The organism is Rhizobium sp. Root482, assembly GCF_001426565.1.
Taxonomy (GTDB): Bacteria; Pseudomonadota; Alphaproteobacteria; order Rhizobiales; family Rhizobiaceae; genus Pararhizobium.
This window is the reverse complement of the sequence record NZ_LMFA01000021.1, coordinates 281308-338652: the sequence shown is the minus strand read 5'-3', so window position 1 is coordinate 338652 and position 57345 is coordinate 281308. Positions and strand designations below refer to the sequence as shown.

General features: G+C 61.5%; 53 protein-coding genes (1 of these 53 only partly in view). 41 read left to right on the top strand and 12 right to left on the bottom strand.

The window, feature by feature from the left end:
- The 23 genes from ASD31_RS15715 to ASD31_RS15605 all read left to right on the top strand — a co-directional run.
- Positions 1-463: the final stretch of an FAD-binding oxidoreductase gene (locus ASD31_RS15715; RefSeq protein ID WP_056335584.1), read on the top strand. 860 nt of this gene lie to the left of the window's left edge; 463 of the gene's 1323 nt are visible here — the last part of the coding sequence; its start codon lies beyond the left edge, outside the window; its stop codon occupies positions 461-463.
- Between the two features lie 125 nt (positions 464-588).
- Positions 589-1029, top strand: coding sequence for a transporter (locus tag ASD31_RS15710; protein ID WP_056335582.1), 441 nt, complete (start codon positions 589-591; stop codon positions 1027-1029).
- The gene (locus ASD31_RS15705; protein ID WP_056335578.1) at positions 1026-2036 is read left to right on the top strand and encodes an NAD-dependent epimerase/dehydratase family protein; all 1011 of its coding nucleotides are present in this window, start codon (positions 1026-1028) and stop codon (positions 2034-2036) included. The genes ASD31_RS15710 and ASD31_RS15705 overlap by 4 nt, the downstream gene beginning before the upstream one ends.
- Positions 2037-2053: 17 nt before the next feature.
- Positions 2054-3505, top strand: a complete 1452-nt coding sequence (locus tag ASD31_RS15700) for an aspartate aminotransferase family protein (protein ID WP_200952198.1) — start codon at positions 2054-2056, stop codon at positions 3503-3505.
- 112 nt (positions 3506-3617) lie between these two features.
- Positions 3618-4388 (top strand): triose-phosphate isomerase, encoded by a 771-nt coding sequence (gene tpiA / locus ASD31_RS15695; RefSeq protein WP_056335573.1) that lies wholly within the window; start codon positions 3618-3620, stop codon positions 4386-4388.
- A gap of 218 nt (positions 4389-4606) precedes the next feature.
- On the top strand, positions 4607-5116 hold the full coding sequence (secG, locus tag ASD31_RS15690) for a preprotein translocase subunit SecG (RefSeq protein WP_056335856.1): 510 nt from the start codon (positions 4607-4609) through the stop codon (positions 5114-5116).
- Positions 5117-5266: 150 nt separating this feature from the next.
- Positions 5267-6895 (top strand): CTP synthase, encoded by a 1629-nt coding sequence (locus ASD31_RS15685; RefSeq protein WP_056335570.1) that lies wholly within the window; start codon positions 5267-5269, stop codon positions 6893-6895.
- Between the two features lie 252 nt (positions 6896-7147).
- Positions 7148-7549, top strand: a complete 402-nt coding sequence (locus tag ASD31_RS15680) for a hypothetical protein (RefSeq protein ID WP_056335567.1) — start codon at positions 7148-7150, stop codon at positions 7547-7549.
- Positions 7550-8676: 1127 nt separating this feature from the next.
- The gene (locus ASD31_RS15675; protein ID WP_082520585.1) at positions 8677-10407 is read left to right on the top strand and encodes a GH32 C-terminal domain-containing protein; all 1731 of its coding nucleotides are present in this window, start codon (positions 8677-8679) and stop codon (positions 10405-10407) included.
- Between the two features lie 84 nt (positions 10408-10491).
- Positions 10492-11064 carry a transglycosylase SLT domain-containing protein gene (locus tag ASD31_RS15670; protein WP_056335562.1) on the top strand — a complete coding sequence of 191 codons (573 nt, stop codon included), beginning with the start codon at positions 10492-10494 and terminating at the stop codon, positions 11062-11064.
- A 316-nt stretch (positions 11065-11380) separates the two neighbouring features.
- Positions 11381-14464, top strand: a complete 3084-nt coding sequence (locus tag ASD31_RS15665) for a calcium-binding protein (protein WP_056335559.1) — start codon at positions 11381-11383, stop codon at positions 14462-14464.
- A 181-nt stretch (positions 14465-14645) separates the two neighbouring features.
- Complete coding sequence (locus tag ASD31_RS15660; RefSeq protein ID WP_056335557.1) at positions 14646-15536, top strand: VOC family protein; 891 nt, start codon at positions 14646-14648, stop codon at positions 15534-15536.
- A gap of 2 nt (positions 15537-15538) precedes the next feature.
- Positions 15539-16378, top strand: coding sequence for a 3-deoxy-8-phosphooctulonate synthase (gene kdsA, locus ASD31_RS15655; protein ID WP_056335554.1), 840 nt, complete (start codon positions 15539-15541; stop codon positions 16376-16378).
- 148 nt (positions 16379-16526) lie between these two features.
- Positions 16527-17801 carry a phosphopyruvate hydratase gene (eno, locus tag ASD31_RS15650; protein WP_056335551.1) on the top strand — a complete coding sequence of 425 codons (1275 nt, stop codon included), beginning with the start codon at positions 16527-16529 and terminating at the stop codon, positions 17799-17801.
- Between the two features lie 265 nt (positions 17802-18066).
- Positions 18067-18375 carry an FtsB family cell division protein gene (locus ASD31_RS15645; protein ID WP_056335549.1) on the top strand — a complete coding sequence of 103 codons (309 nt, stop codon included), beginning with the start codon at positions 18067-18069 and terminating at the stop codon, positions 18373-18375.
- A gap of 146 nt (positions 18376-18521) precedes the next feature.
- Positions 18522-19568 carry a pyruvate dehydrogenase (acetyl-transferring) E1 component subunit alpha gene (pdhA, locus tag ASD31_RS15640; RefSeq protein ID WP_056335546.1) on the top strand — a complete coding sequence of 349 codons (1047 nt, stop codon included), beginning with the start codon at positions 18522-18524 and terminating at the stop codon, positions 19566-19568.
- Positions 19569-19588: 20 nt separating this feature from the next.
- Positions 19589-21007, top strand: coding sequence for a pyruvate dehydrogenase complex E1 component subunit beta (locus tag ASD31_RS15635; RefSeq protein WP_056335545.1), 1419 nt, complete (start codon positions 19589-19591; stop codon positions 21005-21007).
- A gap of 15 nt (positions 21008-21022) precedes the next feature.
- On the top strand, positions 21023-22405 hold the full coding sequence (locus ASD31_RS15630; RefSeq protein WP_056335543.1) for a pyruvate dehydrogenase complex dihydrolipoamide acetyltransferase: 1383 nt from the start codon (positions 21023-21025) through the stop codon (positions 22403-22405).
- A 129-nt stretch (positions 22406-22534) separates the two neighbouring features.
- Positions 22535-23176, top strand: a complete 642-nt coding sequence (locus ASD31_RS15625; RefSeq protein WP_156392681.1) for an SGNH/GDSL hydrolase family protein — start codon at positions 22535-22537, stop codon at positions 23174-23176.
- A gap of 47 nt (positions 23177-23223) precedes the next feature.
- Complete coding sequence (gene lpdA / locus ASD31_RS15620) at positions 23224-24669, top strand: dihydrolipoyl dehydrogenase (RefSeq protein WP_056335538.1); 1446 nt, start codon at positions 23224-23226, stop codon at positions 24667-24669.
- Positions 24670-24736: 67 nt separating this feature from the next.
- Positions 24737-25714: a lipoyl synthase gene (gene lipA / locus ASD31_RS15615; protein WP_056335535.1), complete on the top strand. Its 978-nt coding sequence runs from the start codon at positions 24737-24739 to the stop codon at positions 25712-25714.
- A 69-nt stretch (positions 25715-25783) separates the two neighbouring features.
- Positions 25784-26350 carry an AAA family ATPase gene (locus tag ASD31_RS15610; protein WP_056335533.1) on the top strand — a complete coding sequence of 189 codons (567 nt, stop codon included), beginning with the start codon at positions 25784-25786 and terminating at the stop codon, positions 26348-26350.
- 9 nt (positions 26351-26359) lie between these two features.
- Positions 26360-26812 (top strand): type II toxin-antitoxin system RatA family toxin, encoded by a 453-nt coding sequence (locus ASD31_RS15605; protein ID WP_056335530.1) that lies wholly within the window; start codon positions 26360-26362, stop codon positions 26810-26812.
- Between the two features lie 31 nt (positions 26813-26843).
- On the opposite strand, the gene ASD31_RS15600 is transcribed toward ASD31_RS15605, so the two are convergent.
- Both ASD31_RS15600 and ASD31_RS15595 read right to left on the bottom strand, forming a co-directional pair.
- Positions 26844-27344, bottom strand: a complete 501-nt coding sequence (locus ASD31_RS15600) for a CinA family protein (RefSeq protein ID WP_056335524.1) — start codon at positions 27342-27344, stop codon at positions 26844-26846.
- Positions 27341-28552, bottom strand: coding sequence for a bifunctional 2-C-methyl-D-erythritol 4-phosphate cytidylyltransferase/2-C-methyl-D-erythritol 2,4-cyclodiphosphate synthase (locus ASD31_RS15595; protein ID WP_056335521.1), 1212 nt, complete (start codon positions 28550-28552; stop codon positions 27341-27343). The genes ASD31_RS15600 and ASD31_RS15595 overlap by 4 nt, the downstream gene beginning before the upstream one ends.
- Positions 28553-28781: 229 nt before the next feature.
- On the opposite strand from ASD31_RS15595, the gene dusB reads away from it, so the two are divergent.
- From dusB to ntrC, 3 genes are read left to right on the top strand one after another with little or no spacing between them, the layout of a single operon-like run.
- The gene (dusB, locus tag ASD31_RS15590) at positions 28782-29807 is read left to right on the top strand and encodes a tRNA dihydrouridine synthase DusB (RefSeq protein ID WP_056335519.1); all 1026 of its coding nucleotides are present in this window, start codon (positions 28782-28784) and stop codon (positions 29805-29807) included.
- On the top strand, positions 29804-30958 hold the full coding sequence (locus ASD31_RS15585) for a two-component system sensor histidine kinase NtrB (RefSeq protein WP_056335516.1): 1155 nt from the start codon (positions 29804-29806) through the stop codon (positions 30956-30958). The genes dusB and ASD31_RS15585 overlap by 4 nt, the downstream gene beginning before the upstream one ends.
- Positions 30955-32409 (top strand): nitrogen regulation protein NR(I), encoded by a 1455-nt coding sequence (ntrC, locus tag ASD31_RS15580; RefSeq protein WP_056335514.1) that lies wholly within the window; start codon positions 30955-30957, stop codon positions 32407-32409. The genes ASD31_RS15585 and ntrC overlap by 4 nt, the downstream gene beginning before the upstream one ends.
- Here the strand turns inward: ntrC and ASD31_RS26030 are convergent.
- The gene (locus ASD31_RS26030; protein WP_156392679.1) at positions 32385-32585 is read right to left on the bottom strand and encodes a hypothetical protein; all 201 of its coding nucleotides are present in this window, start codon (positions 32583-32585) and stop codon (positions 32385-32387) included. The two genes, ntrC and ASD31_RS26030, sit on opposite strands and share 25 nt — an antisense overlap.
- A gap of 29 nt (positions 32586-32614) precedes the next feature.
- Between ASD31_RS26030 and ASD31_RS15575 the strand changes: the two genes are divergently transcribed.
- The 4 genes from ASD31_RS15575 to hflX all read left to right on the top strand — a co-directional run bounded on the left by ASD31_RS15575 (position 32615) and on the right by hflX (position 38099).
- Positions 32615-34888 (top strand): sensor histidine kinase NtrY-like, encoded by a 2274-nt coding sequence (locus ASD31_RS15575; protein WP_056335513.1) that lies wholly within the window; start codon positions 32615-32617, stop codon positions 34886-34888.
- Positions 34878-36242: a sigma-54-dependent transcriptional regulator gene (locus ASD31_RS15570; RefSeq protein WP_056335510.1), complete on the top strand. Its 1365-nt coding sequence runs from the start codon at positions 34878-34880 to the stop codon at positions 36240-36242. Before ASD31_RS15575 ends, ASD31_RS15570 begins: the two co-directional genes overlap by 11 nt.
- Before the next feature lie 213 nt (positions 36243-36455).
- The gene (gene hfq / locus ASD31_RS15565) at positions 36456-36698 is read left to right on the top strand and encodes an RNA chaperone Hfq (RefSeq protein WP_056335505.1); all 243 of its coding nucleotides are present in this window, start codon (positions 36456-36458) and stop codon (positions 36696-36698) included.
- Positions 36699-36704: 6 nt separating this feature from the next.
- Positions 36705-38099, top strand: coding sequence for a GTPase HflX (hflX, locus tag ASD31_RS15560; protein WP_082520584.1), 1395 nt, complete (start codon positions 36705-36707; stop codon positions 38097-38099).
- Between the two features lie 218 nt (positions 38100-38317).
- Here hflX and mazG read toward each other — a convergent pair whose 3' ends face one another.
- Entirely contained in the window at positions 38318-39151 is an 834-nt protein-coding gene (mazG, locus tag ASD31_RS15555; RefSeq protein WP_056335499.1) for a nucleoside triphosphate pyrophosphohydrolase, read from the bottom strand.
- Positions 39152-39155: 4 nt separating this feature from the next.
- The gene (locus ASD31_RS15550) at positions 39156-39743 is read right to left on the bottom strand and encodes a deaminase (RefSeq protein WP_056335853.1); all 588 of its coding nucleotides are present in this window, start codon (positions 39741-39743) and stop codon (positions 39156-39158) included.
- A gap of 241 nt (positions 39744-39984) precedes the next feature.
- On the opposite strand from ASD31_RS15550, the gene cysG reads away from it, so the two are divergent.
- From cysG to ASD31_RS15525, 5 genes are all read left to right on the top strand, one after another.
- Positions 39985-41442: a siroheme synthase CysG gene (gene cysG / locus ASD31_RS15545; protein WP_056335497.1), complete on the top strand. Its 1458-nt coding sequence runs from the start codon at positions 39985-39987 to the stop codon at positions 41440-41442.
- A gap of 1 nt (position 41443) precedes the next feature.
- Positions 41444-41758: a DUF2849 domain-containing protein gene (locus tag ASD31_RS15540; RefSeq protein WP_056335494.1), complete on the top strand. Its 315-nt coding sequence runs from the start codon at positions 41444-41446 to the stop codon at positions 41756-41758.
- A gap of 13 nt (positions 41759-41771) precedes the next feature.
- Positions 41772-43445 (top strand): nitrite/sulfite reductase, encoded by a 1674-nt coding sequence (locus ASD31_RS15535; protein ID WP_056335492.1) that lies wholly within the window; start codon positions 41772-41774, stop codon positions 43443-43445.
- A 49-nt stretch (positions 43446-43494) separates the two neighbouring features.
- Positions 43495-43992 carry a DUF934 domain-containing protein gene (locus ASD31_RS15530; protein ID WP_056335489.1) on the top strand — a complete coding sequence of 166 codons (498 nt, stop codon included), beginning with the start codon at positions 43495-43497 and terminating at the stop codon, positions 43990-43992.
- A 137-nt stretch (positions 43993-44129) separates the two neighbouring features.
- The gene (locus tag ASD31_RS15525; RefSeq protein ID WP_056335487.1) at positions 44130-44942 is read left to right on the top strand and encodes a ferredoxin--NADP reductase; all 813 of its coding nucleotides are present in this window, start codon (positions 44130-44132) and stop codon (positions 44940-44942) included.
- Between the two features lie 110 nt (positions 44943-45052).
- On the opposite strand, the gene ASD31_RS15520 is transcribed toward ASD31_RS15525, so the two are convergent.
- Positions 45053-46570 carry a M10 family metallopeptidase gene (locus tag ASD31_RS15520; RefSeq protein WP_056335484.1) on the bottom strand — a complete coding sequence of 506 codons (1518 nt, stop codon included), beginning with the start codon at positions 46568-46570 and terminating at the stop codon, positions 45053-45055.
- A 150-nt stretch (positions 46571-46720) separates the two neighbouring features.
- Here ASD31_RS15520 and ASD31_RS15515 point away from each other — a divergent pair, with 150 nt between their 5' ends.
- Positions 46721-46999, top strand: coding sequence for a hypothetical protein (locus ASD31_RS15515; RefSeq protein ID WP_056335481.1), 279 nt, complete (start codon positions 46721-46723; stop codon positions 46997-46999).
- Between the two features lie 128 nt (positions 47000-47127).
- Here the strand turns inward: ASD31_RS15515 and ASD31_RS15510 are convergent, their stop codons facing one another.
- From ASD31_RS15510 to ASD31_RS15495, 4 genes are all read right to left on the bottom strand, one after another.
- Entirely contained in the window at positions 47128-47904 is a 777-nt protein-coding gene (locus ASD31_RS15510) for an amino acid ABC transporter ATP-binding protein (protein ID WP_056335478.1), read from the bottom strand.
- A gap of 18 nt (positions 47905-47922) precedes the next feature.
- A complete protein-coding gene (locus ASD31_RS15505) occupies positions 47923-49083 on the bottom strand; it encodes an amino acid ABC transporter permease (RefSeq protein WP_056335477.1) in 1161 nt (386 codons plus the stop codon).
- A gap of 3 nt (positions 49084-49086) precedes the next feature.
- On the bottom strand, positions 49087-50280 hold the full coding sequence (locus ASD31_RS15500; protein ID WP_056335473.1) for an amino acid ABC transporter permease: 1194 nt from the start codon (positions 50278-50280) through the stop codon (positions 49087-49089).
- 97 nt (positions 50281-50377) lie between these two features.
- A complete protein-coding gene (locus ASD31_RS15495) occupies positions 50378-51403 on the bottom strand; it encodes an amino acid ABC transporter substrate-binding protein (RefSeq protein WP_056335469.1) in 1026 nt (341 codons plus the stop codon).
- Positions 51404-51744: 341 nt separating this feature from the next.
- Here ASD31_RS15495 and ASD31_RS15490 point away from each other — a divergent pair, with 341 nt between their 5' ends.
- Positions 51745-52935, top strand: a complete 1191-nt coding sequence (locus tag ASD31_RS15490; RefSeq protein WP_056335466.1) for a cystathionine beta-lyase — start codon at positions 51745-51747, stop codon at positions 52933-52935.
- A gap of 2 nt (positions 52936-52937) precedes the next feature.
- On the opposite strand, the gene ASD31_RS15485 is transcribed toward ASD31_RS15490, so the two are convergent.
- Positions 52938-54080: an FAD-dependent monooxygenase gene (locus tag ASD31_RS15485; protein ID WP_056335463.1), complete on the bottom strand. Its 1143-nt coding sequence runs from the start codon at positions 54078-54080 to the stop codon at positions 52938-52940.
- Between the two features lie 17 nt (positions 54081-54097).
- Positions 54098-54343 carry a zinc-finger domain-containing protein gene (locus ASD31_RS15480; protein WP_056335460.1) on the bottom strand — a complete coding sequence of 82 codons (246 nt, stop codon included), beginning with the start codon at positions 54341-54343 and terminating at the stop codon, positions 54098-54100.
- A gap of 175 nt (positions 54344-54518) precedes the next feature.
- Between ASD31_RS15480 and ASD31_RS15475 the strand changes: the two genes are divergently transcribed.
- The 4 genes from ASD31_RS15475 to ASD31_RS15460 all read left to right on the top strand — a co-directional run bounded on the left by ASD31_RS15475 (position 54519) and on the right by ASD31_RS15460 (position 57101).
- On the top strand, positions 54519-55304 hold the full coding sequence (locus ASD31_RS15475) for an alpha/beta fold hydrolase (RefSeq protein WP_056335455.1): 786 nt from the start codon (positions 54519-54521) through the stop codon (positions 55302-55304).
- A gap of 110 nt (positions 55305-55414) precedes the next feature.
- Positions 55415-56242, top strand: a complete 828-nt coding sequence (cysE, locus tag ASD31_RS15470; RefSeq protein ID WP_056335452.1) for a serine O-acetyltransferase — start codon at positions 55415-55417, stop codon at positions 56240-56242.
- Between the two features lie 91 nt (positions 56243-56333).
- Complete coding sequence (locus ASD31_RS15465) at positions 56334-56537, top strand: DUF3126 family protein (RefSeq protein WP_056335449.1); 204 nt, start codon at positions 56334-56336, stop codon at positions 56535-56537.
- Positions 56538-56747: 210 nt separating this feature from the next.
- Positions 56748-57101, top strand: a complete 354-nt coding sequence (locus ASD31_RS15460) for a phasin family protein (protein WP_056335447.1) — start codon at positions 56748-56750, stop codon at positions 57099-57101.
- The last annotated feature ends 244 nt before the right edge of the window (positions 57102-57345 follow it).

Here is a 57345-nt window from a genome sequence, read left to right as displayed (position 1 = left end):
ATGGCCGGGCTATTTCCACCCGTTGGACGCGATCGGCCACTGGAACCGGCTCTATGGCCCGAAGGGCCTCTACCAGCATCAGAGCGTCTACCCGTCCGAGGTGGCGCCCGAGCTGACGCGACGATTGCTCGAGACCGCCCGCGGCGCGGGGCACGCCTCCTTCCTCACCGTCCTGAAGAAGTTCGGCGAGGCGCGACCGCCGGGATTATTGTCCTTTCCAAGGCCCGGTTTCACCCTCACGCTCGATTTCGCCAACCAGGGAGAGGAAACCCTGAAGCTGCTCGACAGGCTCGATGCCATGGTGATCGAGGCCGGCGGCGGCATCAATCCCTACAAGGATGCCCGCATGAGCCCGCAAACCTTCGCCGCCTCTTTTCCGAACTGGGCGCGGCTCGAAGCGCTGCGCGATCCGGCCATGGTCTCGAATTTCTGGCGGAGAACCGCGCTCGCCCTGCCTCGTTAGGCTCGGTCCTGCCGGGGAGCGCTCCAGAACGGGAAACCGTTAGAATTTGAATCGAATAAATACGGGAATTTCACGGAATCTACGTCTCTGGCGTGTAGCTGTCAGGATGGAACAGGGACACCGACATGAAATATATTCTCTTCATTCTTTTTACCGTGCTGACCAACGCGGCCGCCCAGCTCATGCTCAAGCAGGGCATGTTGTCGCTCGGGCCCTTGAGCTTCACGGCCGACACATTCATCGCCCGTATCTTCCAGGTTGTCTTCAACCCCTGGGTGTTCGCGGGCCTCTTCACCTTCGTCATTTCCATGGCCTCGCATCTCTATGTGCTGTCCAAGGTGGAGCTTTCCTTCGCCTACCCCTTCCTCAGCCTTGCCTATGTGGCGGTGGCCGTCTTTGCCTATTTCGTCTTTCGCGAGGACCTGAATGCCTGGCGCATCGCCGGCATCGGTTTCATCTGCGTCGGAACCATTCTCATCGCCCAGTCCGGCATGTCGTCGCAGGATGACAAGCCGGCGCTTGAAGCGGCGACTGGTGCCGCCGCCAAAATCGGGAGCCCGTCATGAAACATATCATCTTCGGTGGCGACGGTTTCGTCGGCCGCCATCTGGCCGAACGCCTCGTTCAGGATGGCGAGGAGGTGCTGATCGCCGATATCGTCCGCTCCGATCTGCCTCATTACGGCCGCGCCCGCTTCGTGCGTTGCGACGTCACCAGTCCGGATGACGTGATGGCCGTCGAGATCGGCCCGGACGACATGGTCTACAACATGGCCGCCATGATGCTGTCGCCGCTTCAGGTGCGCGCCAAACGCTGGGACTTCTTCTGGCCGGTCAATTATTACGGCGCCGAAAACATCATGAAGGCGACGGCCCGTTCGGGTGCCAACCGGCTGGTGCAGTTCACCACCGACATGATCTACGGCCACACCGTGCAGTCGCCGCAGACCGAGGACCATCCGGCGGCCCCGCTCGGCGAATACGGCAAGTCGAAATGGGCGACCGAGCAACTGGCCGGCGAATGGCGCAAGCAGGGCATGAACATCTCGATCTTCCGCCCGCGCCTGATCATCGGCCCCGGCCGCCTCGGCATTCTGGAAAAACTGTTCAAGCTGGTCGACGCCAACCTGCCGGTGCCGATGATCGGCTCTGGCCGCAACCCCTACCAGTTCATCTCGGTCTTCGATTGCGCCGAGGCGGCGCGCCTTGCCTGGAAGGGCGGGGTGCCGAACGAGGCCTATAATCTCGGCTCCGATAATCCGCCTTCGGTCCGCAAACTGCTCGGCGACCTGATCGTCCATGCCGGATCGAAATCCTTCCTGCTTCCGACGCCGGCCTTTGCCGTCAAGGCGACGCTCGCCGCCTTCGATTTCGTCAACCTGCCGATCATGGACCCGGAACAATATCTGATCGCCGACGAGATGTGCATCCGCGAGACCGGCAAGCTGAAGCGCGATCTCGGCTGGAAGCCGGGCTATGACGACGGCGCCATGCTGATCGCGGCCTATGACGAATACCGCGCCAAGAAGGCGGGCAGGGTCCATGAACACGCGTCGGCCGTACCGGCGGAATGAACGAGGGAACAGAGACGATGCTCGATAAACCGCAACGCGCCCAGATCGAGGCGCCCGCCCTTGCCGGCGGCATCAACAGGCCGGACCTGATTACCGTCGAACAGGCCAAGGCCATGAGCCTTGCCGACATGACGACCTATTTCAAGGACCACCTCAACCCCGGCCAGTTGCATTTCATGAAGCTGCTCGGCTTCAACAAAGTGAAGGTCGAGACGGCCGAAGGCATGTACTACACCGACCAGAACGGCCGCAAGATTCTCGATTTCTTCGGCGGCTTCGGCTCGCTCGCCTTTGGCCACAACCATCCGCGCATCCTTGCGGCGCGCAAGAAATTCCAGGACGAGAACCGCCACGAGATCGCCATCGCCTTCCTGTCGCAATATGCGGCAGCACTCGCAAAGAACCTCGCGGCCATCGCGCCCGGCGATCTCGACATGGTCTTTCTCGGTTCCTCCGGTTCGGAAGCCATGGAGGCGGCGATCAAGCTGGCCGAGCGCGCCGCCGGCCCGAAGCGGTCGCGCATCGTCTATGCGCAGAATTCCTTCCACGGCAAGACCAAGGGCGTGCTGTCGATCACCGACGGCCCGCTCTATCGCGGCGAGTTCAAGCTGCTCGACAACAATGTCAAAGTCCCGTTCGGAGATATCGATGCCATCCGCAACGCCTTCGAGCGCGATCCGCAGATCGGTGTTCTGGTGCTCGAGACCATCCAGGGTGGCGGCGGCATCGTTTCGGCGCCGCCGGAATTCTGGCGCGAGGTGCGCGCGCTCTGTGATAAACATGGCGTCGTCTGGGTTGCCGACGAAGTGCAGTGCGGCATGGGCCGCTCGGGCCGCTTCTTCGCCTTCGAGCATGCCGGCGTGGTGCCGGACATCACCGCGCTTGCAAAATCGCTCGGCGGCGGCAAGTCGGCCATGGCGGCGATGATCGCCAGGCGCGATATCTACATGAAGGCCTATGGCACGCCGAAGACGGCGCTGATCCACGGCCACGCCACCTTCGGCGGCATCGGCGAGGCCTGCATCACCGCCATCGAGGGCCTCAACATCCTCTATGACGAGGACCTGATCGACAATGCTTCAGTCCAGGGCGACTACCTCCTCGAACGGCTGCGGGCGCTGCAGGAAAAATATCCGAAGATCATCAAGGATGTGCGCGGGCAGGGGCTGATGATCGGCCTGGAATTCCAGGATTTCAGCCAGACCCTTCCCATGGTGCTGCGCCCGGTCGTCGCTGTGCTCGACGACAAGCTGAAGGGCTCGCTGTCCGGCTTCATCGGCGCGCTTCTGCTGCGCGACTATGACGTGCTGGTGGCCTTCACCGAATATAACCGCAACGTCATCCGGCTGGAGCCGCCGCTGATCTGCGAGCGCGCCCATGTCGACCAGTTCGCCGATGCGCTCGACGATCTGCTCGGCCGAGGCATCGTGCGGATCGTCAAGGACTTCGTCGGCAGCCAGATCGGTTGAGCGGTCTCGCATTGATGGATTTTGGCGCTGCGGCGGCTTCGTCGCGGCGCTTTCCTTTGTCCTGCCTTTTTGCTACGGCCTTCAAGCGAAAACGCAGCTGCGAGGAGACGACATGACGCCCGAGGTAACACCGCTTGTAGCCGGAAACTGGAAGATGAACGGCCTGCGCGCCTCGCTCGATCAGATCAAGGCGATGGCCGAAGGCGTCAAGGGGCCGCTGTCGAAAAAGGTCGAGGCGCTGATCTGCCCACCGGCGACGCTGCTCTACGTGGCAACCGCGCTTTGCGACGACAGCCCGCTTCTGATCGGCGCCCAGGATTGCCACGAAAAGACCTCCGGCGCCCATACGGGCGATATCTCCGCCGACATGATCGCCGATTGCTTCGGCACCCATGTCATCGTCGGCCATTCCGAACGCCGCACCGACCATGCCGAGACCGATGCGCAGATCCGCGCGAAGGCCGAGGCTGCCTTTGCCGCCGGCCTCATCGCCATCATCTGCATCGGCGAAACCGGGGACGAGCGAAAGGCGGGCCAGACCCTCGACGTGCTGAAGCGCCAGCTTTCCGGCTCCGTGCCGGACAGTGCCACTGCCGAAAACACGGTGATCGCCTATGAGCCCGTCTGGGCGATCGGCACCGGCCTGACGCCGACCGCGGCCGATGTCGAGGAAGCCCATGCCTTCCAGCGGTCCGAGCTCACCGCCCGTTTCGGCCCGGCCGGCGCAAAAATGCGCATCCTCTATGGCGGCTCAGTGAAGCCGGGCAATGCCCGCGAATTGATGGGGGTCGCCAATGTCGACGGCGCGCTCATCGGCGGCGCCAGCTTGAAAGCCGAGGATTTCCTTTCCATCTACAGGGCCTATGAAGAATTGACTGCCTGAGCCGCCGAACGGGCGGGCAGGGGCTTTCCATGGGCGGTGGCTTGGTATATGCAGCCGCCAACACGAACTTTGCCGCGCGGAGCGGGTGCCGGGACTTGCCATGAGACTTGCCATGACAAGCGCGCGCCGCCCCAGTGCCGGACGATCACACGATTGCGTTGCCGCCCTCGGCTTTTTTCAAGCCGGGCAGGGCGCGATCCAAGGCAGGACTGGATAAAATGCAGACCGTATTGCTCGTCATCTATCTCATGGTTGTGCTGGCGCTCATCGGCGTCGTGCTCATTCAGCGCTCGGAAGGCGGCGGTCTCGGCATCGGCGGCGGCTCCGGCTTCATGTCGGCGCGCGGCACCGCCAATGCGCTGACCCGCACCACCGCGATCCTGGCCGCCCTGTTCTTCGTGCTGGCGCTCGGCATGGGCGTTCTCGCCCGCTACGAGCCGGATGCCACCGACGTCCTCGACCGTATCCCCGGCACCACCAATAACGGCAATGGCGTTCTCGATTCGCTCGGCGGCGCGGCGACCACGCCGGCCACCCCCGCGCCTGCGACCCAGACACCGACGACCCAGGCCCCCGCTGCTCAGGTGCCGACGACCGGCGAGCAGGTCCCCGCAACTCAGATGCCTGCAACTTCGGCACCTGCGACCGGGACGCCTGCGGCCCAGCCGCCGGCCGCCACAGAGACCAAGCCGGCGCCGTCCGCCTCGGACGTGCCCACGGGTCAGTAAGAACCCTCTCATCCAATCGCCGGCGGAAGCCCGTCTTCCGCCGGTTTTCTTTTGTTCGCATTCCGCCCGCCGCAGTTTTGAACGGAAAAATTCTGGAAGATGAATTTTTCGGTGGCGGAATCAATTTTGAAACGGTATCCGGTGAAGCCCATGGCGCGATATGTATTCATCACTGGCGGCGTGGTGTCTTCCCTTGGTAAGGGGATAGCCGCAGCCGCTCTCGGAGCTCTGCTGCAGGCCCGGGGTTACCGGGTCCGGCTTCGCAAGCTCGATCCCTATCTCAATGTCGATCCGGGCACGATGAGCCCGACCCAGCACGGCGAGGTCTTCGTCACCGACGACGGCGCAGAGACCGATCTCGATCTCGGTCACTACGAGCGCTTCACCGGCCGCTCGGCCACCAAGACCGACAACATCACCACCGGCCGCATCTACAAGAACATCATCGACAAGGAACGCCGCGGCGACTATCTCGGCGCCACCGTCCAGGTCATTCCGCACGTCACCAACGAGATCAAGAATTTCGTCACCGACGGCAATGACGATTATGATTTCGTCATCTGCGAGATCGGCGGCACGGTCGGCGATATCGAGGCCATGCCGTTCATGGAGGCGATCCGCCAGCTGAAGAACGACCTGCCACGCGGTACCGCCGTCTATCTGCACCTGACGCTGATGCCCTATATCGCCGCTGCCGGCGAACTGAAGACCAAGCCCACCCAGCATTCCGTCAAGGAACTGCAGGCGCTCGGGATCCATCCCGATATTCTTCTCGTGCGCGCCGACCGCGAAATTCCCGAAGCCGAGCGCCGCAAGCTGTCGCTGTTCTGCAATGTGCGCCCGTCGGCCGTCATCCAGGCGCTCGATGTCGCCTCGATCTACGACGTGCCGATCGCCTATCACAAGGAAGGCCTCGACAACGAGGTGCTGGCCGCCTTCGGCATCGAGCCGGCGCCAAAGCCCCGGATCGAGAACTGGGAAGAGGTCGCCAACCGTATCAGCACCCCGGAAGGCGAGGTGACCATCGCCATCGTCGGCAAATATACCGGCCTCAAGGATGCCTATAAATCGCTGATCGAGGCGCTCTACCACGGCGGCATCGCCAACCGCGTAAAGGTCAAGCTCGAATGGATCGAATCGGAGGTCTTCGAGCAGGAAGACCCGGCGCCCTATCTCGAAAAGGTCCACGGCATCCTCGTCCCCGGCGGCTTTGGCGAGCGCGGCTCCGAGGGCAAGATCCAGGCCGTCCGCTTTGCCCGCGAACGCAAGGTGCCCTATTTCGGCATCTGCTTCGGCATGCAGATGGCGGTTGTCGAGGCCGCCCGTAATCTCGCCGGCATCGAAAAGGCCTCGTCCACAGAATTCGGCAAGACGGAAGAGCCGGTGGTCGGCCTGATGACCGAATGGATCAAGGGCAATGCGCTGGAAAAGCGCGCCGCCTCCGGCGATCTCGGCGGCACGATGCGGCTCGGCGCCTATCAGGCCAGCCTGAAGAAGGGCACCAAGATCGCCGAGATCTATGGCGCGACCGATATTTCAGAGCGCCATCGCCATCGCTACGAGGTGAATGTCGAGTACAAGGACCGCCTCGAAGCCTGCGGCCTCGATTTCTCCGGCATGTCGCCGGACGGCGTCCTGCCGGAAACGATCGAATATCCGGATCACCCCTGGTTCATCGGCGTCCAGTACCACCCCGAACTGAAGAGCCGCCCCCTCGACCCCCACCCCCTCTTCGCGAGCTTCATCGAAGCCGCCGTGGAGCAGAGCCGGCTGGTCTGAGCGCTTTGGCCTTCCTTGCTTGCCCGAGAACCATGCCCCAAGCGATGGACAATGGGCGCGGCCCTGGATCCTCGGGTCAAGCCCGAGGATGACGTGAGGAGGGGGCGGATTGCAAGCAAACAGCCGGCTCTACGCGGCAAAAGCCTTTCGTCTGCCTTCCTTCCTGCAATGCTCTTTCGACTTCTCCGGCCCACCCTTGGACCCTCTCTAGAGGGCTGACTCCGATGGCATCTGCCGGATTGGGAAATCAAAATGAACGAGACTGAATTTGTCGCTCTTTTGAATCGGCACATTGCGGACTTGGCCGCACTGTCTATCCACCAGGCCTTCGAAGACAGTGTCCCGCGTTATCAAGACAGCGCCGCAAAAATTCAAAGGTTGCTCACTGGTCAAGTAGTTGATGGGTTTGGAGAGTTTCTGAAACGCTTTCCACAAACTGATGGCTGGCTTCCCGAACGTCCGGAAGATTTGGACCCGATGCCTGCTTCTGAAATTTACTTCCGGTTGGTCGCTCATCGGGCGGGCGAGCGTTGGGTAGAGAATGCTCTTTTGCCAGCGTTTCAAACAGGGACGTACCTGCGGGCACTCGAAAAGTTGAGGGACGGCGTATCAGAACTCAAGATGAAGCCAAACACACCTGAAGGAATGCTCTGATCATCGTTCGCAGTGCTTCTCAGGCGGAGGTGCCGCCCCCTCGATCCCCACCCGCTGTTCGCGAGCTTCATCGAAGCTGCTGTGGAGCAGAGACCGGCTGGTCTGAGGACTTCGGCTTTCGTTGTGTACCCCGAGGACCATGCCCCAGACGTCGATCTATGGGCGCGGCCCTGGATCCTCGGGTCAAGCCCGAGGATGACGTGAGGAGGGGGCGGATTGCAAGCAAACAGCCGGCTCTGTGCAGACCGTCCCGACCTCCCTCTTCTCCCCAGCGGGGAGAAGGTGGCCCGAAGGGCCGGATGAGGGGGGCGAAGCCATTCGATAGTTCGGATGTCGCCCCCCTCATCGCCTCGCCTGCGCTTGGCACTTCTCCCCGTCGGGGAGAAGTAGAAACCGCCAAACTCAGTGCTTCAGGCGCGGTGGCTTCTCGCCCTCTCGCAAAAAAATCATCCCCGTTCATCCCCGGCCTCTCCTCTTGTGTCAGGATGAAGTTGTTCTGTCACGGATACACCGCAAGACGTTTGCGGCGAGGCAGGGCTGGCGCTCCACGCAAAGCCTCGTGGTCTTCGATGAGAAGGCCGCGAACGTCAGGCGGACCGGAAGGAGAGCCCCCGGAAAATGGATCCCCCCTGTCCTTACGGGGCGGNAAGCCTCGTGGTCTTCGATGAGAAGGCCGCGAACGTCAGGCGGACCGGAAGGAGAGCCCCCGGAAAATGGATCCCCCCTGTCCTTACGGGGCGGGCGTGCCTGTGAGGCACGCAGGCCGGGATGGGAAGCGTGATGCGCCGGTGCGTGTTTAGTACCGGCCGGAGAGCCGTATCACGACGATCGTCCCGGATCAGAGGATCCGGAGTCGGGGTCTGTAGGGGGGGAAGCTCCCGAGAGAACGCCAAACGGGGCGCTGGAAAGCGTCACTTGTATTTGTCTGTTCGAGACGGTTTCCAGTGCCCCGTCCGATCTTCAAGACAAGGCCCGAAACCCCGGCGAGACCCGCGCGGGGTGCTTCCGGCTGCCGTATCCTTGCCTTTACATCGCGGTCTTGAGCACTAGGTCGCCAGGAGAGCTTTGAAGACAGGCGCGAGACGATTTTCGTTTGAATTTATTGTCGCGCCGCAAGGAGGATGCTGATGGGGAACGATATCCAGCAGACGGCCGATACGATCCGCACCCTGCGTGCCGAGGTGCCGCTGAGTGCCCGGCTGCATGTCTGGCTGAAGGCGACCGGTCCGGATGCGCCGGGAACCATGGCCTTCGTGCTGGCGGGCGAGAAGATCGGCCAGGTCGAAGTCGGCAATAGCGAGGAATATGTCTTCCGTACCTTCGTTTCCAGCTCCACCGGCATGCTCGAATGCGTCTATGACACGAAGACCACCGCCGTTTCCGTCGCCTATTTCTTCAATGCCGCCGAGGTGGTGGATCAGGGCATCACCGTCATGCATACCAGCCAGGCCAATGCCCCGGCGCCGGTGCCGGACGGCTATCATTTCCGCCCGCCCTTCGGCTGGATGAACGATCCCAACGGCTTTGGCCGCTTCGGCGGGCGCCCGCATCTGTTCTACCAGCATTATTCCCACGGGCTGCGTTGGAACACCATGCATTGGGGCCATGCGATCTCGACCGATTATATCCATTGGCACCATATGCCGATCTTCCTGTTTCCCTCCGAAGACCTGATGGCCCGGCCCGACCGGCGCGGCGGCGCCTTTTCCGGGTCTGCCATTCCGCTCGAAAACGAGCCCGGCATCCGCGTCTTCTTCACCGAGCAGGTCATCGAGCGGGAGCCTGAAACACAGATCCAGCTGACCGCCACCTCGCATAATATCATCACCGCCAGCCATGCCGAGGTCATTCTGGCCCATCGCCCGACAGGGCTCGGGCTGACGCTCGATTTTCGCGATCCCTATGTGGTCAAGGGGCCGGATGGCCTGTGGAAGATGGTGCTGGGCAGCCTCAGCCAAAAGGGCGGCGTCATCCTGCTCTATGAGACCGACGATCCGGCCGCCGCCGGCGGCTGGCGCTTCGTCGGCACGCTGCTGCTCGAGGAGCGTTTCGGCACCGCCGTCATCGAATGCCCCTGCCTCCTGCCGCTCGATGGACCGGCCGGTAATCCGGAAACCCGCTGGGGCCTGATCTACGGCCTGATGAACAGCCTGGAAAAGAAGACCGGCCGAAAAAACCTGACCATCGTCGCGGTCGGCCATTTCGATGGCGTCCGCTTCCTGCCGGAGTTCGAGCAGGAACTGGATTTTGCCACCGACAATTACGCCTTCCAGGCCTTTATCGACGAGGGCACCGCAGTCGGCATCGGCTGGCTGGCGAACTGGGCGGACGTGTCCCACACGATCGATTTCCCCACAGCCATGACCTTGCCGCGCAATCTTTTGCTGCGCGACGACGAAGTGCTGACGCCGCCGGTTGCGGCGGTCGGTGACCTGCGCGCCGGTTCTCTCGACGATGGTCGCTTCCTGGCCGGGGAGGTCGTCACCCTGGGCAATGGCGCGGCCGAGATCGTGCTGGAGCTCGCTGGCCCTGGTTCGCCCTTCGAACTGGCCTTCGATCATCCCTCGGTGGCACTTTCCGTCGTACTGGATGCCGAAGGCCTGTCCATCCGCTATGCGCCGGCCGCGACAGGCGGGGTGAAGGTCGCGCCGCGCTATATCGCCAACGGCGCAAGGCCGTCGAGCCTGCGCATCTTCCTCGATGTCGGCTCGATCGAGGTTTTCGCCGATGGCGGCCGCTGGGCCGGCACCAAGCGGATCGAGGGTTTCGAGCCGCTGCGCTCCGTCCGCATCGCCTCGGGCACGCCTTCCATCCGCGCGGCGGAAATCCATGCGCTGAAACTGCGGCCCGCTGTCTGAGCGGTCGGACGGGGCAAAGGATCGCTAAAAACCTCTCTTTAACATTTACCGGTTAGTAATCTCTCGGAAAGAGAGATTTGTGCGATGCGTATTGCGTTTATCGTCGCCCTTCTGCTTCTGGCTGGCTGTGCGACCGCTCCGAAACAAACCCGTAATGCCTGTGCGATTTTTGAGCAGCGCGATGGATGGTTCAACAACTGGCGCAGCGCCGCCGAACATGCCGAGCGGCAATATGGCGTCCCGGTTCCGATCCTGATGGCGACGATCTACACCGAATCCGGTTTCCGCCCCAATGCCCGTCCGCCGCGCACGAAACTTCTCGGCTTCATCCCCTGGAAACGGCAGTCGACCGCCTATGGCTTCTCACAGGCGCTGAACGGCACCTGGTCGGAATACAAGAAGGCGACCGGCGACTGGTCGGCGCGTCGGACGAAGTTTTCCGACGCCGTGCATTTCGTCGCCTGGTACCACAACAACAGCAGCAAGCGGAACGGCATCGCCCGCAACGATGCCTACAATCTCTATCTCGCCTATTATCTGGGTGATGGCGGCTATCGCAAGGGCGCGTGGCGCGGCAATGCCCAATTGGCGCGCGCCGCCCAGCGCTCCTCCAATATCGCCAGTGCCTATGCCAAGCAGTTGCGTGACTGCGACTGACAGCGCCGATCGGACGGCCCGGCGGATGGCCGGGCAGGAAAATCAACCCCATTTTTCCCCGCCCTGAAATCCCGTGGCAGGATTGTTCCTGGGCTCGAGGAATATTTGGGGAGACACAGTCGCGACCGGTGACTTCGTCCAGAGGAATAGTGGGACAAATCCGGTTTCATCCTTCAACACACCGCCGAGCAGAACGGAAATCCCGGTTTTTTGTAAGTCGTGCTTATTTAGTATATTGAATAACACTTTTTGTTAATATTAACCTTCTGTTTGCTTATGAGTCATGCTAGGCATCCTCCAACCTGGGGAGGGAACGATGGCCAGTATTACGGGGACAAATAGCAGCGAGACGTTGAAGGGCACCAACGACTACTATGACTACATCACTGCGTTGGGCGGCAATGATAAGGTCTATGGATACTACGGCGTGGACTTTGTCTCTGCAGGTGATGGCAACGACATTGTTTACGGTTCATTTCAAAGCGACAGTCTTTTCGGCGATGCCGGCGACGATACACTCTACGGTCAGAGCGGCAATGACGGCCTGAACGGCGGGCTCGGAAAGGACAAGGTCTATGGCGGCAGTGGTGCCGACCAGATCACGATCGGCTCGACCACCGAAGGCAAGGGCGACATCATCGATGGCGGCTCGGGCCTCGATCGGCTGGTCATGGATTATTCGGCCTATACCGCCGCGCTCACGATCGCCATCAAGGACTGGATCAGCGCGCAGACGCTGACCGGCGGCATAAGCGTCAAGAATGTCGAGCTTTTCCAGTTCACCGGCACCAGGTTCAACGACAAGGTCACCGGCGGATATTACAACGACATCCTGTACGGCGGTCTCGGCGCCGATACGCTCGGTGGCGGACACGGCAACGACACGCTGAGCGGCGGCGACGGCAACGATATCCTCAACGGCAATTACGGCTCCGATTCGATCTATGGCGGCGCCGGCGACGACAAAATCTCCGGCTCCTATGGCCATGACTACATCTACGGCGACGTCGGCAAGGACACGATCACCGGTGGCTCAGGCGTTGATACGCTCAATGGCGGCGATGACAATGACAGCCTGAAGGGCGACAGTGGCGACGATTATCTCTATGGCGATGCGGGCGACGACATCGTCGATGGCGGCAGCGGCAATGATACGCTGAGCGGGGGATCGGGTGCCGATACGGTCAATGCCGGAAGCGGCAACGACACCGTTCAGTACACGATCGGCCAGGGCAAGGACAAGATCGACGGCGGCACGGGCAATGACCGGCTGATCGTCAACGGTCTGACCGGCAGCTTCACCTTCAAGCCCGCAGCCTCCACCAATACCCTTTCCGACGGAACCACCTTCAAGAATATCGAGAACTACACGATCTACGCGATCTACGGCAAGGCGAACAAGATCACCACCGATACCGGCATGGATGTCATCAATAGCTATGACGGCAACGACACGATCACATCCGGCGCCGGTGACGATATGGTCGATGCCGGCGATGGTAAGGACACCGTCACGGCCGGTTCCGGCAACGATACCGTCTATCTGGGTGAGATCGCGGGAGACAAGGCCGACGGCGGCAGCGGTATCGACAGTGTCACCGTCTATCGTACCAAGGCGACGACGGCGCTGACCTTCAGCATCAGCGGCGCCACCGCGACGATCAGCGACGACACTTCCCTTAAATATTTCGAGACGATCCGGGTCTATTTCGGCGCCGGCAACGATATCGTGAAATCGGTCGGCTCTCTCTCGTCCGTAACCTTCTACGGCTATGGCGGCAATGACACGCTGATCGGAACCGCGAATGCCGATACGCTCAACGGCGGCGACGGCAACGACAAGCTGACCGCAGGCTCCGGCGACGACAATCTCGACGGCGGTGCCGGCAATGACCGGATCTATGCGGGGGCGGGCAACGATTATATCACCGACCAGTCCGGAGGGACCAACACGATCGATGCTGGTTCCGGCAACGACAATGTCTATGTCAGCGACGGCTATAGCGGGGCGCTCGGCAATCATACGGTGACACTTGCAAGCGGCGACGACACGCTGACGAGGGGGCGGGGCAAGGGCGACCTTCATGCCGATGGCGGCACCGGGATCGACACGATATCGCTCGATCTTGCGGACATGACCACCGGCCTGACCTTCACGCTTTCGTCCAGCGTGACGATTGTCAAGCCGGACATCACGCTCAAGAATTTCGAGCGCGTGCAGATTTACGGCGGCAGCGGAGCCGACCGGTTCACCGGCGGCACGCTGGACGACAGGCTCGACGGCGGCGGCGGCAACGACAAGCTCCTTGGCGGCTCCGGAAACGACACGCTGACGGGTGATTCCGGAGATGACTCGATCGGTGGCGGTGCCGGCAATGATACGATCTACGGGGATGGTTATTATATCAACGACGGCAAGGACAACATCAATGCCGGCAGCGGCAATGATACGGTTTATATCGGCATAAACGACATCGCCGATGGCGCCTCGGGCAGCGATCACCTGGCGCTCTATTTTGCCGAACAGACGAAAAACATCAGCTTCGTCTTCTCCACCGGAACCTTCAAGCCGGAAACGAACACGACGGTGAAGAATTTCGAAAGCCTCTCCTATCAGGGCAGCAGCGGCAAGGACACGGTGACCGGCAGCGCCAAGGACGACAACCTGCAGGGCAATGCCGGCAATGATATATTGCGTGGCGGGGCAGGCATGGACACGATCCATGACGGTGCCGGCAACGACAAGATCTATGGCGATAGCGGTAACGATTTCCTCTATCGCTCCGAAGTCGGTACGGATTATTTTGACGGAGGCTCCGGGCGGGATACGCTCTCCTTCAGCTTCTACAGCCTCTCCGCGACGATCGATCTGCTCGACCAGGCAAAGAACGACGGCGCGGCCAAGGGCGCGACCTTGAAGAGCATCGAAACCATCATCGGGACCTATGCCGACGATGACATTCGTGGCGACAATACCGCCAACCGGCTGGAAGGCGGCTATGGCGACGACGTTCTCCAGGGTCGGGGAGGAGACGATATCCTGATCGGTGGTGGCAGCGACGACTGGCTGACCGGCGGTACCGGCAAGGACAAGTTCGTCTTCCTCTATGACGGCCTGTCCGGCGAAGGCGATGTCGTCACCGATTTCAAGCGCGGCGAGGACAAGCTGGTGATCGATAGTTACACGTTCGGCATGGCCGGCAAGACCAAGGTCACCCTTGTCAGCGGCGCCGATCCGGTTGCCGCCGGCACCGGCGCCTCGTTCCTGTTCGAGACCGACAATGGCCGGCTCTGGTTCGACGCCGATGGCACCGGCGAGGCAGACAAGGTGCTCGTCGCCACCCTTCAGGACATCAAGACCCTCTCGACCTCGGATTTCGAATTCTGGACCTATATATAACGGGTTGAAAAACGGGAGGGCGTGCGGGCTGGTCCAGCATGCCCTCCCGGCGTATTTTGCCGGGTCTCCGAGAACGGACCGCCCGGTCTTCGGCCACCGGTTCATTTCCGTGCTGCAACATTTTCTTGAAATCACCGGTCAAAACGGGCAAAGCACTGCCAGGTATATTTTTGGGACATTCATGAGCGCTGCTGCCCGCACTTCCCGCCCGCTCGACCATCTGGTCCTGCCGGTGACCGACCTTGGCACTGCCAGAACGCGTTACGAGCAACTCGGTTTTACCGTCGCCGCCGATGCGCTGCACCCGTTCGGAACGGAAAATGCCTGCGTCTTCCTGGCCGACAAGACCTATCTTGAACCGCTCGCCATCGCCAAGCGCGAGGACTGCGAGGCTGCCGCCGTCGCCGGCAATGTCTTTGTCGCCCGCGACCAGGCCTACCGGTTCCGCCGGGGAGAAGGTCTCTCGGCCGTGGTTCTCGGCACCGATGATGCCGTCGCCGATCACGGGCGGTTTCGCCGTCTCGGCATTTCCACAGGCGACATGCTGGATTTCTCGAGGCAGATGGCTCTTCCGGATGGAACGCAGGCGCTCGCCAGTTTCCGGCTGGCCTTCGCAGCCGATCTGCGCGCGCCGGATTTCTTCCTCTTCACCTGCCAGCGCCTGCAGCCGCTGCCCGCCGATCGCTCCGCCCTCGAAACCCATGCCAACGGCGTCATCGGCCTGTCGGATGTGATCCTGTCGGAGCCGAACCCCACCGATTTCCAGTATCTGCTGCAGGAAGCCGTCGACGAGCGGCGGGTCTCGGCCCATTCCTTCGGCATGGATATCGAAGCTCGAAACGGAACGAGGATTTCCGTCCTCAATCCGGCGGGCATGGCCGGCTTCTTCGGCAAGGATGTGTCCGCCCGCTCGCGTGGCCTGCGCGGCCGCGCCATCGTCTTCAAGGTCGCCGACCTCGCTGAAACAGAACAGCGTCTCGCCGCCAATGCGGTGTCCTTCTCAAGAAAAGACAATAGCCTGATCGTCCCGGAAGCGCCGGGGCAGGGTGTCATCTTCGCCTTCGGAGAATAATCATGCAGACCAATGCAACTGTGGTAGCCGGCAGCGGCGCGGGCCAGGTGGTTTTTTCCAATGCCGGAAAACTGTCGCTGATGGCCGGCCCCTGTCAGATGGAAAGCCGCGACCACGCCTTCATGATCGCCGGTACGCTGGTCGAGCTCTGCAAGTCGCTCGGCATCGGCCTTGTCTACAAATCCTCCTATGACAAGGCGAACCGGACGTCGCTTTCCGGCAAGCGCGGCATCGGTCTTGAAAAGGCGATGGAAGTCTTCACCGACCTGAAGAAGGAATACGGCTTTCCGGTGGTGACCGACATCCATACGGAAGAACAGTGCGGCCTCGTCGCCCCCACGGTCGATATCCTGCAGATCCCGGCCTTCCTCTGCCGCCAGACGGACCTGCTGGTGGCCGCCGCCAAGACCGGCCGGGTGATCAATGTGAAGAAGGGCCAGTTCCTCGCTCCCTGGGACATGAAGAACGTTCTGGCCAAATTCACCGAGAGCGGCAATCCCAACGTGATGCTCTGCGAGCGCGGCACCTCGTTCGGCTATAACACGCTGGTCTCCGACATGCGCGCGCTGCCGACCATGGCGGCGCTTGGTGCGCCGGTCGTCTTCGACGCCACCCATTCGGTGCAGCAGCCGGGCGGCCAGGGCGGTTCCACGGGCGGCCAGCGCGAATTCGTCGAGACCCTGTCGCGCGCGGCGGTTGCCGTCGGCATTGCCGGCCTGTTCGTCGAGACCCATGAGGATCCGGACAATGCGCCGTCGGATGGCCCGAACATGGTGCATCTGAAGGACATGCCGCGTCTCCTGGAAACGCTGCTTGCCTTCGATGCCGTCGCCAAGCGCTAAAAGCGCGCAATGTGAAATTTTCTTGAAGGCCGGGCGCGGCGCGGCAATTGGCGCTGCATCGCCATTGTAATTTCCGGTCCATCACTTATGACAGGGCCACCGTTCACACCATGTCTAAAGCGGGCATGTTTCAAGCAGGGAAGAGATCATGACTGCAATCATCGACATCATCGGCCGTGAAATTCTCGACAGCCGCGGCAATCCGACCGTCGAGGTCGATGTCCATCTCGAAGACGGCAGCTTCGGTCGCGCCGCCGTCCCCTCGGGCGCCTCCACCGGCGCGCACGAAGCCGTCGAACTGCGCGATGGCGGCAAGCGCTATCTCGGCAAGGGCGTCGAAAAGGCCGTCGCGGCCGTCAACGGCGAAATCTTCGAGGCCATCGGCGGCATGGATGCCGAGGACCAGCTCCATATCGACGCGACCATGGTCGAGCTCGATGGCACAGCCAACAAGTCGCGCCTCGGCGCCAATGCCATTCTCGGCGTTTCGCTCGCCGTCGCCAAGGCTGCCGCCGAAGCCTCCAACCTGCCGCTCTTCCGCTATGCCGGCGGCCCCAACGCCCGCCTGCTGCCGGTGCCGATGATGAACATCATCAATGGCGGCGCCCATGCCGACAATCCGATCGATTTCCAGGAATTCATGATCCTGCCGGTCGGCGCCGACAATTTGCGCGATGCGGTTCGCATGGGCGCCGAAGTCTTCCACGTCCTCAAGAAGGAATTGTCGGCCAAGGGCCACAACACCAATGTTGGCGACGAGGGCGGCTTTGCGCCGGGCCTTTCCAGCGCGTCGGAAGCGCTCGATTTCATCATGAAGTCGATCGAGAAGGCCGGCTACAAGCCGGGTGAGGACATGTTCCTCGGCCTCGACTGCGCCTCCACAGAATTCTTCAAGGACGGCAAATATGTCATGGAAGGCGAGGGCCGCACGCTGGAGCCGGGCGCCATGGCCGAATATCTGGCCGAACTTGCCGCCAAATACCCGATCGCGTCGATCGAGGACGGCATGGCAGAGGACGATTGGGATGGCTGGAAGACCCTGACCGAACTTGCCGGAAGCAAGTGCCAGCTGGTCGGCGACGATCTCTTCGTCACCAATTCCTCGCGCCTGCGCGACGGTATCAAGATGGGCGTTGCCAATTCCATCCTCGTCAAGGTCAACCAGATCGGCTCGCTGTCGGAAACGCTCGATGCCGTGGAGACCGCACACAAGGCCGGCTATACCGCCGTCATGTCGCACCGTTCCGGCGAAACCGAGGATTCGACCATCGCCGATCTCGCGGTCGCCACTAATTGCGGGCAGATCAAGACCGGCTCCCTGTCGCGCTCCGACCGTCTTGCCAAGTATAACCAGCTGATCCGCATCGAGGAGCAGCTCGGCCCGCAGGCGAAATACGCCGGCCGCTCGATCCTGCGCGGCTAAGAACTCGGTTTGCAAATCAGCGAACTGCCTCACACCCCTTCGTCATCTCGGCCTTGAGCCGAGGATCCATCAGCCTCTCATCGAGTGGAGAGGCTGATAGATGGTCGGGTCTGGCCCGACCATGACGCAGGTGAGGTATGCCTCCCAAAAATCCGACCCGTGTTCATTTGAGAGCGCGGGTTTTTTGTTGCCGGTGTTTATGGTCAACGCTCGGTTAATCAATGGCTGCTAGCGTCTTTTGGTATTGCGTAGCAGGGCATGATCCATGTGGACCAAACATCATAAGAAACGGAAGCTGGGACGGTTCGTCATGCCGCTCATCACCGTCGCTTTTCTTTCCTATTTCGGCTATCATTCCGTTCACGGTGAATATGGGCTGAAGGCGACCGAGACCTTCGACCGCCAGCGCCTTGAACGCCTTGAACGCCTTGCGGAACTGACGCAGCAGCGCCAGACGCTTGAAAAGGAAGTCGCGCTGTTAAGCGACGGTTCGCTCGAGCGCGACATGCTGGATGAAAAGGCCCGGTTCGGGCTCAATATGTCGCGCAGCGACGAAATCGTGATTTTCCACTGAGCCGAGATTAACCGAAATCGAGTTAATCGCGAATTGCTGTTTATTTTCAATAGACTGCAGTGGATAAGAGCCATGCAAATATAGCATTGCTGTGATCACATTCTTTCCCTATGGTACCGGCAAATGGCAACCATTGGGAGGATTGAATGGCACCGCGAAAATCCGCGTCCGTTTCCAGCCGCAAGACAGCGGCAAAGCCCGCCAGGAAAGACTTTACCAACGGCGCGATCGCCGAGTTCGATCGCGATGCCGATCTCAAATCCTATCGCGAAATGCTGTTGATCCGCCGCTTCGAGGAGAAGGCCGGCCAGCTCTACGGCATGGGCTTCATCGGCGGCTTCTGTCATCTCTATATCGGCCAGGAAGCTGTCGTCGTCGGCATGCAGATGGCCTTGAAGGACGGCGACCAGGTCATCACCGCCTATCGCGACCACGGCCATATGCTCGCCTGCGGCATGAGTGCGCGCGGCGTCATGGCTGAGCTGACCGGCCGCCGCAGCGGACTTTCCCGCGGCAAGGGCGGCTCGATGCACATGTTCTCCAAGGAGAAGAATTTCTATGGCGGCCACGGCATCGTCGGCGCCCAGGTCTCGCTCGGCACCGGCCTGGCCTTCGCCAACCGCTACCGCGGCAACGACAATGTGTCGCTCGCCTATTTCGGCGATGGCGCGGCCAATCAGGGCCAGGTCTATGAGAGCTTCAACATGGCGGCGCTCTGGAAGCTGCCGGTGATCTATATCGTCGAGAACAACCGCTATGCCATGGGCACCTCGGTGTCGCGCGCCTCGGCCGGCCATGATTTCTCCCAGCGCGGCGTCGCGCTCGGCATTCCCGGCCTGCAGGTCGATGGCATGGATGTGCGCGCCGTGAAGGCCGCCGGCGACGAGGCTGTCGCCCATTGCCGCGCCGGCAAGGGCCCGATCATCCTCGAAATGCAGACCTATCGCTATCGCGGCCATTCCATGTCGGACCCGGCAAAATACCGGTCGAAGGACGAAGTGCAGAAGATGCGCTCGGAGAACGACCCGATCGAGAAGGTCAAGGCGCGCATTCTCGACAAGGGTTGGGCGAGCGAAGACGAACTGAAGGCGATCGACAAGGATGTCCGCGATATCGTCGCCGACAGCGCCGACTTCGCCCAGTCCGATCCGGAGCCGGATGCATCCGAGCTCTACACCGATATCCTGCTTTAAGACGCGGCGAGGAACAGATCATGCCTATCGAAATTCTGATGCCCGCTCTGTCGCCGACGATGGAAGAAGGCACGCTCAGCAAATGGCTGAAAAACGAAGGTGACAAGGTTGCCTCCGGCGACGTGATCGCCGAGATCGAAACCGACAAGGCGACCATGGAAGTGGAAGCGGTCGATGAAGGCGTGATCGGCAAGATCCTGATCGCCGCCGGCACCGAGGGCGTCAAGGTCAATACCGCGATCGCGGTTCTCCTGCAGGATGGCGAGAGCGCCGATGCGATAAGCGAGACGAAGGCGGCGCCGAAAGCCGATGCCGATACGCCGGCCGCAACCGCGTCCGACGCCGGCGGCAAGGCGCGCGAATCGAGCGAAGAGCCATCCGCCAAGTCCGACAGCAAGGTTCCGGCCCAGCCCAAGGCCGACATCCCCGCCGATCCGGATATTCCGGCCGGCACCGAAATGGTCTCGACCACGGTGCGCGAAGCCCTTCGCGATGCGATGGCCGAGGAAATGCGCCGCAGCGAGGATGTCTTCGTCATGGGCGAGGAAGTTGCCGAATATCAGGGCGCCTACAAGATCACGCAAGGTCTGCTGCAGGAGTTCGGGCCGCGTCGCGTCGTCGATACGCCGATCACCGAGCACGGTTTTGCCGGCGTCGGCGTCGGTGCGGCCATGGCCGGCCTCAAGCCGATCGTCGAATTCATGACTTTCAACTTCGCCATGCAGGCGATCGACCAGATCATCAATTCCGCCGCGAAGACGCTTTACATGTCCGGCGGCCAGATGGGCGCGCCGATCGTCTTCCGCGGCCCGAGCGGTGCGGCCGCCCGCGTCGGTGCCCAGCATTCTCAATGTTATGCCGCCTGGTACAGCCATATCCCCGGCCTCAAGGTCGTCATGCCCTACACGGCGGCCGACGCCAAGGGCCTGCTGAAGGCGGCGATCCGCGATCCGAACCCGGTAATCTTCCTCGAAAACGAAATCCTCTACGGTCATTCCTTCGATGTGCCGAAGATGGACGATTTCGTGCTGCCGATCGGCAAGGCGCGCATCCACCGGACCGGCAAGGACGCGACCATCGTCTCCTTCGGCATCGGCATGACCTATGCGGTCAAGGCGGCCGCCGAACTGGAGAAGGAAGGCATCGACGTCGAGATCATCGACCTCAGGACCATCCGCCCGATGGACCTGCCGACCGTGATCGAATCGGTCAAGAAGACCGGCCGTCTGGTGACCGTCGAGGAAGGCTTCCCGCAGTCCTCCGTCGGCACAGAGATCGCCACCCGCGTCATGCAGCAGGCCTTCGATTATCTCGATGCGCCGATCCTGACGATCGCCGGCAAGGATGTTCCGATGCCCTACGCCGCCAATCTCGAAAAACTGGCCCTGCCGAATGTCGGCGAAGTCGTCCAGGCGGTGAAGACCGTCTGCTACAAGTAAGGGGAGGGTGAAGAGATGCCTATCAACATCACCATGCCGGCCCTCTCGCCCACGATGGAAGAGGGCAATCTTGCCAAGTGGCTGGTCAAGGAAGGCGACAAGGTTTCCTCCGGCGACGTGATCGCCGAGATCGAGACCGACAAGGCGACGATGGAAGTCGAAGCCGTCGATGAGGGTACGGTCGCCAAGCTCGTCGTTCCCGCCGGCACCGAAGGCGTCAAGGTCAATGCATTGATCGCCATCCTGGCCGCCGAGGGCGAGGATGTGTCTGCCGCCGCCGCTGGCGGTGATGCGGCACCCGCCGCCAAGGCTGATGCGCCGAAGGCGGAAACGGCCAAGGCGGAAGCCCCCAAGCCGGAAGCGGTAAAGACCGAAGCGCCGAAGGAAGAGGCAAAGCCGGTGACCGACAAGGCGCCTGCGACCTCCACTCCGGCGCCTGTTGCCGCCGATGGCGGGCGTGTCTTCGCCTCGCCGCTGGCGCGCCGTCTGGCCAAGGAAGCCGGTCTTGATCTGTCCGCCGTCTCCGGCACCGGCCCGCATGGCCGCGTCGTCAAGAAGGATGTGGAAACGGCCGTTGCCGGTGGTGGTGCCAGGGCCGCCGCTCCCGCAAGTGCCGGTCAGGCTGCGACCGCAGCCGCTCAGGCCCCGCTTGCCAAGGACGCATCCGACGAGGCGGTTCTCAAGAACTTCGCCGAAGGCTCCTACGAGCTCGTGCCGCATGACGGCATGCGCAAGATAATTGCCAAGCGGCTGGTCGAATCCAAGCAGACCATCCCGCATTTCTACGTCACCGTCGATTGCGAACTGGACGCGCTTCTGGCTCTGCGCAGCCAGATCAATGCCGCGAGCCCGGAAAAGGACGGCAAGCCGGCCTACAAGCTTTCAGTCAACGACATGGTGATCAAGGCCCTGGCGCTGGCGCTCCGCGACGTTCCGGATGCGAATGTGTCCTGGACGGAAACCAACATGGTCAAGCACAAGCATGCCGATGTCGGCGTTGCCGTGTCGATCCCGGGCGGCCTGATCACCCCGATCATCCGCAGCGCCGAACTGAAGAGCCTGTCGGCCATCTCCAACGAGATGAAGGACCTTGGCAAGCGCGCCAAGGACCGCAAGCTGAAGCCCGAGGAATTTCAGGGCGGCACCACCGCCGTCTCCAATATGGGCATGATGGGCGTGAAGAATTTTGCCGCGGTCGTCAACCCGCCGCATGCCACCATCCTGGCGATCGGGGCGGGCGAGGAGCGCGTCGTGGTGAAGAAGGGCGAGATGGCCATCGCCACGGTGATGAGCGTGACGCTTTCGACCGACCATCGCTGCGTTGACGGCGCGCTCGGCGCCGAACTGCTCGGCGCCTTCAAGCGCTACATCGAAAACCCGATGGGCATGCTGGTGTGACGGGATAGGGGCTTTGTTTTAAGGCCCCTTTCGGTTGCCGCGGCATAGGCCGCGTGACCGGGCTCCCGCGGCGGGCACGGCAATAACGGAAGTTCAGATTTCAGGTACGGCTCGCAAAGGTCCATCTTGATGAAAACGATCCTCTGCTACGGCGACAGTCTGACCTGGGGGTATGATGCCGAGACGCTCGGTCGTCATGCTCTGGAAGACCGCTGGCCGAGTGTGCTGCAGAAAGCGCTCGGCGAGGGCATTCATGTCATTGCCGAAGGGTTGAACGGCCGCACCACCGCCTATGACGATCACCTGGCCGATTGCGACCGCAATGGCGCCCGCATCCTGCCGACGGTCCTGCAGAGCCATGCGCCGCTCGATCTCGTTATCATCATGCTCGGCTCAAATGATATGAAGCCGATCGTTGCAGGCACGGCCTTCGGGGCCTGCCAGGGTGTCGAGCGGCTGGTCGAACTGGTGCGCCACCATGCCTGGCCGATGGCGGGGCAGGAGGCGCCGGACATTCTCCTCGTCGCGCCGCCGCCGCTCTGCGAGACGGGCGATGCGGTTTTCGCGGCGATGTTTTCAGGCGGCGTCGAGCAATCGTCGATGCTGGCCTCGCTCTATGCCGATCTCGCCGACGAGACGGCTTGCGGCTTTTTCGATGCGGGATCGGTCGCGCAAACGACCCCACTCGACGGTGTTCATCTGGACGCCGAGAATACGCGCGCCATCGGACGCGGCCTCGAGCCGATGGTCCGGGTGATGCTGGGACTCTGAGCCGGACGTTCGATCGTTCCGGCGCGAATAAACAAGGCAGGAAGAAAATGGCAAATTCCTACGACGTCATCGTGATCGGTTCCGGCCCTGGCGGTTATATCGCGGCGATCCGCGCGGCCCAGCTCGGCCTGAAGGTCGCTGTGGTCGAGCGCGAGCACCTGGCCGGCATCTGCTCCAACTGGGGCTGCATTCCCACCAAGGCGCTGCTGCGCTCCGCCGAAGTGCTGCATCTTTCACAGCATGCCAAGAACTACGGCCTGACGCTGGAAGGCAAGGTGACGCCGGACCTGAAGGCGATCGTCGCCCGCTCGCGCGGCATTGCCGAGCGGATGAACGGCGGCGTCGGCTTCCTGATGAAGAAGAACAAGGTCGATATCATCTGGGGCGAGGCAAAGCTCACGAAGCCCGGCGAGATCGTCGTTGCCAAGACCACCAAGACCATTGTCCAGCCGCAGGGGCCGATCCCCAAGAACACGCTGGGCGAGGGCACCTATAGCGCCAAGCACATCATCGTCGCCACCGGCGCCCGCCCGCGTGCCCTGCCGGGCATCGAGCCGGACGGCAAGCTGATCTGGACCTATTTCGAGGCGATGAACCCGGATGCCATGCCGAAATCGCTGCTCGTCATGGGCTCGGGCGCCATCGGCATCGAGTTCGCCTCCTTCTACCGCACGATGGGCGTCGAGGTGACGGTGGTCGAAGTGATGAGCCAGGTCATGCCGGTGGAAGATGCGGAAATCTCCGCCTTCGCCAAGAAGCAGTTTGACAAGCAGGGCATGAAGATCATCCTCGATGCCAAGGTGACCAAGGTCGAGAAATCCGCCAATTCCGTCACGGCCCATGTCGAGAAGAAGGACGGGTCGATCGAGAAGATTACCGCGGACCGGATGATCTCGGCTGTCGGCGTGCAGGGCAATATCGAGAATCTCGGGCTTGAGGCGCTGGGCGTGAAGACCGAGCGCGGCTGCATCGTCATCGACGGCTATGGCAAGACCAATGTGCCGGGCATCTATGCGATCGGCGACGTCGCCGGCCCGCCGATGCTGGCCCACAAGGCCGAGCACGAAGCCGTGATCTGCGTCGAGAAGATCGCCGGCCTGCCGAATGTTCATCCGATGGACAAGCTGAAGATTCCGGGCTGCACCTATTGTAATCCGCAGGTCGCCTCGGTCGGCCTGACGGAAGCGAAAGCCAAGGCCGAAGGCCGCGATATTCGCGTCGGCCGCTTCCCCTTTGCCGCCAATGGCAAGGCGATCGCGCTCGGCGAGGACCAGGGCCTGGTGAAGACGATCTTCGACAGGAAGACCGGCGAACTGCTCGGCGCCCATCTGGTCGGCGCCGAAGTCACCGAACTGATCCAGGGTTTTGTCGTCGCGATGAACCTCGAAACGACCGAGGAAGACCTGATGCACACCATCTTCCCGCATCCGACCATTTCCGAAACCCTCAAGGAAAGCGTGCTAGATGCCTATGGACGTGCGCTGAACGCTTGATTGTGTTAGGGCTCGCCTCCATCTCGAAGAACAGGCCCTGACGGCCTGAAGGAAAGTGAAAGCCAAGATGGTCACCATTCTCGACCGCACCCATATCGAGATCGATGCCAAGCGCATCCGCCATCCGGAAAAGGCCCACAAGCCGGATACCGAGATGCTGCGCAAGCCCGAATGGATCCGCGTTCGGGCGCCGACCTCGAAAGGCTATGCCGAGACACGCGCGATCGTGAAGGAGCACAAGCTCGTCACCGTCTGCGAGGAGGCGGGCTGCCCGAATATCGGCGAGTGCTGGGACAAGAAGCACGCCACCTTCATGATCATGGGCGAGATCTGTACCCGCGCCTGCGCCTTCTGCAATGTCGCCACCGGCAAGCCGAATGCGCTCGACATGGCCGAGCCGGAAAATGTCGCCAAGGCTGTCCGTGAGATGGGATTGTCGCATGTCGTCATCACCTCGGTCGACCGTGATGATCTCGCTGATGGCGGTGCCGAGCATTTCGAAAAGGTGATCTGGGCGATCCGTGCCGCCTCGCCGGCGACCACCATCGAAATCCTGACGCCGGACTTCCTGAAAAAACCCGGCGCGCTGGAGCGCGTCGTCGCGGCCAAGCCCGACGTCTTCAATCACAATATGGAAACCGTGGCCGGCAATTATCTGACGGTGCGCCCGGGCGCCCGATATTTCCATTCGATCCGGCTTCTGCAGCGGGTGAAGGAACTGGACCCCACAATGTTCACCAAGTCCGGCATCATGGTCGGGCTTGGCGAGGAGCGCAACGAAGTGCTGCAATTGATGGACGACCTCAGGACCGCCGATGTCGATTTCCTGACGATTGGCCAGTATCTGCAGCCGACCCGCAAGCACCACAAGGTCGAGGCATTCGTCACCCCGGAGGAATTCAAGTCCTACGAGACCGTCGCCTATACCAAGGGCTTCCTGATGGTGGCCTCGAGCCCGCTCACCCGCTCCTCGCACCATGCCGGCGACGATTTCGCGAGGCTTCGGGTGGCGCGGGAACGGAAGCTGCTGGCGGCGGCGGAGTAGACATTTCTCCATGTTTCTTTAACCCCGCCGTCCTGGACGGCGGGGTTTTCGTATTGAGAGTGAGGGCAAATGGCGAGGTCGATCACGATCATGGAGGCGGCCGAACGACTGAGAACCGCGCAGCGTGTTCTCGTGATCGGCTGTTCGGGCAGTGGCAAGAGCACTCTGGCGCAAAAGCTTGGAAGCCGACTTGGTCTGCCGCACATTTCTATGGATCGGGAAATCTTCTGGCTGCCTGGCTGGAAGGTGCGGCCGCGATCGGAGCAACTCGCCCGCCTGCAAGATATCGTTGCGCAAGAGCGCTGGATGCTTGACGGCACAAGCCCCGGGACTTTGTCGTTGCGTCTACCACACACTCATCTCGTGCTCTGGCTGCGCCCGCCGCGCTGGGTGTCGCTCTACGGCGTAATCTCCCGTTGGTTCCGCTTTCGCGGCCGGTCGCGGCCAGAAATGACAGATGGATGCCCCGAGAGGATCGACCGGGAGTTCCTCGCCTATATTTGGAATTTCGAAAAGACGCAAAGCCCGGAAATCGAAGCGAATCTTGCGACATTTGGACCGGACGTGCCGGTTTGCGTGTTGAAATCGCGGGCCGAGAACCGGCAACTACTTGCCATGTCGGAACAGGTTTACTAGCTCTCAATAATGCCCCAGTTCGAAACCCGCAGGCCCGTCAGACATACACCCGAACAGATGTTCGACCTGATCGCCGATGTCGAAAAATATCCGCAATTCCTGCCGCTTTGCGAAGCCTTGTCCATTCGCTCGCGCAAGGAGCGCGACGGCAAGGAATTGCTGGTGGCGGATATGACGGTCGGCTACAAGGCGATCCGCGAGACCTTCACCACCCAGGTCCTGCTCAACAGGGCGGATCGCGTCATCGACGTCAAATATGTCGATGGGCCGTTCCGTTATCTCGACAATCGCTGGCGCTTTGAGGCCGTCGGCGAGACCGGGTGCACGGTTCATTTCTTCATCGACTACGAGTTCAAGAGCCGCATTCTCGGCGCGCTGATGGGCTCCATGTTCGACCGCGCCTTCCGGATGTTTTCCGAGGCCTTCGAGAAGCGCGCCGACATGATCTACGGCGTGGCCTGAATAGGGTTCCGGCAGTCCCCAACCTTTCCGGTCAGTCTTCCGTCGCTTCTTTCAGCATGTCCAGCGCCGTTTCCACCGTGGAGAGGCGCACGGCGTCGCGGCCGATATCGCCGTAGCGCATTTCCCGGTGGGAGACGTCGCCGCCGCGCCGCGCCGTTGCCAGATGCACGAGCCCGACCGGCTTTTCCGCCGAACCGCCGCCGGGGCCGGCAATGCCGGTGACAGCCACCGCGATCTGCGCCTTCGAGCGGGCGAGCGCGCCGCGGGCCATCTCGATCGCTGTCTGCCGCGATACGGCGCCATGCGCCGCCAGCGTTGCCGGATCGACGCCCAGCATCTGCATCTTGGCATCGTTGGAATAGGTGACGAAGCCGCGATCGACGACGCTGGAGGAGCCGGCGATCTCGGTGAGGGCGCCGGCGATCAACCCACCGGTGCAGGATTCGGCCGTGGCGACCATAAGCCCGCGGGCGCTGCAGAGGGCGATCAGCGCCGTTGCCTTTCGCTCGATGTCAGCCGGCCAGCCGCTCATTTTGCCTCCTTGGCATAGACCACGGTCGCCGTGGCGATCGCGGCGATGCCTTCGCGCCGCCCCACAAAGCCGATCGTCTCGTTCGTCGTCGCCTTCACCGAGCAGCGGTCGAGCGAGATGCCGAGCATGCCCGCCAGGTTTTCGCGCATGGCAAGGCGGTGCGGCCCGATTTTCGGCGCTTCGGCAATCAGGGAAACATCGGCATTCATGATCGTGCCGCCCTTTTCCCGGACGATCCTGGCTGCCTGTTCGAGAAAGATGCGCGAGGCGACGCCCTTCCACTGCGGATCGGAGGGCGGGAAATGATCGCCGATATCGCCGGCGCCGCAGGTCGCCAGCAGCGCATCGGTCAACGCATGCAGCGCCACATCGGCATCCGAATGGCCAAGCAGCGTCTGGTCGTGCGGAATGAAGATGCCGCAAAGCGTCACGCCGTCGCCTGCCACGAGCTGATGGACATCGTAGCCATTGCCGGTGCGCACATCCGGGAGAGGGGGCGGGCTCAGTTTTTCGTCTGCCATGGCGATATCCTGTCTGATCGTCAGTTTGACATTGTCGGGCGTTCCCTCGATCAGCCTGACCGGCAGGCCGGCCCATTCGGCGATCGAAGCGTCGTCGGTGAAATCGGCTCGTCCGGAGGCGGCGGCCCGATGATGGGCGTTGACGATGGGTGCAAGGCGGAAGCACTGTGGCGTCTGGGCGCCGAAAAGGCCCTCTCTCGGCACGGTCTGCGTGACCGTAGCCCCCAGTGAACCTCGCTTCAACGTGTCGGCAACGGCAAGCGCCGGCAACACGGCGTCGCACCCTTCGAGCGCCGCGGCGCAACGATCGAGCAGCGCATGGTCGATGAAGGGGCGAACGGCATCATGGATCATCACATGGGTAATGCCGGCCTGGTCCAACGCATCGAGCCCGGCAAGCACCGAGGCCTGCCGTGTCGGCCCGCCATGGACGGTCGTGATTGCTCGCCGGTCGTCGGGCAGCGAGGTGAGAGCCTGATCGAACAGGGCTTCGTCATCGGGATGGATGACGGTGACGATCTTCCCGGCCCGTGGCCATGCCGCAAAAACGTCGAGCGTATGGGCGATAACGGGCCGGCCGCCGATGGGGCGGTATTGCTTGGGCCCTTCCTGCGGCGCGCCGGCGCGTTCGCCGCGGCCGGCAGCCACGATGACGATGCCGAAGGAAAGCTGTTCTTCTGTCTGCATTTTCTGTAGGGGTTCCCGCAAATATGCCACCAATGGCGCCAAAGCCGACGAGCCGACGGCGTGCCATGCCTTGGCCGCGTCTTCGCGTCATTGGCAAGGAATGGTTCAACTGCCGATGTGATCTACCGCGAAGACCGCGGCTTTACCAGTCGGGGCGGAATTTTGTCGCACGACGGTGAAATCGCTTGGCAAGCTCGGCAATGATGTCTAAAAATGATGCAGAGAAGAAATGTGCTCGAAAGATAATCACTTGCCAGGACCGGCCCTATCGTCTCCCCTCCAGCTCGGGCGGATTTCCATGCGCAACCGCGTCGTGCTGGCGCCGATGTCCGGGGTGACCGACCTGCCGTTTCGCCAGCTTGCCTGGCGGTATGGTGCCGGTCTTGTCATCACCGAAATGGTGGCAAGCCGCGAACTGGTCGGCAATGCGGCGGAAAGCTGGGCGCGCCTGAGAAGCTCCGGCATCGATCCGCATATGGTGCAGCTGGCCGGGCGCGAGGCGCACTGGATGGCCGAGGCGGCAAAGGTCGCCGCCGGCAATGGCGCCGCTGTGATCGATATCAATATGGGTTGTCCGGCGAAGAAGGTGACCGGCGGCTATTCCGGATCCGCCTTGATGCGCGACCCGGATCATGCCCTGTCGCTGATCGAGGCGACAGTCCGGGCGGTCGATGTGCCGGTGACGCTGAAGATGCGCCTGGGCTGGGACGAGAATTCCATCAATGCGCCGCTGATCGCACGACGGGCCGAAGAGGCGGGCGTGCGGATGATCACCATTCATGGCCGCACGCGCATGCAGTTCTACAATGGCAGCGCGGATTGGGATGCGATCCGTGCCGTGCGCGAGGTTGTTTCGGTGCCGCTCATTGCCAATGGCGATGTGGCGACCCTTGCCGACGCCGGTGATATTTTGAAGCGCTCCGGTGCCGACGCGGTGATGGTTGGCCGCTCCTGCCAGGGGCGCCCTTGGCATGCTGGTGTCTTGGCCGGCGCCGTGCCGCATCCCGGGACGGAAGAAATCTGCGACATCGTTGCTGAACATTACGAGATGATGCTCGAATTCTACGGCGTGGATACCGGCCTGCGTCATGCCCGCAAGCATCTCGGATGGTATCTCCAACGCTTCGCGCCGCATCTGCCCTCGTCCGAGAAGGCGGCGATCATGACGTCGACGGACAGGAACCTGGTGCTTTCGCGCGTCGTCGCGGCGATCGCGGCCGGGCACGGGCTGGACCTTGAAAGGGACGCGGCATGATCGAGAGGCCGGACGAGGAAAGCGACGTGACCGGTTCGCTGCCGATGGCCGTGTTGAACGCCATCCAGAACCCGGTCATCCTTGTCGATGCGAAAGGGCTCGTTGCCTTTGCCAACTGGGAGGCGGAGGCTTTTTTCGGCGCCAGCGCCCAGTACCTCGCCCGCCACGATATCAGCACCTTCATTCCCTTCGCAAGCCCGCTTCTGGCGCTGATCGAGCAGGTGCGCGAGCGCCGCGCCGCCGTCAACGAATATCGCGTCGATCTGAGTTCGCCGCGACTGGGGGCAGACAAGCTCGTCGATCTCTATGTGGCGCCGGTGCTGTCGGAGCCGGGCTCGGTGGTCGTGGTCTTCCAGGAACGCTCGATGGCCGACAAGATCGATCGGCAGTTGACGCATCGGACGGCGGCGCGCTCCGTGACCGGCCTTGCCTCCATGCTCGCCCATGAAATCAAGAACCCGCTTTCTGGCATCCGGGGCGCCGCCCAGCTTCTGGAAAGCTCCGTCAGCGACGAGGACCGGGCGCTGACGCAGCTGATCTGCGACGAGACCGACCGCATCGTCTCGCTGGTCGATCGCATGGAGGTCTTTTCCGACGAGCGGCCGGTCGATCGGGTGCCGGTCAACATCCATTCGGTGCTCGACCATGTGAAAGCCATCGCCAAGGCGGGGTTTGCCCGCCGGGTTCGTATGACAGAGAACTACGATCCGTCCCTGCCGCCGGTTTATGCCAATCGCGACCAGCTGATCCAAGTCTTCCTCAACCTGGTCAAGAATGCGTCCGAAGCGGTTGGCGATCGGCCGGAAGGCGAGATCATGCTCACCACCGCCTATCGCCCGGGCATCCGCCTTTCGGTCGCAGGTACCCGGGAAAAAATCTCGCTGCCGCTGGAATTCTGCGTCCACGACAACGGGCCGGGCGTTCCGTCCGATCTCGTGCCGCATCTGTTCGATCCCTTCATCACCACCAAGACCAACGGCTCCGGGCTCGGCCTTGCGCTTGTCGCCAAGATCATCGGCGCGCATGGCGGCATCGTCGAATGCGACAGCCATGCGAGCCGCACGATCTTTCGCGTCCTGATGCCGGCCTCGAAAGGGGCGACGGCGGAGGACGGCGAGCCACTGACCCTACCGGAAGGACAATCCCGATGACCGGCGCCACCATCCTCGTTGCCGATGACGATGCTGCCATCCGCACCGTGCTCAATCAGGCGCTCAGCCGCGCCGGCTATGATGTGCGCATCACCTCCAACGCAGCCACCCTCTGGCGGTGGATATCGGCCGGCGACGGCGATCTCGTCGTCACCGACGTCGTCATGCCGGATGAAAATGCCTTCGACCTCTTGCCGCGCATCAAGAAGGCGCGGCCGGAGCTGCCGGTGCTGGTGATGAGCGCCCAGAACACCTTCATGACGGCGATCAAGGCCTCCGAAAAAGGTGCCTATGACTATCTGCCGAAACCCTTCGACCTGACCGAACTGATCGCCATTATCGGCCGGGCGCTGGCCGAACCGAAGCGCAAGCCCGCCAGACTGGAGGACGACGCACAGGACGGCATGCCGCTTGTCGGTCGCTCCGCAGCCATGCAGGAAATCTACCGTGTCCTGGCGCGGTTGATGCAGACGGACCTGACGCTGATGATCACAGGCGAATCGGGCACCGGCAAGGAATTGGTGGCCCGCGCGCTGCACGACTACGGCAAGCGCCGCAACGGGCCTTTCGTGGCGATCAACATGGCGGCGATCCCGCGCGACCTGATCGAATCGGAATTGTTCGGCCATGAGAAGGGAGCCTTTACCGGCGCCCAGAACCGCTCGACCGGCCGTTTCGAGCAGGCGGAGGGCGGCACTCTGTTTCTGGACGAGATCGGCGACATGCCGATGGATGCGCAGACGAGGCTGCTTCGCGTGCTGCAGCAGGGCGAATATACGACCGTCGGCGGCCGCACGCCCATCCGCTCCGATGTTCGCATCGTCGCGGCCACCAACAAGGACCTGAAGCAGTCGATCAACCAGGGGCTTTTCCGCGAAGACCTCTATTACCGCCTCAATGTCGTGCCGCTGCGTCTGCCGCCGCTGCGCGACCGGGCGGAAGACATTCCCGACCTGATCCGTCATTTCGTCCAGCAGGCGGAAAAGGAAGGGCTCGACGTGAAGCGCTTCGACCAAGAGGCGCTGGAGCGGATGAAGGCGCATCCCTGGCCGGGCAATGTGCGTGAGCTGGAAAACGTCATACGCCGGCTGACGGCGCTCTATCCACAGGACGTCATCACCGGCGAGATCATCGAAAGCGAACTGCGCTCCGACATCCAGGACAGCCCGGTCGATAAGTCGCCCGCCCGTTCAGGGCCGATGACCATCGCACAGGCGGTGGAGGAGAATATGCGGCAGTATTTCGCGGGCTTCGGCGAGCAATTGCCGCCGTCGGGATTGTACGAGCGTGTCCTTGCGGAAATGGAGTATCCGCTGATCCTCGCCGCCCTGACGGCCACGCGCGGCAACCAGATCAAGGCGGCCGACCTGCTTGGTCTGAACCGCAACACCTTGCGCAAGAAAATCCGTGAACTGGGTGTATCCGTTTACCGCAGTTCGCGCAGCGCTTGACTTCGGCCTGAAAACCGTTGCATTTTCGCCACAATATGTTGCTTAGAAAGCACAGGAGTGGCGGCGTCATCGGCATTGAGTCCGCCGGGAAGCCGGTCGCCCTTGTCGAAGCGACCGGAACTTCCGGTCATTTCCTGATCGAAGAATAAAGTGGATGCCGGCCGTAGCTTCTGCATGAAGACGGCCGGTGGGGGATGTGTTTGCGATGGCCGAAGGGCTGATTGTGCCGCTGGCGAAGGAAGAGGCCCCGGTGATCGGTCACGATCGGCGCGCCTCCTTCGCATTTCCGGGCTTGGTCCTGGCAACGGGCGCGCTTGTCTGCGCGATCCTGTCGCTGCTTGTCCTGCTCGGCCTGACGCCGATCAGGCCGGAAACCAATATCATCATCGGTTCGGCGGCGATCAATGCGCTGTTCGTCATCGGCCTGCTGTTCCTGATCGGCCGTGAAATCATGCGCCTGTTGAAGGCACGCAGCCGGGGCAGGGCGGCCGCCCGCCTGCATGTGCGCATCGTCGCGCTCTTTTCCATCGTTGCCATAACCCCGGCCATCCTGGTCGCTATTTTCGCCAGTATTACGCTCGATGTCGGGCTTGACCGGTGGTTTTCGCTGCGCACCCAGTCGATCGTCAGTTCCTCGCTGGATGTGGCGCAGGCCTATGTGCTGGAGAATGCCGGCTATCTGCAGGGGCAGACGGTCTCGATGGCTAACGATCTGGAGCGCAACCGGCAGCTTTACAGCCTCGACCGCACCGGCTTCGTCGATCTGATGACCCGGCAGGCGCGCGGCCGCGGCATGCTGGGCGCCTTCCTGGTGCGCGGCGACGGCAGCCCGATCCTCCAGGCGAATATTCCGACCGAGCGACCGCTGCCGGCCATTCCCAAGGATGCGCTCGCCAGCACGGTTTCCGGCCAACCCACCCTTATCCCGCCCGGCATCACCAACCTGGTCGGCGCGATCATTCCGATCGACAATATCGACGGTGCCTATCTCTACACCGTCCGCAGCGTCGATCCGAAGGTCATGCGCTCGATGCGGCTGATGGAAGACAATACGGCGGAATACAAGAATCTCGAGGCAGGCCGTACCTCGCTTCAGATCGCCTTCGGGGTTCTCTATCTCGGCTTCGCGCTGATCGTTCTCCTGGCGGCGATCTGGACGGCGATCGCGGTTGCCGACCGCATCGTCCGGCCGATCCGGCTCCTGATCGGCGCGGCCGACAGCGTCGCGACCGGCAATCTGAATGTCGTGGTGCCGGTGCATGCGGTCGATGGCGATGTCGGCAGCCTGTCGCGGACCTTCAACAAGATGATTGCCGAGATCCGCACGCAGCGCGACCAGATTCTGGAAGCCAAGGACGAGATGGACGACCGGCGTCGCTTCATCGAGGCGGTGCTGTCAGGGGTGACGGCGGCCGTGATCGGCGTCGAGGACGATCGCCGCATTACCATTGCCAATCCCTCGTCGGAACATTTCCTGTCGCGCCCGACACTGGCGCTGGTCGGCGAGCGACTTGCCGATGTGGCCCCGGAAATCGAGGAAGTGCTGAACGAGGCCGCCAGCCGTCACCGCAATGATTACCGCAAGCAGATCAATATCATGCGCGGCGGCACCGAGCGGACGCTGAACGTGCAGGTGACGCGGGAGGAATCCCATGATGCCAAGGATTCCTACGTCATCACCGTCGATGACATCACCGACCTCGTCATCGCCCAGCGCTCGACCGCCTGGGCCGACGTGGCGCGGCGCATCGCTCATGAAATCAAGAACCCGCTGACGCCGATCCAGCTCTCGGCCGAGCGGCTGAAACGGCGCTACGGCAAGCAGATCGACCAGGACGACCGGACGATCTTCGACCAGTGCACCGATACGATCGTGCGCCAGGTCGAGGATATCGGGCGCATGGTCGATGAATTCTCCGGTTTCGCCCGCATGCCGAAGCCGACGAAGGAGCAGGTTGATCTGCGCGACATCCTGAAGGACGCGACCTTCCTGCGGGAAATGGGCAACAGCCATGTGACCTTTATTCGCGATCTGGGCGAGGAACCGCTCGACGGTACCTTCGACAGCCGCATGCTGGGCCAGGCCTTCGGCAATATCATCAAGAATGCCGTCGAAGCGATCGAGGCCCTGCCTGCCGACGCGGTTCGCGGCGAGCGCACGGTGCTGGTGCGGGCCCGGCATAATGAAGCGAGCGGGCGGTTCGTCGTCGATATCATCGACAACGGCAAGGGCCTGCCGACCGAGAATCGCCATCGCATCCTCGAGCCCTATATGACCATGCGGGAAAAGGGCACCGGCCTTGGTCTGGCGATCGTCAAGAAGATCATCGAGGACCATGGCGGGCAACTGGAACTGCATGATGCGCCGGCCGATTTCGACCGCGGCCAGGGCGCCATGATTCGCATAATCTTGCCGCCTGCGGGTCAATCCGGCGGCAATGAAGACAGACAGGACAAGGACATTTCCCATGGCGGCTGACATTCTGGTTGTGGACGACGAGGAGGATATTCGCGAGATCGTCTCCGGCATTCTCTCCGACGAGGGGCACGAGACCCGCACCGCCTTCGACAGCGACAGCGCCTTGCAGGCGATCAGCGACCGGGTGCCGCGTCTGGTGTTCCTCGATATCTGGATGCAGGGCAGCCGGCTCGACGGGCTGGCGCTGCTCGACGAGATCAAGAGCCGCTATCACGACCTGCCGGTGGTGATGATTTCCGGCCACGGCAATATCGAAACGGCCGTCTCGGCGATCCGTCGCGGCGCCTATGATTTCATCGAGAAACCGTTCAAGGCCGACCGGCTGATCCTGATCGCCGAGCGGGCGCTGGAAAACTCCAAGCTGAAGCGGGAAGTGTCCGAGCTGAAGAAACGCTCCGGCGACCCGGTCGAACTGATCGGCACCTCGGTTGCCGTCTCGCAATTGCGCCAGACGATCGAGAAGGTTGCGCCCACCAACAGCCGGATCATGATCCACGGCCCCTCGGGTTCCGGCAAGGAACTGGTGGCCCGCATGGTCCACCGCAAGTCGTCGCGGGCGGGCGGTCCCTTCGTGGCGCTGAATGCGGCGGCGATCACGCCCGATCGCATGGAAATGGCGCTTTTCGGCACCGAGGGGACGCCGGGCCAGCCGCGCAAGACCGGGGCTCTGGAAGAGGCGCATGGCGGCATTCTCTATCTCGACGAGGTCGGTGAAATGCCGCGCGAGACGCAGAACAAGATTCTGCGGGTGCTGGTCGACCAGCAGTTCGAGCGCGTCGGCGGCTCCAAGCGGGTGAGGGTCGATGTCCGGATCATCTCCTCCACCGCCTACAACCTTGAAAGCCAGATTGCTGAGGGTGCCTTCCGGGAGGATCTTTATCACCGCCTTGCGGTCATTCCGGTACGCGTGCCGGCCCTTGCCGAACGACGCGAGGATATTCCCTTTCTCGTCGATATGTTCATGCGCCAGATCAGCGAGCAGGCGGGCATCCGCACGCGCAAGATCGGCGATGATGCGCTGGCCGTGCTGCAATCGCATGACTGGCCCGGCAATATCCGCCAGCTGCGCAACAATATCGAGCGGCTGATGATCCTTGCCCGCAGCGATGGCCCGGATACGGCGATCTCGGCGGACATGCTGCCGAGCGAAGTGGGCGACAACCTGCCGAAGATTTCGGCGCAGGGCGACCAGCACATCATGACGCTGCCGCTGCGCGAGGCGCGCGAAATGTTCGAGCGCGATTACCTCATCGCCCAAATCAACCGCTTCGGCGGCAATATTTCGCGCACGGCGGAGTTCGTCGGCATGGAACGCTCGGCCCTGCATCGGAAGCTGAAATCGCTCGGCGTCTGAGGCGATCGAGGGGCGCGGATGCCCGTTTCAACGGCCATCCCGGCGGCGTGTCACAGAAAATTCGCCATGTCTTTTTCGACATTGCGGAAAAGACTGCGATTTGATACCAAATCCGGGGGGACGCCGACGGAGAGACTTTTCGTGGCGCTCGGGATAATCAGATCGAATAATCAACCGGTTAATCGGGCCGGAAAATAAGAAAGAAGCGGCGCCATGGCGGAACGTTCTCAAAACTTGCAGGATCTCTTTCTCAACACCGTCCGCAAGCAGAAGATATCTCTGACGATATTTCTCATTAATGGTGTGAAACTCACCGGCGTTGTCACCTCCTTTGACAATTTCTGTGTCCTTTTGCGGCGTGACGGGCATTCACAGCTCGTGTACAAGCACGCGATCTCGACCATCATGCCCGGCCAACCGATGCAGATGTTCGAGAGCGAAGAATCCGCAGCCTGACGGGACATAAAGCAGATTACCAAACGTGATGGAAAATCGGCGTCGATCATCCCGGAGCTTGAAAAGCTTCGCGATGATATGCGCGCCCTCGTTATCGTCCCGGTTCTGAAAAAGACCGGCCGGCAGACGCAAGAGCCGGTTGCCACCTCGACGCGCAGCGACGACAGCAGGCTGCAGGAAACGATCGGGCTGGCGCTCGCCATCGATCTCGAAGTCGTGCACGGCATGATCGTGCCCGTCGCCCAGCCGAAGCCGGGCACCCTGCTTGGAACCGGCAAGATCGAGGAGATCGGCCATCTGCTGAGCGAGCATGATGCCGGGCTGGTCATCGTCGATCATCCGCTGACGCCGGTGCAGCAGCGCAATCTGGAGAAGGAATGGAACTGCAAGGTCATCGACCGGACCGGTCTCATCCTTGAAATCTTCGGCCGCCGCGCCTCCACCAAGGAAGGCACGCTGCAGGTCGATCTCGCCCATCTGAACTATCAGAAGGGGCGGCTGGTGCGCAGCTGGACCCACCTTGAACGCCAGCGCGGTGGCGCTGGCTTCATGGGCGGCCCGGGTGAAACCCAGATCGAGGCCGACCGCCGGCTGCTGCAGGACAAGATCGTCAAGCTGGAAAAAGAGCTGGAGCAGGTTCGCCGCACCCGCCAGCTCCATCGCGCCAAGCGCAAGAAGGTGCCGCATCCGATCGTGGCGCTGGTCGGCTATACCAATGCCGGCAAATCCACCCTGTTCAACCGCATCACCGGCGCCGGCGTGCTGGCCGAGGACATGCTGTTCGCCACGCTCGACCCGACGCTGCGCCGCATGAAGCTGCCGCATGGGCGCATGGTGATGCTCTCCGACACGGTCGGCTTCATCTCCGACCTGCCGACCCATCTCGTTGCCGCTTTCCGCGCGACACTGGAGGAGGTGCTGGAAGCCGACCTCATCCTGCATGTCCGCGATCTCTCCGATCCAGACAACCAGGTGCAGGCACAGGACGTCCTGCGTATCCTCACCGATCTCGGCATCGACGAGAAAGCGCGGTCGGAACGCCTGATCGAAGTCTGGAACAAGATCGACCTGCTGGACACGGAAACGCGCGAAGGCCTGGTCCAGAAAGCCGAGAACACCGAAAATTCAGCCGCGGTTTCGGCTGTTACGGGCGAGGGCGTCGCCGAACTGCTCGACGAGATCGGCAAACGGCTTTCCGGCGTGATGACCGAATGCACGGTCGTGCTGTCGGCTGAAAAGCTGCAACTTCTGCCTTGGGTCTACGAGCACGCGATCGTCGATGGCCGGGACGATCTTGAAGATGGTTCCGTCAGCCTCGATCTGCGGCTGGCACCCTCGGAGGCCGAAGAACTCGAGCGCCGTCTTGGCAACGGTCCGAAGGCTGCGCCGCAGGATTGGTAAGCGGGCGGTGTTCCTGCCGTAAGCCTATCGACACTCTCTCCTTCGTCATGGTCGGGCTCGACCCGACCATCCATCAGCCGCTCCATTCGACGAGAGGCTGGAAGATCCTCGGCTCAAGGCCGAGGATGACGTGAGGTGGGGAGCGGTTTGAGGTCTATTGCGAGGGGGCGGGAGGCAAGACGCCCGTTTCACAACTCTCTGGCTGCAATCACCCACTCCTATCCAAGCTGCCGCTCGATCGCCTTGGCCGCCTGCCACAATTCCTCCATTCGCTCCAGCGTTGCCCCTTCCAGCGTTTCGCCGGCTGAGCGCAAGCCCGTCTCGATATGGCCGAAACGGCGGCGGAATTTTGTGTTGGTGCCGCGCAGTGCCATTTCCGGGTCGGCATCGACATGGCGGCCGATATTGACGACGGCAAAGATCAGGTCTCCGAGCTCGTCGGTAACCCTTGCCTTGTCGCCGGCCGCCAGCGCCTCGCGCAGTTCGCCGATCTCTTCCTCGACCTTGTCGAGGATCGGCTCGGGCGAAGACCAGTCGAAGCCGACTTTTGCGGCCCGTTCCTGAAGCTTCAGCGCCTCGACGAGTGCTGGAAAACTGCGCTGGACCGAGCCGAGATGGCCCATATCGGCATCTTCCGGCAGACCGCGGCGGGCGCGCCTGTCGCGGCGCTCGGCCTTCTCCGCCTGCTTGATGTCATTCCATTGCAGCTTGACCGCCTGCGGCGTATCCGCATCCGAGCGCGCAAACACATGCGGATGGCGGCGGGTCATCTTGCGCGTGATCGCCTCGACCACGTCGCCGAAGTCGAAATCGCCGGCCTCCTCGGCCATGCGGGCATGGAAGACGACCTGCAGCAGAAGATCGCCCAGTTCGTCGCAGAGATCGTCCATGTCGCCGCGTTCGATGGCGTCGGCGACCTCATAGGCCTCTTCCAGCGTATAGGGCTTGATGGTCTCGAAGGTCTGGACGACATCCCAAGGGCAACCGGTCTCCGGCTGGCGCAGGGCTTCCATGATGTCGAGCAGGCGGGTGATGTCTCGGGACGGTGTCATGGGCTCAATTCAGCGGTATGGCGTTGGCGTCCTTGCCGGACTGGTAGCGCTCGGAAAGGCTGTCATACCGGTTGCGAATGCGCCTGTCCTGCGCGCGAAGCGCCGGTTTCGCCGCCTCGTCCGATGTTGCCACCAGATCGGCGATCGATGAGGACCTCCAGAAGGCGTTTTCCTTCGCATAGCCGCCCGGGTCCAGCCGGAATACCTCCTTGAGGATTTTCAGGTCGTGCGGGATGGCAAAGGCGTCGCGCGAATCCTCATGGCTGAAGAAGTAATAGAAATTGTCGAAGCCGGCCCAGGTGATGGCCGACAGGCACATGGAGCAGGGCTCGTGGGTGGAAAGAAAGACGAGATCCTTCGTGTCCGGCTTCTCCGTCTTTTCATAGAATCGCTTCAGCGCATGCACTTCGCCGTGCCAGAGCGGATTTTCGGTCTCGTTGTTGGTTTCGGCAAGAACCAGCGACAGATCCGATTTCCGCAGGATGGCCGCGCCGAAAATCTTGTTGCCGGCCGCCACACCCCGGTCCGTGAGCGGCAGTATGTCTGCCTCGATGACCGTCAGGAGGCGTTCCGCAAGCTTTGCGTTGTTCATCATCAGGCTCCCGAGGTTGAATGTGGTGGTGTCGTCCCTTGGCATTGGAATACGCAATGCCGCATGCCGACGTCAACCGCGCGCGGCGCCCGTGACGCTGCCGGAGAGATTTGCTCCATTCCTGCTGATGTCGAGCAAAACAATACGCAGGCGTAAAAGCCGGCGGATTTTCGTTTCTTCAAATTCCCTCCCATAAAAGGGATAGTGCGGGCACCTTCAACAGGACCGGATTCCGGGCGTCATGACCGAGCAATTGACCGTCTTTCCAGCCTTCTTCCGCGTCGCGCAGAAATGCGTGGCGGTGTTCGGCAATGGCGAGGAGGCTTTTGCCAAGGTCCGGCTGCTGATGAATACGCAGGCAAGGATCGTCGTGCATGCCGACAAGGCGGAAGACGATTTTGCTGCCTTTCTACAAGCGCATCGCATCGAAACATTCACCGAGTCGTTCCAGCCTGCGCAGGTCGAGGGCGCTGTGCTGGTTTTTGCCGCGACGGGCGATGCCGCAGAGGACAGGGCGGTGGTTGCCGCCGCCCGTGAGCGAAAAATTCCCGCCAATGCCGTCGATCAGCCGGAATTCTGCGATTTCCTGACGCCGGCGTTGGTCAATCGCGCGCCGGTCGCCGTCGCCATCGGCACGGAAGGCGCCGGCCCGGTGCTTGCGCAGATGATCCGTGCTCAGATCGACCAGCTTCTGTCGCCCTCCCTCGGTGCCCTCGCATCCCTGGCGCAGGCCTATCGCGATGTCGCCGACCGGGTCCTGCCGCGTGGCGTCGCGCGCCGGGTTTTCTGGCGGCGGTTCTTTTCCGGTGCTGTCGCCGACCAGGTCTCGCTTGGCGACATGGCTTCAGCCCGCCGCGAGGCTTCCCGCCTGCTGCAATCGGCTGGTCAGGTGCCCGGCCATGTCTGGCTGGTTGGTGCAGGGCCCGGAGCCGAGGACCTTCTGACCCTGCGGGCTCAGCGGGTGATGATGGAGGCCGATGTCATCGTCTATGATGCGCTGGTGCCGCAGGCCATTGTCGATATGGGTCGCCGCGATGCCGAAAGGCTCTCCGTCGGCAAGCGCAAGGGCTGCCATTCGAAATCGCAGGACGAGATCAACGCATTGCTGGTGCGGCTTGCCGGTGCCGGCAAGCGCGTCGTGCGGCTGAAATCCGGCGATCCGCTGGTCTATGGCCGTGCCGGCGAGGAACTGGCCGCGCTACGTGAAGCAGGCATTACCTGCGAGATCGTGCCGGGCATTACCTCGGCTTTCGCCGCCGCCGCCGATTTCGAGCTTCCGCTTACGCTTCGCGGCGTCGCCTCGTCGCTGGTCTTCACCACCGGTCATGACCTGACCGGCGATGTCCTGCCCGACTGGGCAAGGCTGGCGATTTCCGGTGCGACGATCGCAGTCTATATGGGCCGGACCGTTGCCGCCTCGGTCGCCGACCGGTTGATGCAGGCGGGACTTGCGCCTGAAACCACTGTTGCCGTGGTGGAAAATGCCAGCCGTCCCGAGCGCCGGCTTTTCCACGGCACGCTCAAGGACCTGCCGGATCTCCAATATCGCGACGAGTTGGACGGGCCGGTCATGGTCATCATCGGCGATGCCGTCGCCGGCGCCAATTTTACCCGCTCGCAGCCGCTCGTCCGGGGCAGGGCGCTTGGCGCCGCCCTGGCCGAGCCGGCACAGAAACAGACAGACGAGGTGAGAAACTAACATGGCTGACAAGGTACTGACCGCAAACCGCCTTTCCGATGGCGTTTCCGTCTGGCTCGACGCGGTGGGCAATTGGGTGGAATCGCTGCAGGACGCCTTTGTTGCCCGCCATGCCGAAGCCGTCGCAGCGCTAGAGACCGCCGGCACGGCTGCGTTTCGGGACAACAAGGTCGTGGACGTCAATGTCATCGACATAGAAGAGATCGACGGCGTGCTGCACCCTTTGCGGCTGCGCGAGCGCATCCGTGCCAAAGGCCCGACGATCGATTATGCGCCCGGTTACGAGGGCCTGACCGGCCCGCTGCGGGCGGCCTGAGGAAAGAATACCCATGTACCGTTACGATGAATTCGATCATGCCTTCGTCTCCGGCCGTGTCGCGCAGTTTCGCGACCAGGTGAGCCGCCGTCTCGCCGGCGAGCTTGCCGAGGACGCGTTCAAGCCGCTGCGGCTGATGAACGGCGTCTACCTGCAGCTCCACGCCTATATGCTGCGCGTCGCCATTCCCTACGGCACGCTGAATAGCCGACAAATGCGCATGCTCGCCCATGTCGCCCGCAAATACGACCGCGGCTACGGGCATTTCACCACCCGCCAGAACATCCAGTACAATTGGCCGAAGCTGTCGGAGACGCCGGATATCCTCACCGATCTGGCATCGGTGGAGATGCACTCGATCCAGACCTCCGGCAACTGCATCCGCAATGTCACGGCCGATCATTTTGCCGGCGCCGCCGCCGATGAAGTGGCCGATCCGCGTCCCTATGCGGAAATCCTGCGCCAATGGTCGTCGGTGCATCCGGAGTTTTCGTTCCTGCCGCGCAAGTTCAAGATCGCCGTCACCGGCGCCGAGCGTGATCGCGCGGCGATCCAGGTTCATGATATCGGCCTGCACCTGAAAAAGAACGCAGCTGGTGAACTCGGCTTTGCCGTCTATGTCGGCGGCGGGCAGGGCCGTACGCCGATGATCGCCAAGAAGATTCGCGATTTTCTGCCGCAGGAGGACCTCCTGTCCTACACGACGGCGATCGTCAGGGTCTACAATCTGCATGGCCGGCGCGACAACAAGTTCAAGGCGCGCATCAAGATCCTCGTTCACGAAACGGGCGCCGAGAAGCTGACGAGCCAGGTAGAGCAGGAATTCTTGTCGATCCGGAACACCGAGCTGAAGCTGCCGGAAGCCGATATCGCCGCCATCTCCACCTATTTCGCCCCGCCGGTGCTTGCCGAGCGGCCGGAAGGTTGGGCCAATCTGGCCGGCTGGAAAAAGGCTGATCCTGATTTTGCCCGTTGGGTGCATCAGAACGTGCAGCCGCACAAGAATCCAGACTACGGCATGGTCACGGTTTCGCTAAAACCCATCGGCGGCATTCCGGGCGATGCCAGCGACGTGCAGATGGATGCTGTGGCCGACCTTGCGCAGGACTATGCCTTCGACGAAATCCGCATCAGCCACGAGCAGAACATCATCCTGCCGCATGTGGCGCTTGCCGATCTCGAACCTCTCTATCGCGGATTGGTGTCGGTGGGTCTTGCGACCGCCAATGCCGGCCTGATTACCGATATCATCGCCTGCCCGGGGCTGGATTATTGCGCGCTTGCCAATGCGCGCTCCATCCCGCTGGCGCAGGAAATCTCCACGCGCTTCGGTGCGGCGGAACGGCAGGCCGAAATCGGCGAGTTGAAGATCAAGATTTCCGGCTGCATCAATGCCTGTGGGCATCACCATGTCGGTCATATCGGCCTTCTGGGCGTCGAGAAGAAGGGTGCCGAACTCTACCAGATCACGCTTGGCGGCTCCGGCGACGAAAACACTTCGATCGGCGAAATCATCGGTCGCGGTTTCGAGCCCGAAAAGGTAACGGATGCGGTGGAGACGATCGTCAACACCTATCTGGGTCTTCGCCGGGATTCCTCCGAAATCTTCCTCGATGCCTATCGGCGGGTGGGCCCGCAGCCTTTCAAGGATGCGCTCTATGGCAACAGTGCTCAGGAAGCCGCCTGAGGCCTTGGAAGAACGAAGCCTCTGAAGAAGCGCGCGCAAGGATAAAAACATGCCTGAAATCTGGAAAGAAACCGGCTTCGTGAGCGACGACCCATGGGTCGTCGAGACCGAGGAGACTAGGGCCGGCTCGAACGAGAGAGCCGTTTACGGCCTCGAGGAGTTTATCGAAAGAGCCTCATCGGGGCAGGCGGGACTTGGTGTCCTGGTCAGGCCGGACGAAGATGTCGGCCGATTGAAACCCTTCCTGGAGCAGATTTCTCTGGTCGCTCTGGTCTTCCCCGCCTTCAACGACGGCCGCGCCTTCAGTCATGCCTCGCTGTTGCGCACCCGTCTTGGTTATACGGCGGAACTCCGCGCCGTCGGCGACGTGCTGATAGACCAGGTGCCGTTGATGCTGCGTTGCGGGATCGACAGTTTTGCGGTAAGCAATGAAACCGCCTTGAAGAGACTGGCGGAGATGCGCCTGCCGGGCATCGACCGGCACTATCAGCCGACGGCAAGACCTTCGGCGGACGCGAAATCCTATAGTTGGCGGCGGGTTTCCTGAGGGCGCGACAGTCTGAATCGCGCTAAGGAACGTTAAAGGCGCGCTGTTTGGAACGGAATTGCTTCCAAAGCCGCGCCTTTTGGAATATCCGCTGATACTTGAAAGCCATTGTCATCATTACAGGACCTGACGCCGAAATGAATGCTCCTGCCAAGATCGAAGAATTTGCTCCTTCCGTGCCTGCCGGCGTGTTCGCCGAAACGGTGACCGGCGTCACCCATTATACCGATCGGCTGTTCAGCTTCCGCATGACCCGCCCGCCCGAGTTTCGGTTCCGCTCGGGCGAATTCGCGATGATCGGGCTGATGGTCGATGGCAAGCCGGTCTACCGCGCCTATTCGATTGCCAGTCCCGCCTGGGACGAGGAACTGGAGTTCTTCTCGATCAAGGTGCCGGATGGTCCGCTGACCTCGCATCTGCAGAACATCAAGCCCGGCGACCAGGTGCTGATGCGCAAGAAGCCGACCGGCACGCTGGTGCTCGACGCGCTCACGCCCGGCAAGCGCCTCTACATGTTTTCGACCGGAACCGGAATCGCGCCCTTTGCCAGCCTGATCCGCGATCCGGAAACCTACGAGAAATTTGACGAAGTGATCCTCACGCATACGACCCGCGACGTCGCCGAACTGAAATACGGTTTCGACCTGATTGAGGGCATCCGTAGCCATGAATTCCTGGCCGAATTGGTCGGTGACAAGCTGCGCCACTATGCGACGGTGACGCGCGAGGATTATCCCCTCAAAGGTCGCATTACCAACCTCTTGCGCGGCGGAAAATTCTTCTCCGACCTCGGCCTGCCGGCCTTCGATTCGGCCGTCGATCGCGGCATGATTTGCGGCTCGACGGAGATGCTGAAGGAAACCAAGGACATTCTGGAGGCCGCGGGCCTGACGGAAGGCGCCAACAGCAAGCCCGGCGAATTCGTCATCGAGCGGGCCTTCGTCGGCTGAAAATTTCAGGAACTTCGTGCTGAAAGGGCGGCTCAATGGCCGCTCTTTTCGTCGCTCGATATGAAAAGGGCCGGATCGTGACGATTCGGCCCTTCGTCTCGGCATGCGAACTAAAGAATGAAATAGCCCTTCGATAGCGTCATCGCATCGTCGAGATGGATCGCGATGTCTATCTTCTTGTCGCCATTGACATCGCCATAGACATAGGTGTCGGATGCCGCCTTCACATAGCGCAACTCGCCGGCCGTTCCGGTAAAGACGCCGGTGCCGATGAAGCTGAACGCCTGGTTGCCTGCGGTCTTCGTGCTGGCATCGATACGGGAAAGATCGATCCGGTCGCCCGCCGTTCCGGAAAAATCAAAGATGGTGTCTCGACCGGTAGAGGAGGCCGTCGAGTCTCCTATTTTGGAGAAGATGAAATTATCGGCATCCGCTCCTCCATAGAGATCATCCGCGCCTAAGCCGCCATAGACCCGGTCTTTGCCGACATTGCCGCTTACCATGTCGTTTCCTTCCCCGCCAAGGAGATAGTCATCGCCTTCGAGCCCATACAGTCGGTCATTGCCGTTATAGCCATAAAGCGAATTGGAAACCTCGTTGCCGGTGATCTTGTCGCTGGCGGATCCGCCGCGGACATTTTCGATCAGCGATTGCGTATTGCCCTGGTAGAGGAGCGCGTTGAAGATATTGCCGCGCGCATAACCATCGTTGCCGCCCCCGCCCAGATAGGCGAGCTGGTCATCGCTGAACGTCGAATAGCGACCGGGGCGGAGGTCGATGGTAATGGCCGTGGCATAGGCCCTCAAGTCGAATGTATCGACGCCGCCCCCGTCCCAGATGGTCGCAAAAATCCGGTTGGCGCCGGCTGCGATCGCGATATCGCCGTCTACCACGGTATTGCCGCTGGTCGGCGTCCACTTATAGACCGTATTGCCGCTATTGGTCGTGTAATCGGCGCCGTACATATGCTGAAGGGCGGCGATATCGGCCATCATGAAGCTTTGCGGCGCGCCGAATTGCTCATATTTGTAGCCGCTTCCGTCATCACCTACAAAGCTGTGATAGGTCATCACCGTATATTCTACGGAATTGTATTTGGCCGGAATTGCACCGAATGTATCCGTTTGATGCCCGTGCTTCAGGCCAAGCGCATGGCCCAGTTCGTGGATGAGCGTATGCCAGGCATAATTGCCGGCGACCGGTGTGCGGTAATCGTTTACGGTACCGGCATATTGGGTACTGAACCAGATGTCGCCTGCTGCATCGAAGGAGCCCGGATAATAGGCGTAGGCCGTCGGCGTTGCCGCATCCGATTGGGCAAAGCGGAGATTTGCGGTGGTCGTGCTCCCAAGCGAGAAAGATATTTTCGTGAAGCCTTCGACGGAAAAGCCGTCATTGGCGGCGGTTCCGAAGGATTGCTCCATGGCAAACAGCGCCGCATTCTTTTGCGCCGTCGAAATGGCGGCGAAATTATTGCTCGTCTCGGTAGTGTAGGTATAGCTGCTGGTGAGGGTGGGAAAAGCATAGGTGATGCTGGTGCCGTTCCAAGCATAGCCGGAGATAACGCCGTCGATCAGCGGGTTGGTTGTATCGAAAATGGTTTTGGACGTCTTGTTGATGCCGGTCATCGATTTTTCTCTTGTTAGGGGAAGGCAATGCGCGCGGTCGGTTCCATCGCGACATCGAATTTTTAGAATGCGCAATTGTTTCTATAAGCAGAATACTATCTCAAGATAGTCTAATATGACAAAGTTTCCCGAAGCTGAAAAGATGGTGACATGCAGATCGATATTCGCAGGCCCTGGTCATTTTTCGTGTTTCTGGCGGCCGCTTTTTCAGGTGTGATAAGTGGCCCTGCTTCCGCAACGCAGGCACCGGAAGGAACCGGCGGCATCATGGCGCCGGGGCCGGATGTCGAAGCGGCCGTGCAGTCCGAATATGACGGCGTCGTAAAGAAAGGCACGCGCGAGGCTTATGAACGCTTCATCCGTCGCCATCCGGACCATCCGCTGGCGAGGAAGGCACGCGCGGTGATCGACGGCGGAACCCTGCGCTGAGCGCCAATGCGCCTTCGCCGCAGTCTGTATGACCGGTAGCGAAAACTCTTTGCCGAAATAATCAAGTCGAAATGAAACAGGCCCACCACGAATATGGTGGGCCTGTCCTTTGATCATGGCGACAGCGCCTAGTGCAGGATCTGGCTGAGGAACAGCTTGGTGCGCTCGTGCTGCGGATTGTCGAAGAAGGCGGCCGGCTCGTTCTGCTCGACGATCTGGCCCTGGTCCATGAAGATGACGCGGTTCGCCACCTGGCGGGCAAAGCCCATTTCATGGGTGACGCACACCATCGTCATGCCTTCTTCGGCAAGACCGACCATGGTGTCGAGCACTTCCTTGATCATTTCCGGGTCGAGCGCCGATGTCGGCTCGTCGAACAGCATGACGCGCGGATTCATGCAGAGCGAGCGGGCGATCGCCACGCGCTGCTGCTGGCCGCCGGAAAGCTGGCCCGGATATTTATGGGCCTGTTCGGGGATTTTTACCCGCGTGAGGAAGTGCATGGCGACTTCGTCGGCCTGCTTCTTCGGCATCTTGCGCACCCAGATCGGCGCCAGCGTGCAGTTTTCCAGGATCGTCAGATGCGGGAAGAGGTTGAAGTGCTGGAACACCATTCCAACTTCGCGGCGCACTTCGTCGATCTTCTTCAGGTCGTTGGTAAGCTCGATGCCATCGACGAGGATCTTGCCTTTCTGGTGTTCTTCCAGACGGTTGATGCATCGGATCATGGTCGATTTTCCGGAGCCGGAAGGGCCGGCGACGACGATCCGCTCACCGCGCATGACCTTGAGATTGATATCGCGCAGAACATGGAAGTCTCCGTACCACTTGTTCATGTTGACGATTTCAACGGCGACGTCGGTGGACGACACTTCGACTTTTAGCGGCGTGGCTTCGTTTGCCATGAGTTTTCCCCTTATATTTTATCGTTTGTGGCCCTTGTCGAGCTTTCGTTCCATGAACCCTGAATAGCGCGACATGCCGAAGCAGAAAAGCCAGAAAGTGAAACCGGCAAAGACCAGACCCGACAGCGGCGTCACCGGGGAGGCCCAATTGGCGTCGGAAAAGTTCTGGCGAACGATGCCGAGCAGGTCGAACATGCCGATGATGGAAACCAGCGACGTATCCTTGAACAGGCCGATAAAGGTGTTGACGATGCCCGGGATGACCAGTTTCAGAGCCTGCGGCAGGATGATCAGCCGCATCTTCTGCCAATAGCTCAGGCCCAGCGAATCGGCACCTTCCGCCTGGCCTTTGGGGATGGCCTGCAATCCGCCCCGGATAACTTCAGCCATATAGGCCGAGGCAAACATCGACACGCCGATCAGCGCCCGAAGGAATTTGTCGACCGTCATGCCTTGCGGCAGGAACAAGGGAAGCATGACGCTGGCCATGAACAGCACGGTAATCAGCGGAATGCCGCGGACGATCTCGATGAAGATCGTGCAGAACAGCCGGATCACCGGCATGGTCGATCGTCGCCCGAGCGCCAGCGCGATACCGAGCGGCAGCGACACCGCGATCCCGACAAAGGACAGAATGAGCGTCACCATCAGGCCGCCCCAGAGCGGGGTCTCCACATATTCCAGGCCGAGGAACATGCCGCCGATGAGCAGGAAGAAGGCCACGATCGGCAGGACGCCGAACAGGAGGATGGCATTCCATCCCTTGTAGGGAATTTTCGGGATGAGCATCGGAACGAGCAGGGCGACGAACAGAATGCCCACGAGCGCCGGGCGCCAGCGTTCCTCCACCGGATACCGGCCGAAGAGGAACTGGTCGAACTTGGCGCCGACAAAGGCCCAGCATGCGCCGGTCCAGTTTTCCGGCTGTGAACCGCCCTGTGCGACCGTTGCGCAAACGCCGCGGCCGCCCCCCGTCCAGGATGCGTTAATGAACAGCCAGTTGATGACCGGCGGTAGGAACCAGGCAAGCAGCAGCAGCGCCAGGATTGTCAAAACGGCGTCCGACGGTGTGGCGAACAGGTTTTTGCGGGCCCAGGCAATATAGCCTTTTTCAAGTGTCGGGGGAGTGGACGGCTCCAGCATGCTGCTGCGAACGAATTGGGTTGGATATGTGCTCATGGCTTATCTCTCCACCAGTGCCATCTTGGCGTTGAACCAGTTCATGAGCAGCGAGGTCGTCAGGCTGAGCGTCAGATAGACGACGATCCAGATGCTGACGATTTCAACCGCCTGGCCGGTCTGGTTGAGAATGGTTCCGCCGACCGCGACGAGGTCGGCATAGCCGATCGCGATGGCCAGTGACGAGTTCTTCGTGAGGTTGAGATACTGGCTGGTCAGCGGCGGAATGATGATGCGCAGCGCCTGCGGCACGACCACGAGGCGCGTTGTCAAGCCAGGGCGGACGCCCAGGGCATGGGCGGCCTCCGACTGGCCGTGGCTTACGCCGCGGATGCCGGCGCGCACGATCTCTGCAATGAAGGCGGCGGTGTAGAAGGACAGCGCCAGATAAAGCGACAGGAATTCCGGGCCAACGACCATGCCGCCGGTCAGGTTGAATTTTCCGGCGACCGGGATGTCGAAGGAGATCGGCATGCCGGTAACGAAGAAGGTGAGGAGCGGCAGGCCGATGAGCAGGCCAAGCACGGTCCAGAGAAGCGGGAACCGCTGTCCGGTTTCCATCTGCCGTTTGCGGGCAAACTGCGCGATCGCGATGCTGGCGATCACCGCGACGATCAATGCGTAGAGCGTGTACTGCGAATTGGCGTTGAAGACGGGACTGGGAAACGCCAATCCGCGATTGTTCACATAGATATCCATCGGCAGATGCAGCGAATCGCGCGGATGCGGCAGGACGGCGAGAACGCCGGAATACCAGAAGAAGATCACGAGCAACGGCGGGATATTGCGAAACACCTCGACATAGACAAGCGATAGCTTGGCAATCAACCAGTTTTTCGACAGTCGGCCGATGCCGACCAGGAAGCCGATGATCGTCGCGGTGATGATGCCGGTGACGGCGACCAGAATCGTATTGAAGAAGCCGACGAAAAGCGCCCGCCCATAGGTGGAATCGCTCGTGAAGGCGATCAGCGACTGGCCGACATCGAAGCCGGCGCGTCCGTTCAGGAAATCATAGCCCGAGGCGATATTGGCGCGCCTGAGATTTTCGACGGTGTTCGAAGCGACCCAGTATACGAAGGCCGCGAGCAGGATCAGCGTGATCGCCTGGTAGATGATGCCGCGGACTTTCGGGTCGTTTAAAATTGAGCCTGACGGCTTGTCCTTGCCGCGCGCAATGGTGGCGTCAACTGTCATTCAGAGCCTCTTATTCCCCTGTTCGCCCTGTTTCGAGCGATACTTATTTTTGTAAGGAGAAAGCGGCCAAAGCCGCTTTCTCCGTCGTCAAGCGGTCTTAGCGGACCGGAGGAGCGTACTGAATGCCGCCCTTGCTCCACAGCGCATTGAGGCCGCGTTCGATCTTCAGCGGGCTGCTGGCGCCGATATTGCGGTCGAAGATTTCGCCGTAATTGCCGACGGCCTTGATGACCTTGACGGCCCAGTCATTGTCCAGGCCGAGATCGGTGCCAATCTTGGTATCGGCCTCGACGCCGAGGAAGCGCTGGATGTCCGGGTTGGCGGACTTCTTCATTTCTTCCACATTGGCCGTCGTGATGCCGAAATCTTCAGCACCGACCAGCGCATAGTGGACCCAGCTGACAATGTCGAACCACTGGTCGTCGCCCTGGCGGACGGCCGGTCCAAGCGGCTCCTTGGAAATGATTTCCGGCAGGATCATGTGATCGTCCGGTGCGGCCAGCGTCAGGCGCAGCGAATAGAGGCCGGACTGGTCGGTCGTGTAGACGTCGCAACGGCCGGCGTCATAGGCGGCGTTAACCTCTTCGAGCTTTTCAAAGACGACCGGATTGTACTGAAGATTGTTGGCCTTGAAATAGTCGGCCAGGTTCAGTTCCGTCGTCGTGCCGGTCTGGACGCAAACGGCGGCGCCGGACAGTTCGAGTGCGGATTTCACGTTCAGGCTCTTGCGGACCATGAAGCCCTGGCCGTCGTAATAATTGACGGGGCGGAAATTGAAGCCGAGTGCCGTGTCGCGGTTGATGGTCCAGGTCGTGTTACGTGCGAGCACGTCCACTTCGCCCGACTGCAGCGCCGGAAAACGGTCCTTGGCAGAGGTCGGCGTATATTTCACCTTGGTCGCGTCGCCGAAGATCGCTGCGGCAATGGCCTTGCAGTAGTCAACGTCGAAACCGCTCCAGTTGCCCGAAGCATCGGGCGCAGCAAAGCCGGTCAGGCCTGTATTGACTCCGCACTGCAGGAAGCCCTTTGCCTTGACATCGTCGAGCGTAGCCGCGGATGCTGCCTGTGCGCCAATCCCCATGACGGCAGCGCCGATCAGCGCTGTCAGAATCGTTTTTGCCATTTTTAGAACCTTTTTCTGTTATCTTTGTTCTCGTCCCGAACATGCCGCCCGATCAGGGCGCCAGGCGCGGCCCCCGCCACCCTCCTGGCGCGAGTGCCGTCTATCTCATGCCCAAAACAGCGCAGGGTCAAGACGTTGCGCCGATTTTGTGGATTGGACGACATAATTCATCGATGGCGGCCATTTTTTGCTCGTTTTTTCGCCGTCATGCGTGGTTTTCTGATCAAAAAGACGCCAAACGCGATCTTTTATGTTTTGCGCCCGCTTGGAAACAACCCTCTTGACGGTTTCCGATCGTCGGCCGACAACAGCCTGGTGATGTTTCCCGGACGGATTTTCCCATGAATGATAAACTGAATTTCCTCGCGAAGGCGGGCATGAACACGCGTTTGAGCCATATCGGCCACACGCCTTCGGACTATTACGGATTCGTGAATCCGCCCGTCGTACATGCCTCCACGGTGCTGTTTCCAAACGCAAAGACCATGGAGACCCGGGAGCAGAAATACACCTATGGCACGCGCGGCACGCCGACCACCGATGCGTTGTGCGAAGCAATCAACGCGCTGGAGGGCTCGGCCGGCACCATTCTCGTGCCCTCGGGGCTTGCTGCCGTCACCGTGCCCTTTCTCGGCTTCCTGTCTGCCGGGGATCACGCGCTAATCGTCGATTCGGTCTATTTTCCCACGCGGCATTTCTGCGACACGATGCTGAAGCGGCTGGGTGTGAGCGTCGATTACTACGATCCGATGATCGGCGCCGGCATCGAAAGCCTGATCAAGCCGAACACCCGGCTCGTCCATACCGAGGCGCCCGGATCCAATACATTCGAGATGCAGGATATTTCGGCGATTTCCGCCGTGGCCCATCGTCACGGATGCGTGGTGACCATGGACAATACCTGGGCGACGCCGCTCTATTTCAAGCCGCTTGATCATGGCGTCGATATTTCCATCCATGCGGCGACGAAATATCCTTCCGGTCATTCCGATATCCTCATGGGCACCGTTTCGGCCAACGCTGCCCATTGGGAGCAGTTGCAGGAAACCAATATCACGCTCGGCGTCTGCGGTTCGCCTGATGACAGCTACCAGATCCTGCGCGGACTGCGAACCATGGGCGTTCGCCTCGACCGGCATCAGGAAAGCACCTTGACCATCGCGAGATGGCTGGAGCAGCGGGAGGATGTGGCCCGGGTTCTGCATCCTGCCTTGCCGAGTTTTCCGGGACACGCTCTCTGGAAGCGCGATTTCACCGGATCAAGCGGCATATTCTCGATTGTCCTGAAAGCCGAAAGCCCCGACCGCTTCAAGCCGAAGGCGCATGCCTTCCTCGATGCCCTGTCCCTGTTCGGGCTCGGTTATTCCTGGGGCGGCTATGAGAGCCTTGCCGTGCACGTCGGCCTGTCGGATCGCAGGATCTGCAAGGCGCCGACCGAGGGCCCGGTCATTCGCCTTCAGATCGGCCTCGAGGATGTGGCGGACATTCGCCGGGATATCGAGGCCGGCCTTGCGGCGGCGGCAGCCGTCTGAGGTCAGTCGCGCGGCTGATAGCCGTAGAGCCAGTCGAAATCGGCGGCCAGGCTTTCCGGCCGCCGCATCGACAGGACGAGATCGCGGCCAAGCCGGATGGGGCCACGAGCGTGATAGGCAAATCGGTTGAAATCGCCGCGTGCCCGTACTCTCGCGATTCGGCGTTTGCGGTGGGCCGCGAAGGCGGCAAGCGGCTGGCCGTCGGCAACGAAGGCGGCAAGTTCGAACCCGTCCTCGATCGCCATGGCGGCGCCCTGGGCCGCAAACGGCATCATCGCATGGGCCGCGTCGCCGATCAGGACGATGCTTTCGCCCTGGTGCCAGGCACCGTCGCTGACTTCATTGAGCGGCCAGATCGTCGGCTCGACCGCTCCCTTGAGGCAGTCGAGGAGGCGCGGATGCCAGCCTTCAAAAGCGGCAAGCAGTTTTGCGCGGACATCCGCAAGCGACGTATCGGCCGGTTCGGCAGTATCGTGTCCCGCAGTAATGGCGACCAGGTTGAACCGGCCGGATTTCCGCAAGGGATAGACCACGAGATGACAGCCGGGGCCGAGATAGGCGGTTACCTTCGATACGTCGAAAATCGTCGGCGCGTCGGCTTCCCGCAGCGTCAGCCGCCAGGCGATGTTTCCGGAAAACCGCGCATTTCCAGATCCTTGTACGCGGTTTCTCATGGCCGACCAGACGCCATCGGCGCCGATCGTCAGCCGCGGCCTGTCCGCAGAAGGAAGGTCGCCGGATGTCTCGATCGGCGCGCCGAGGTGCAGCCGGCACAGCGGTTCGGCCTTCACGGCATCGAGCAGGACGCGTTGCAGATCCGCCCGATGGAGCACGCCGTAGGGTGCCGCCCAGCGGTGCCGCGCGAATGGGCCTGAAGGAACCGAGGCGAGGGCGCGCAGCGAGGTGCCGGAGACGAGATCGATGCTGGTCGGCTCGCTCCACGCCCGCTCCAACTGCGAAAGCAGCCCGAGCCGGTCAAGAATGCGCGTCGCATTGGGAGACAGTTGCAATCCGGCACCCACCTCGCTCAAGGCCGGCGCCCGCTCGAAAATATCGGTGGCAAAACCCTTGCGGGCGAAGGACAGGGCGGCGGTGAGACCGGCGATGCCGGCCCCGGCAATGGCGACGGACCGCGATTGCGTCATGTCAGCAGAGCCAGCCGTCAGGCCGCCCTGACGTTGAAGGTGCAGCCTTCCGGCAAGGTCTGGTCGGCATGCAGCTTTTCATTGAACCGGTAGAGCGTCGAGCAGTAGGAGCAGACCTTTTCGTTGTCGTCGCCCATGTCGATATAGATATGCGGATGATCGAAAGGTACGGAGGCGCCGGTGCACATGAATTCCTTCACGCCGATCTCGATCACGGCGTGGCCGCCGTCATTCTGGAAATGGGGAATACCGTGCGCGGCCATGTCGTGCTCCAATTGCATCGTCTGGAAGGATCGTCGAATTTCGGCGGCACCATAGAAAGCTTTCCGTCAAAAGTGTAGCAGCAAAGATGCCGCGGACGCCGGTTTTTTGGCTGACCGGGGTTTTCGCGGGCAGATGGGCGTCGTAGGTTCGCCTGAAAAAACCAGGACGCTTCCAATGGATCTGAACCCGCCGCCTTTTTCGAGCTTTTCCCATGAGGGCCTGTCGATCGCCTATTTCGACGAGGGTGATCGCGCCGGCGATCCGATTCTGCTGATTCACGGCTTTGCTTCCAGTGCCAGGGTCAACTGGGTTGCCCCTGGCTGGGTAAAGACATTGGGGGAGGCTGGCTACCGGGTGATCGCCCTCGACAATCGCGGCCACGGCGCGAGTGACAAGCCGCATGATCCCGCCGTCTACCATCCGCCGGCAATGGCCGGCGATGCGGCGGCCCTGCTTGATCATCTCGGGATCGCGCGCACCCACGTCATGGGCTATTCCATGGGCGCGCGCGTCTCGGCCTTCCTTGCGCTTGGCCATCCGCAGCGCGTCCGGTCGCTGATCCTCGGCGGCCTGGGCATCGGCATGGTGACGGGGGTTGGCGACTGGGACCCGATCGCCGAGGCACTGACCGCTCCGTCGCTCGATATGGTCACCCATGAAAGAGGCCGGATGTTCCGTGCCTTCGCCGAGCAGACCCGCAGCGACCGCAAGGCGCTGGCCGCCTGTATTTCGACGTCCAGGGACCTGCTCTCCGCCGATGAGGTCGGCCGGATCGCCGTGCCGACGCTCATCGCTGTCGGCACCAAGGACGATATTGCCGGCTCGGCGCAGGAGCTGGCGGCCCTCATGCCCCATGCCACGGCGCTCGATATTCCCGGCCGCGACCATATGCTTGCGGTCGGCGACCGGGTCTTCAAGAAGGCCGCGCTTGAGTTTTTGGCAAAGGTCGGGCAAGCCTGACCCTCCGTCCCCGAGATCGGCCGCATGACGGCAATTTCAAGCGAACCATTTATATCCAGCGCGAATTGGCCTATATCTGATGGCCAGACGGACCACGAAGGAGAGCGGCGATGGTCGCAAAGACTGATTTACGCCCGATCGAAACCGTGCAGATCATGGATCCGATCTGGGGCAGTCTGCGAGACGAGGCGCGCGCCGCCGCCCAGGCGGATCCTCTGCTCGCGGCCTTTCTCTATTCGACGATCATCAACCAGCGTTCGCTCGAAGACAGCGTCATCTACCGGATCTGCGAACGGCTCGACCATCCCGACCTGCAGGCCAACCTGCTGCGCCAGACCTTTGCCGAGATGCTCGACGACTGGCCGGAATGGGGCGCCATCCTTCGCGTCGATATCCAGGCGGTCTACGATCGCGATCCCGCCTGCACGCGGTTCCTCGAAGCGATCCTCTATTTCAAGGGCTTTCACGCCATCCAGACGCACCGCTTGGCGCACTGGCTGATCGAGCGGGGGCGCCGGGACTTTGCCCTTTACCTGCAAAGCCGCTCGTCGTCGGTTTTCCAGACGGATATCAATCCGGCGGCGCGGATCGGCAAGGGCATATTCCTCGATCATGCCACCGGGCTGGTGGTCGGCGAGACCGCCGTGATTGGCGACAATGTCTCCATCCTGCACGGCGTCACGCTTGGAGGCACCGGCAAGGAAGGCAGCGACCGCCATCCGAAGATCGGCAATGGCGTCTTGATCGGCGCCGGCGCAAAAATCCTCGGTAACATCCATATCGGCCATTGCTCGCGGATTGCGGCGGGCTCGGTGGTGCTCAAGGAGGTTCCACCGAAGACCACGGTCGCCGGGGTTCCCGCCCGCGTGGTCGGCGAAGCCGGCTGTTCGGAACCGTCGCGATCGATGGACCAGACGCTCGTTTCCTTCGAAATCTGATCCACCGGGTTTTGTCGGAAGGCAGGGGTTTACACCTGTCGCGGCCCCGTGCGAGAAGCGGCGCAAATCAAAACCGCCATGGAGAAGTGACTTGAAACCCGAAGAAATCAAAAAGCTCGAAGCCTATTTCAAGCGCACCTTCAACCAGTCGATGGTCATCAAGGCCCGCCCGAAAAAGGATGAATCTGCCGAGGTCTATCTGGGCGACGAGTTCCTGGGCGTCGTTTTCCGCGACGAGGAAGACGGCGAACTGTCCTATAGTTTCTCGATGGCCATCCTGGACATCGATCTCTAGGATCACGGCGCATTCGCGTTCGAAAAACCGAGCCCGGCTTCATTGGAAGGCCGGGTTTTTTATTGGTCTCGGTCGAGAATACGCGGATTTCGGCCGCCGTTTCATCAGCCTGTCACGACAGCGGTGATTATTGCAATGCACGCTAATATTGACTTTATTGTGCATTGCACATAAGCATGGATCCTACCGCTGTCACAAAGGAGCAATCGAATGTTCAATTTCGAAGATGCGAACCGGAAGAGCAAGGAAACGATGGATACGATGCTGAAGAGCTACGCATCGCTGGCGACTGCTTTCCAGGCGATCGCCACGGAAGCCGCCGATTATTCGAAGAAGTCCTTCGAGGACAGCGTTGCCCATATCGAGAAGATCAGCAGCGTCAGGAGCGTCGAGGCGGCGGTCGAGCTGCAGACCGGCTTCGTCAAGTCGGCCTATGAAGGCTATGTCGCCGAAGCCACGAAGATCGGCGAAATGTATGCCGACCTCGCCAAGAACAGCTACAAGCCCTATGAAGCGCCGGCTGCGAAGACGCCGGCATCCGCCAAGGCCGCCGTTGCGGCCTAACGGCCCCCGACTGGAATCCTTCCTTAAAAACCGGCCGTGCCCTGCGCGGCCGGTTTTTTCGTTGCGCGCCGGCAGGATGAGGAGCGAACAGGCCGGGAAAGTCTGTCAATCCCCCGGCTTATGATGCAAATGTGATTGCAGTGCCGGCGAACAGCCTTAAAATCCGAAAAAGAACCACTAGATTATGTTACGAACGGGCCGCGAGATCTTCCGGGGATTTGCGGCTGGACAAGGGAATGAAGTA

Bases quoted from the DNA above. Each gene is read 5' to 3' on its own strand.
- ASD31_RS15550 (WP_056335853.1), bottom strand. From the start codon at position 39,743: ATGAACAACGCAAAGCTTGCGGAACGCCTCCTGACGGTCATCGAGGCA.
- ASD31_RS15460 (WP_056335447.1), top strand. From the start codon at position 56,748: ATGTTCAATTTCGAAGATGCGAACCGGAAGAGCAAGGAAACGATGGAT.
- secG (WP_056335856.1), top strand. From the start codon at position 4,607: ATGCAGACCGTATTGCTCGTCATCTATCTCATGGTTGTGCTGGCGCTC.
- dusB (WP_056335519.1), top strand. From the start codon at position 28,782: ATGTGCTCGAAAGATAATCACTTGCCAGGACCGGCCCTATCGTCTCCC.
- ASD31_RS15500 (WP_056335473.1), bottom strand. From the start codon at position 50,280: ATGACAGTTGACGCCACCATTGCGCGCGGCAAGGACAAGCCGTCAGGC.
- pdhA (WP_056335546.1), top strand. From the start codon at position 18,522: ATGGCACCGCGAAAATCCGCGTCCGTTTCCAGCCGCAAGACAGCGGCA.
- ASD31_RS15490 (WP_056335466.1), top strand. From the start codon at position 51,745: ATGAATGATAAACTGAATTTCCTCGCGAAGGCGGGCATGAACACGCGT.
- tpiA (WP_056335573.1), top strand. From the start codon at position 3,618: ATGACGCCCGAGGTAACACCGCTTGTAGCCGGAAACTGGAAGATGAAC.
- cysE (WP_056335452.1), top strand. From the start codon at position 55,415: ATGGTCGCAAAGACTGATTTACGCCCGATCGAAACCGTGCAGATCATG.
- ASD31_RS15495 (WP_056335469.1), bottom strand. From the start codon at position 51,403: ATGGCAAAAACGATTCTGACAGCGCTGATCGGCGCTGCCGTCATGGGG.
- ASD31_RS15670 (WP_056335562.1), top strand. From the start codon at position 10,492: ATGCGTATTGCGTTTATCGTCGCCCTTCTGCTTCTGGCTGGCTGTGCG.
- ASD31_RS15570 (WP_056335510.1), top strand. From the start codon at position 34,878: ATGGCGGCTGACATTCTGGTTGTGGACGACGAGGAGGATATTCGCGAG.
- ASD31_RS15485 (WP_056335463.1), bottom strand. From the start codon at position 54,080: ATGACGCAATCGCGGTCCGTCGCCATTGCCGGGGCCGGCATCGCCGGT.
- ASD31_RS15700 (WP_200952198.1), top strand. From the start codon at position 2,054: ATGCTCGATAAACCGCAACGCGCCCAGATCGAGGCGCCCGCCCTTGCC.
- ASD31_RS15630 (WP_056335543.1), top strand. From the start codon at position 21,023: ATGCCTATCAACATCACCATGCCGGCCCTCTCGCCCACGATGGAAGAG.
- ASD31_RS15600 (WP_056335524.1), bottom strand. From the start codon at position 27,344: ATGAGCGGCTGGCCGGCTGACATCGAGCGAAAGGCAACGGCGCTGATC.
- ASD31_RS15505 (WP_056335477.1), bottom strand. From the start codon at position 49,083: ATGAGCACATATCCAACCCAATTCGTTCGCAGCAGCATGCTGGAGCCG.
- ASD31_RS15625 (WP_156392681.1), top strand. From the start codon at position 22,535: ATGAAAACGATCCTCTGCTACGGCGACAGTCTGACCTGGGGGTATGAT.
- kdsA (WP_056335554.1), top strand. From the start codon at position 15,539: ATGCAGACCAATGCAACTGTGGTAGCCGGCAGCGGCGCGGGCCAGGTG.
- cysG (WP_056335497.1), top strand. From the start codon at position 39,985: ATGACCGAGCAATTGACCGTCTTTCCAGCCTTCTTCCGCGTCGCGCAG.
- ASD31_RS15575 (WP_056335513.1), top strand. From the start codon at position 32,615: ATGGCCGAAGGGCTGATTGTGCCGCTGGCGAAGGAAGAGGCCCCGGTG.
- eno (WP_056335551.1), top strand. From the start codon at position 16,527: ATGACTGCAATCATCGACATCATCGGCCGTGAAATTCTCGACAGCCGC.
- ASD31_RS15665 (WP_056335559.1), top strand. From the start codon at position 11,381: ATGGCCAGTATTACGGGGACAAATAGCAGCGAGACGTTGAAGGGCACC.
- hfq (WP_056335505.1), top strand. From the start codon at position 36,456: ATGGCGGAACGTTCTCAAAACTTGCAGGATCTCTTTCTCAACACCGTC.
- lpdA (WP_056335538.1), top strand. From the start codon at position 23,224: ATGGCAAATTCCTACGACGTCATCGTGATCGGTTCCGGCCCTGGCGGT.
- ASD31_RS15675 (WP_082520585.1), top strand. From the start codon at position 8,677: ATGGGGAACGATATCCAGCAGACGGCCGATACGATCCGCACCCTGCGT.
- lipA (WP_056335535.1), top strand. From the start codon at position 24,737: ATGGTCACCATTCTCGACCGCACCCATATCGAGATCGATGCCAAGCGC.
- ASD31_RS15635 (WP_056335545.1), top strand. From the start codon at position 19,589: ATGCCTATCGAAATTCTGATGCCCGCTCTGTCGCCGACGATGGAAGAA.
- ASD31_RS15525 (WP_056335487.1), top strand. From the start codon at position 44,130: ATGAATGCTCCTGCCAAGATCGAAGAATTTGCTCCTTCCGTGCCTGCC.
- ASD31_RS15475 (WP_056335455.1), top strand. From the start codon at position 54,519: ATGGATCTGAACCCGCCGCCTTTTTCGAGCTTTTCCCATGAGGGCCTG.
- ASD31_RS15645 (WP_056335549.1), top strand. From the start codon at position 18,067: ATGTGGACCAAACATCATAAGAAACGGAAGCTGGGACGGTTCGTCATG.
- ASD31_RS15705 (WP_056335578.1), top strand. From the start codon at position 1,026: ATGAAACATATCATCTTCGGTGGCGACGGTTTCGTCGGCCGCCATCTG.
- ntrC (WP_056335514.1), top strand. From the start codon at position 30,955: ATGACCGGCGCCACCATCCTCGTTGCCGATGACGATGCTGCCATCCGC.
- ASD31_RS15535 (WP_056335492.1), top strand. From the start codon at position 41,772: ATGTACCGTTACGATGAATTCGATCATGCCTTCGTCTCCGGCCGTGTC.
- ASD31_RS15605 (WP_056335530.1), top strand. From the start codon at position 26,360: ATGCCCCAGTTCGAAACCCGCAGGCCCGTCAGACATACACCCGAACAG.
- ASD31_RS15585 (WP_056335516.1), top strand. From the start codon at position 29,804: ATGATCGAGAGGCCGGACGAGGAAAGCGACGTGACCGGTTCGCTGCCG.
- ASD31_RS15520 (WP_056335484.1), bottom strand. From the start codon at position 46,570: ATGACCGGCATCAACAAGACGTCCAAAACCATTTTCGATACAACCAAC.
- ASD31_RS15685 (WP_056335570.1), top strand. From the start codon at position 5,267: ATGGCGCGATATGTATTCATCACTGGCGGCGTGGTGTCTTCCCTTGGT.
- ASD31_RS15510 (WP_056335478.1), bottom strand. From the start codon at position 47,904: ATGGCAAACGAAGCCACGCCGCTAAAAGTCGAAGTGTCGTCCACCGAC.
- ASD31_RS15595 (WP_056335521.1), bottom strand. From the start codon at position 28,552: ATGCAGACAGAAGAACAGCTTTCCTTCGGCATCGTCATCGTGGCTGCC.
- ASD31_RS15515 (WP_056335481.1), top strand. From the start codon at position 46,721: ATGCAGATCGATATTCGCAGGCCCTGGTCATTTTTCGTGTTTCTGGCG.
- ASD31_RS15480 (WP_056335460.1), bottom strand. From the start codon at position 54,343: ATGGCCGCGCACGGTATTCCCCATTTCCAGAATGACGGCGGCCACGCC.
- ASD31_RS15540 (WP_056335494.1), top strand. From the start codon at position 41,444: ATGGCTGACAAGGTACTGACCGCAAACCGCCTTTCCGATGGCGTTTCC.
- ASD31_RS15610 (WP_056335533.1), top strand. From the start codon at position 25,784: ATGGCGAGGTCGATCACGATCATGGAGGCGGCCGAACGACTGAGAACC.
- ASD31_RS26030 (WP_156392679.1), bottom strand. From the start codon at position 32,585: ATGCAGAAGCTACGGCCGGCATCCACTTTATTCTTCGATCAGGAAATG.
- ASD31_RS15660 (WP_056335557.1), top strand. From the start codon at position 14,646: ATGAGCGCTGCTGCCCGCACTTCCCGCCCGCTCGACCATCTGGTCCTG.
- ASD31_RS15710 (WP_056335582.1), top strand. From the start codon at position 589: ATGAAATATATTCTCTTCATTCTTTTTACCGTGCTGACCAACGCGGCC.
- ASD31_RS15680 (WP_056335567.1), top strand. From the start codon at position 7,148: ATGAACGAGACTGAATTTGTCGCTCTTTTGAATCGGCACATTGCGGAC.
- ASD31_RS15530 (WP_056335489.1), top strand. From the start codon at position 43,495: ATGCCTGAAATCTGGAAAGAAACCGGCTTCGTGAGCGACGACCCATGG.
- mazG (WP_056335499.1), bottom strand. From the start codon at position 39,151: ATGACACCGTCCCGAGACATCACCCGCCTGCTCGACATCATGGAAGCC.